The sequence below is a fragment of the uncultured Cedecea sp. genome (genome assembly GCF_947498825.1).
GTDB lineage: Bacteria > Pseudomonadota > Gammaproteobacteria > Enterobacterales > Enterobacteriaceae > JGM124.
On the sequence record NZ_CANMLV010000003.1, the window covers coordinates 57,672 to 115,342 of the forward strand.

Genomic DNA, 57,671 nt, shown 5'->3' on the forward strand with positions numbered 1-57,671 from the left:
ATTGTGCTGGATTATTTGGTATTTATGCGTCGACATCAGCAGTTATTAGAACAACATTTTGATATTCCAGTAATTCTTTCTAATATGCTGGTAGTCAGACTGGCATCAGAACTGCTCGACTAAATAAACTCAGTACTGTATCAGTCTTCCTGAAGACGATATTTCCGGATTACTGCAGTGTGACCGGTATAATTATCGTGACAGAGCAGAGTATTACCCCCTATATTATTTTTTTAAATTTCTTATCTCTATAAAGGGTTTGTCCATGCTTCAGAGTAACGAGTACTTTTCCGGTAAAGTAAAATCCATTGGTTTCGATAGCAGTAGTACTGGCCGTGCAAGTGTAGGTGTGATGGCTGAGGGAGAGTATACGTTTGGGACAGCTGAGCCCGAAGAGATGACGGTAGTCAGTGGTGCTCTGAACGTGTTATTACCGGGCGAAACTGAGTGGAAAGTCTATGGTGCTGGTGATGTTTTTCACGTTCCCGGCAACAGTGAATTTAATCTTCAGGTAGCAGAACCGACTTCTTATCTTTGTCGTTACCTGTCTGATAAATAATGCGGAATACAGAGCGCAGCTCGCGCTCTGTTACTTTTTTCGGTGGTAATTAATGCTGTGCTTCTCCGCCTAAAGCATCAATCAGATTGGTTATCAATGCTGTTAGCTCTGCGGTCATCAGAATAAAATCAGCATCAAAGCGCTGTCCGACGTCTTCTCTGTCTATGTCGTCGTTTTGTTCACGCAGGGTATCGGCAAACTTCAGGCGTTTAATCGAAGCATCATCTGCAATAATGAACTGTACCCGCTCCTGATAGTCCAGTGCTAGTTTGGTGACTACTTTCCCGGACTCAATATGATTGGCTATTTCATCACAGACCAGGTCTTGCTGCTTACAGCGGATCACTCCACCGCCCTCCAGCATTGCTTTCAGTTCTGCCTCATCCATCAGCGCAAAACCTGCAGGTGTCTCACCTGAGCGAACCCATTCAGTCAGCGTTAATTCCAGAGGTTTTTCAAACGTTAAAGGAACCACTGGTAACGACCCCAGGCTTTTACGTAGCAAAGCCAGAGTGTCTTCTGCTTTTTTCGCGCTGGCACAGTCCAGCATGATGATGTTATTAACCGTGTCTATCCAGACCATCGTCTGATTAAAGCGGCTGAAAGCACGCGGCAATAAACTATGAAGCACTTCATCTTTTAGCGAGTCTTTCTCGGTTTTTTTCAGTTTCCGGGCCTGTTCTGCTTCCAGTTTATTGATTTTTGCTTCAAGAGTTTGCTTAATGACTGACGCGGGTAGCATTTTTTCTTCTTTACGGGCACAAATGATAATCTGACCATTTGCCACATGGGTCAGTGCATCACTGTGAGACCCCATCGGAGAGACCCAACCCGTTTTTGCCATATCCTGGCTGCCGCAAGGCGTAAAGGAAAATTCGGCTAACTGTCTTTCCATTACGTCCGCCGTCAGCGTGATATCACGACTTAAACGGTACACCATTAAATTTTTAAACCACAGCATGACTCTGTCCTGGATTGTCAGTTAAACGCAGAGCATATGATAACGAATTGATGATGGTCTTTATACCCGTCATGTATTTTTGAGGAAGATATCGTGCGTATAGGAATTGATTTAGGTGGCACTAAAACAGAAGTGATTGCACTGGCTGATGACGGTGCTGAGCTATTTCGACATCGTTTGCCGACACCAAAGAACGATTATCAGGCAACAATTCGCACCATTGTGGAACTGGTTGCCAGAGCGGAAACGGCGACAGGAGAGAGGGGAAGTGTCGGAATTGGTATCCCGGGATCTATTTCCCCTTATACCAGGATGGTAAAAAATGCCAATTCGACCTGGCTCAATGGACAGCCTTTTGACAGCGATTTACAGCGAGCGTTAAACCGTGATGTTCGGCTGGCAAATGATGCTAACTGTCTGGCGGTATCAGAAGCGATTGACGGGGCCGCAAGTGGAGCACAAGTTGTTTTTGCCGTAATTATTGGTACGGGCTGTGGTTCTGGTATCGCTATTCATGGGCGTAGTCTTATTGGCGGGAATGGTACTGCGGGGGAGTGGGGGCATAATCCACTTCCCTGGATGGATGACGAAGAACTGCGCATTTGTGAGCAACTTCCTTGTTATTGCGGGAAACAGGGCTGCATTGAGACCTTTGTTTCCGGTAGTGGCTTTAGCGCTGACTTCTTGCGTCTGAGTGGTGAGCATTTGAATGGTCATGACATTATCATGCGTGCCGAACAGCAAGATGCTGTGGCTGAACAGGCTATTCATCGCTATGAAACACGCCTTGCCAAGTCTCTGGCTCATATCGTGAATATACTCGATCCGGATGTGATTGTACTGGGGGGTGGAATGAGTAATGTTGACCGGCTCTATCAAACCTTGCCGCAACTTATCAAACCCTGGGTATTCGGAGGTGAGTGTGAAACCCCCATTCTTAAAGCACAGCATGGGGATTCCAGTGGCGTCAGGGGGGCTGCATGGTTATGGCCGCTGGAAAAATAGCGATTATCTCCGTCATGCTTCAAGTTGCCTGGGGGTCTACAGGCAGCTTGAGTTATTCCGGATATAATTTTGCCGTCAGCTGACGGCAAATACTTTGTCCAGTTTGCTTATCCCCAATCCGTTTATCTTTTTCACTTTCACTTGTACAGGGATCCTGTCTTTCATTGCTTCGACGTGGCTTATCACACCGATTGTTTTACCTCTGGCGTTAAGGGCATCCAGCGCATCCAGAGCGATATCCAGGGTCTCGGCATCGAGAGTGCCAAATCCTTCGTCCAGGAACAGTGAGTCAATACGAGTCTTATGGCTGACGAGATCGGACAGCGCCAGAGCCAGTGCTAAACTGACCAAAAAACTTTCTCCTCCTGAGAGCGTTCTGGTATCACGCAGGGCATCAGCTTGCCAGGTATCGAGCACCTGCAGTTCCAGAGCCTCGCTGTCTTTACGCTGCAGCAGGTAACGACCATGCAGGCGATTCAGTTGGTTGTTAGCAAGCCAGACCAGGTTATCCAGCGTCAGTCCCTGAGCGAATTTACGGAACTTATCTCCCTCCTTTGAGCCAATAAGCGCATTGAGGTCCCCCCAGTCTTGTAACTGCTTTTCTTGCACTTCTATTGTTTTAATCAAGGCAGACTGACGCTGCTTATTTGCCGCATCATGCTGAAGTTGCTGCTGAATTTTCCCCTGCTGGGTGGTGTTTTCCCGGAGTTGTTGGGTATATTGTGTTATCTGTATTGTCAGGGATTCTGCATCTGTTTCATCGCTCAGTGTCACCGGGCGGGTAGACTGATGCTCTGTCAGTGTCTGTATTGCCTGTAACAACAGTGTATTTTGTTGCTGTTGCTGACGCTCAAGTTCTTCTTTGCGCTCTGTTAATGCCTTGCGCTGGGTTTCATCAAGTAATGCGCTATAGAAATCATCAGCGTGACTGAACGGGCTTTGTGTCAGGGCTGTATTAAACTGTACCTGAGCCGAAGAAAGTTCAGCTTCACTCTGTTGCAATTGCTGCTTCAAAGAGTGCTGCTCACCTTCCAGGCGAGTGTACTCGCTGTACAGATGCTGCCAGTTTTGCAGGGCAGTAAGTTGCTGACTCTCATCAAGATCAGGGGGGGTACTTCCATCATCTGGCAGTGTCGAAAGCACTGGCTCCAGGGAGGCTAGTTGCAGTTGTAACTGAGGGATTTGAGCTTCCTCCTCTTGCCAGCGCTGTGATTCCTTCTGTCGTGCGTCAAGCCATTGGGCTTCTGTACCGTTTTCCGGAACTGTCAGCCCTGCATTTTCCAGGCTCATCATCAAAGCATGATGCTGGGTGTCGATCACTGCCTTTAATTGTTGATATTGTGAATTGAGTTGTTGATGCTGGGTTTCCAGTTGCTGACGTTCATTCAGTTGACGTAAGCTCTGTTCGTACTGCTCTTGTTTGTCCAACCACTGACTGATATTTTCGGTAAGAGTGAGGGTGACTCCTAAGTAGATACAACACTGTTGCCATTGTTCTGTAAGAGTTTTTTCTTCCTCCTGAATGTGTATCAGTATCTGGCATATTTTTTCACGTTGCTGGTATTGTGTTTCCAGCTGGCCTTTCATTGCTGCACCTTGGTTAGCAAGTACTTCCACCTCCTGGGTCAGTTTTGCCAGTTGCTGCTGACTTTCGGCCGGTTGGATCTGCTGATAAGCGATGACGGCAGGATGTTCAGTGGAACCACAGAGCGGGCAAGGTTGTCCGGACTCCAGGCGATGGCGTTCCGTTTCCAGGCTTTGTATGCGCTTTTCTAAATCGACTATTTTTGCCTGGGCACTTTCTTGCTGGCGTATCTCTTTATAACGCTGGCGGGTCGCCTCAAGCTGTGTTTCTCGCTCTTTTATCTGCTTATTGAGCTGCTGCTGCTCAGCATCTTGTTCTGCTTGACGCTTGCTCAGGGCGTGAAATTGCTGATGCAACAAGGCCAGTTTTTGATGATGGGGCCGGGCTGCTATCTGTTTTTGTAAGTAAACACTCACCTCTTCGTTCGTCAGAGAAAGTGAGATGACCGGTAGCATCTGTAATTTTTTCTGACTGACATCAATACTATATTGCCATTCGGCGAGCTGTTGCTCATCACGTCTTAGTCGTTCAAAAGCACCGCGCCAGCCAGCGAGTTCATTGCCCCACAGGCGATACTTATCATGAGTTTTAAGCCAGTTTTGCTTTTCTGTCAGGCTGCCTTGCAATTCACTGGCACGCTTAGCTGCCAGTAAGCGTGTCTGCTGGCGAGATAGAGCGATATGCTGTAAGCGAGTATTTACCTCAATGCTGTATTGCACTTTCTGTTGATGTATTTTCTGACGTTCCTCAAGCCGTAATCCATCAGGCCGTAATGCTTCAGCCAGTAATGCACGGGTCAGTTTGTTTTGTTGCGGGGCGAAATCCAGTAATGCTTTTTGGGCATGGTTGACGCTTTGCTGCTGTTGCTGGTTCTGGAGTGTTAGCTGTGTGAGTCGAGTTAACCATTGATGATGCTGCTGGCGTTGCTGTAACTCTTCCAGCCAAACCTTTTCACTCTTCGCCAGTTCTTGAAGTTGTTCTGTGAGCTGTTGCTGCTGGGATTCGCTTAGCAAAGCAATCCCTTCGGCTTGGGTGAGTAGAAGATCAAGCTGACTTTTTATCTGTTTATAGTTTTCAAAGACCGCGCTCGATAACGAGCCGTAGATCTCTGTTCCGGTCAGCTCTTCTAATAATGACGCTCTGTCATTCGCACTGGCATTTAAAAAGGCAGCAAACTGTCCCTGAGATAACATCATCGAGCGGGTAAAGCGACCGTAGTCCAGTCCAGTTAATGAAGCGATGGCTTCCAGCTTATCTTTCACTTTGTCAGCAATGATTTTTCCATCACTGACCCGAGCCAGCTCGACTCTTGGAGCTTGCAGATTACCATTGATAGCGTTACGGGCTCGGTTCTGGCTCCAGAAAGCACGCCAGGCAACGCCCTTCACTTCAAATTCAACTTCTGCCAGGCATTCAGCGGTATCTCGGGTCATTAAATCGTTCTGTGACTGGGTCAGAGTATTCAGACGAGGAGTTTGGTGATAAAGCGCCAGGCAGATGGCATCCAGTAGTGTTGTTTTACCGGCACCTGTTGGGCCGGTAATAGCGAACAGCCCGTTGCTGGCGAAAGGTTCTTGAGTAAAATCGATTTTCCACTCACCTTTGAGTGCGTTCAGGTTTTTCAAGCGTAGGCTGAGAATTTTCACGGTGACTCTTGCTCCTCATGAAGTGAGGAAAGTGTTTGTGTAAATAATTTCCGCAGGCGGACGGCATGTTCCTCATCAAATGGCTCTTGCTCCAGTCGTCGTTCAAAAACATCCATCGGACTTAACTCACTTAATGTTTCCTTCAGTGGATTAGCCATAAAACGTTCACGCTGGGCACGGCTTCTGCGGATCAGTAATATTTCGACCGGAAGACTGGCCGATAAATCTTGAATTTGTCTGTGTATATCGTTCAGATATTCGTCAGTGCTGACTTCAATATCCAACCAGATCTTGCTATCAGATGGCGCATCTCGCCATTGTTCTAATTGCTGACTAATTTCTGTGATTGAGCCTTTTAATGTCACTAGCTGCTGCGTAACAGGAACTTCAAGTGGCTCAACACTTGCCAGTTTACCGGCCTCAAAGGTGACCAGAAGAACATTTTTAATGCGGTTAGTTTCATCAAAACTGAGTGCAATAGGTGAACCGCTATAACGAATATGTTCGCAACCAGCAACTTTTTGCGGACGATGAATATGTCCGAGGGCAATATAGTCAGCAGGGGGAAATGCATCAGCCGGGAAAGCATCCAGTGAGCCGATATAAATATCCCTTACGGCATCAGAAGTCGCGGCGCCAACGGTGGTCAGGTGCCCGGTCGCAATAATGGGTAAGTTTTGTGTGCCACGTAATTGTACTGCAGTTTGATAGCATTTCTGATAATGCTCGCTAATCGCTACCATCAGGGATTGATGTTTTTCATCACCATCCAGTCCTGACTGACTACGCTGAATATCTCGTGGCCGCAGGAACGGAATGGGGCAGAGTATTGCGCCCGGATGACCATTCTTCTGGTTAATCACCCAGGCTTGCTGCTCGGTTTCTTGTGCAGCCCGGGCGATAACCTGTGTATTCAGACAGGCCAGTAATTCACGGGACTCATTCAGTGTCGAAACCGCATCATGGTTTCCGGCCAGGATAATCAGCTGACAACCGCTAGATTGCAGCTGTACGATAAAATGATTATAAATTTCACGGGCATAACTTGGAGGTGACCCGGTGTCAAAAATATCGCCTGCAACAATAATGGCATCTATCTGGCGTTCGACTACGACTCCAAGGAGCCAGTTGAGAAAAGCGCGGTGCTCAGGAGCGCGCGTTTTAGTATAGAAATTCTGACCAAGATGCCAGTCTGATGTATGGATAATGCGCATAATCTGTCTCTGTGGCAAAGTCGCGGATAGGCGAGTATATACCGAAAATAATTTAAGTGACTCGCAGGTAAACAGAACAACAATTATCCGATAAAAAATGGTTGTTACTGATATAAATTGTATTCATAAAAATGTCACAAAACTGACGCATACTGACATGCAATTAATAAGATATGGCCTTTTTTCAACAGGGTAAATCATGGCAAGACGCATTTTAGTGGTAGAAGATGAAGCACCAATTCGCGAAATGGTGTGTTTTGTACTTGAACAGAATGGTTTCCTGCCGGTGGAAGCAGAAGACTATGACAGTGCGGTGAATTTGCTGATTGAACCCTATCCGGATTTAATCTTATTGGACTGGATGCTACCTGGCGGCTCAGGTATTCAGTTTATTAAATATCTGAAGCGCGATGCCATTACGCGAGAGATCCCAGTGATGATGCTCACTGCTCGCGGAGAAGAAGAAGACAGGGTGCGTGGTCTGGAAGTCGGCGCAGATGATTACATCACTAAACCGTTTTCTCCTAAAGAACTGGTTGCGCGTATCAAAGCAGTGATCCGTCGTATTTCACCGATGGCAGTAGAAGATGTCATTGAAATGCGTGGGCTGAGCCTTGACCCTTCGTCACATCGGGTGATGACGGGAACCGACCCGCTTGATATGGGGCCAACGGAATTCAAATTATTACACTTCTTTATGACCCACCCGGAGCGTGTCTATAGCCGTGAACAACTGCTTAATAACGTATGGGGCACTAACGTTTATGTTGAAGACAGAACAGTAGATGTTCATATCCGCCGCCTGCGTAAAGCACTGGAATTGAGTGGCCATGATAAAATGGTACAAACAGTGCGTGGCACGGGGTATCGTTTTTCAACCCGATTTTAAGATGTTTAGCGGAGTGTGATACGTGCTGGAACGATTATCGTGGAAACGGCTGGCACTTGAGCTACTGCTCTGTTGTCTGCCAGCAGCCATTCTCGGATTAATTTATGGTTATCTGCCCTGGTTTTTACTGGCTGCGGTAATGATTCTTCTGGGGTGGCATTTTCGTAACCTGCTCCGTCTTTCCTGGTGGTTATGGGTGGATCGTAGTATGACTCCACCACCCGGACAAGGTAGTTGGGAACCGCTGTTATACGGACTGCATCAGATGCAGTGGCGTAATAAAAAACGCCGTAGGGAGTTAGGTAGCCTGATCAAACGCTTCCGTAGCGGGGCTGAGTCGCTACCCGATGCGTTAGTGATGACCACCGAAGAAGGGACTATTTTTTGGTGTAATGGTCTGGCTCAGCAACTGTTAAATCTGCGCTGGCCGGATGACAATGGCCAGAATATCCTCAACTTATTACGTTATCCTGAATTTACCCGCTATCTGGGTAAGAAGAACTTTACTAAGCCTTTGACCCTGGTGCTCAACAGTGGCCGTCATTTAGAATTCCGTGTTGTTCCCTATGCTGAAGGGCAGTGGTTGATGGTGGCGCGTGATGTTACCCAAATGCATCAACTGGAAGGTGCAAGGCGTCACTTTTTTGCCAACGTAAGTCATGAGTTACGGACGCCGCTGACGGTGCTGCAAGGCTATCTGGAGATGATGCAGGATCAAAGTCTCGAAGGTCCGTTACGGGATAAAGCACTGAATACGATGCGGGAACAAACCTCCAGAATGGAAGGTCTGGTGCGACAGTTACTGACGTTATCACGTATTGAGGCAGCTCCCGCAATTGCATTAAATGAAAAAATTGATGTTCCCTTGATGCTCAGAGTCGTAGAGCGTGAGGCGCAGACGCTCAGTAATGGAAATCACACACTGACGTTTGAGGTGGAACCCAATCTTAAAGTATATGGTAATGAAGAGCAGCTCCGCAGCGCCATTTCTAATTTGGTTTACAACTCGGTAAACCATACATCAGCAGGCACACAGATTACTGTTGGCTGGCATCGGTTACCTCAGGGTGTCATTTTTAGCGTTAAAGATAATGGTGCAGGTATCAGTGCAGAGCACTTGCCACGACTGACAGAGCGTTTTTATCGTGTCGATAAAGCTCGTTCAAGGCAGACGGGGGGGAGTGGCTTGGGCCTGGCTATAGTCAAACATGCGTTGAGCCATCACGATACTAAGCTCGATATCGAAAGCGCTGTCGGCAAGGGCTCGACATTCTCATTTATCTTGCCAGAACGTCTTATTGTTACCGATAAAATGGCGAAAACCTAGTTATTATCCCCCTAATAACTCAGGTTATTGGGGGCTTTTTTATAAAGGAAAAAAAATTTTATTTTCTGTAAAGAAAAACGTACATACCCATCTGTTTTTCCTCTCTGGTATTTTTTGAGCCACAAACGTTGTTTAAAAATGCGTGCCTGGTTGTTTTTTATCCGAATGATAAGCCAGTATGGATCCGCATGAGTGAACTTACTTGCTGGTAAATATCATTAATGCGTTATATTCATCTGCTTTTATGATCTCTTCTTGTCTTCAAACGCTATAAGCGTTTTAATTGCCCCCGGTTATTGCCTGCTGAGCTGTTATTGAGTCATTAATCGACTCACTATTCTTGTTCACGCAAAATAATAAGCATTTATCGCTACTGCCAAGGGTAATAACGGTATTTTTACTAAATGCTCACCATTACGATACTGGGTGAGCAATAAGAAGACTTTCAACACAACACATCCACAGGCTGCTTTATCTTATGACTCATCGTTTATCATCTCGCGACATCATTGCACTGGGATTTATGACCTTTGCGCTGTTTGTGGGGGCGGGCAATATTATTTTTCCTCCTATGGTGGGGCTACAAGCGGGTGAGTTTGTCTGGACTGCTGCCTTGGGCTTCCTGGTCACTGCCGTGGGGTTACCGGTATTGACGATTGTTGCAATTGCACGCGTGGGGGGCGGGATTGATAGCCTCAGCTCCCCAATCGGACGTGGTGCGGGTATTTTACTGGCTACAGTCTGTTATCTTGCCGTGGGGCCACTGTTTGCTACTCCACGTACTACCACCGTTTCCTTTGAGATAGGTATTGCACCCTTGACGGGCTCAGGCGATTTAGCGCTGCTGATTTACAGCCTGGTTTATTTTGCTTTAGTTATTTTTATTTCTCTTGAGCCAGGTAAATTGCTGGATTCGGTCGGGCATGTCCTTGCTCCACTGAAGATTATTGCACTGTTAATTCTGGCTGTGGGGGCTGTGCTCTGGCCTGCTGGTGGCATCAGCATCGCGACTGAGGCTTATCAGAGTGCTGCGTTTTCAAACGGTTTCGTCAACGGTTATCTGACGATGGATACCCTGGCCTCACTGGTATTTGGTATTGTTATTGTTAATGCCGCCCGTTCCAGAGGCGTGACCTCTTCCAGCCTGCTGACGCGTTATACGATTGGTGCAGGTATTATTGCGGGAGTCGGGCTGACTATCATTTATTTGGCACTGTTCCATTTGGGATCGGATAGCGCGAACTTGGTTGAGCAAAATGCCAATGGTGCTGCTATTTTACATGCCTATGTGGCTCATACTTTTGGCGGTGGTGGCAGCATATTCCTTGCGGTATTGATTTTCCTTGCTTGCCTGGTCACCGCAGTAGGACTGACCTGTGCCTGCGCAGAGTTTTTTAGTCAGTACCTGCCATTCTCGTATCGTACGCTGGTGTTTATTCTTGGCCTGTTCTCTATGGTGGTATCTAACCTTGGTCTCGATCATCTGATTAAGTTCTCGGTTCCGGTACTGACCACCATCTATCCACCTTGTATCGTATTGGTTCTGTTAAGCTTTACTCGTCCGTGGTGGCATGACTCTTCCCGTATTATTGCTCCGGCGATGCTGGTCAGCCTGTTATTTGGTATCATCGATGGGATTAAAGCATCGGCAATTAGCTCAATATTGCCTGCATGGACTGAACGTTTATGGTTGTCAGATCAAGGGCTGGCTTGGCTACTTCCGACCTTACTGATGGTTGTTGTCACAGTTATCTGGGACAAGGCTGCTGGAGAACCGGTTACTTCAGAAAGTCACTAAGTTATTGTTTATTATAAACCACGGTGCCGTCTGCCGTGGTTTTTTATTTGTCTGAGTGGTAGAGAATTGATGGAAAGAACCAATAAGCTCAAGCGTGGTTTGAGCACCCGGCATATTCGTTTTATGGCGCTGGGTTCTGCAATTGGTACCGGGCTGTTTTATGGCTCTGCTGATGCGATTAAAATCGCAGGTCCTAGTGTTTTATTGGCCTATATCATTGGTGGTGCTGCAGCTTATATCATCATGCGGGCTCTGGGCGAAATGTCGCTACATCATCCGGTGACCGGTTCATTTTCTCGCTATGCACATGATTACCTTGGACCGCTGGCGGGGTTTATTACCGGCTGGACTTACTGTTTTGAAATGCTCTTAGTGGCTATTGCTGATGTGACCGCCTTTGGTATCTATATGAGCGTCTGGTTTCCGACGGTACCCAACTGGATTTGGGTTCTGAGCGTTGTCCTGATTATCTGTGCCATTAACCTGATGAGCGTCAAGGTCTTCGGTGAGCTGGAGTTCTGGTTTTCGTTTGTTAAAGTGGCGACTATCATCATTATGATTGTTGCCGGTATCGGGATTATTGTCTGGGGTATCGGTAATGGTGGTCAGCCGACGGGTATCAGTAACCTGTGGACCTACGGAGGCTTCTTTAGTAATGGCTGGATTGGCACTGTGCTGGCATTACATATGGTGATGTTTGCCTATGGTGGGATTGAAATCATCGGCATTACTGCCGGTGAGGCCAAAGATCCGGAGAAGTCGATTCCTCGTGCGATTAACTCTGTTCCGCTACGAATTTTGGTGTTCTATGTCGGGACGCTGTTTGTCATTATGTCTATCTATCCCTGGAATATGGTGGGAACGGAAGGCAGCCCGTTTGTGATGACATTCCAGCATATGGGCATTACTGTTGCAGCCGGTATTTTAAATTTTGTTGTTATAACCGCATCGATTTCCGCAATTAACAGCGATGTTTTTGGTGTCGGGCGCATGTTGTACGGCATGGCTGAGCAGGGTAATGCGCCAAAAGCTTTCGCTAAATTATCGCGTAAGGGTATCCCTTGGGTCACGGTAGTGATTATGACCTGTGCCTTATTACTGGCAGCTTACCTGAACTATGTGATGCCTAAAAACGTATTTTTAGTTATCGCCTCGCTGGCAACTTTTGCCACGGTCTGGGTCTGGATCATGATTTTGTTGTCGCAAATAGCATTCCGTCGTCAGTTATCCGTTGATGAGGTGAAAACGCTGAAGTTTCGTATGCCGGGTGGGGTGATAACCACCTCAGTGGGACTGGTGTTTTTAATCTTTATTATTGGCCTGATTGGTTACTATCCAGAGACGCGCATTTCGCTGTATGTCGGCTGTGGCTGGGTAGCCCTGTTATTACTGGCCTGGTTTATCATTCTGCGGCATACCGGTCGTAACCAATAGCATAAAAAAGGGGAAAACCAGTGGTTTTCCCCTTTAAAATCACATCAAGTAAACTCAGGCGTTATTACAGTTTGCCTGCGTTCTGGCTCAGGTATTTTGCAACGCCGTCTGGAGATGCATTCATACCTTCTTGTCCTTTTTCCCATTGAGCCGGGCAAACTTCACCGTGCTCTTCGTGGAATTGCAGAGCGTCAACCATACGTAGCATTTCGTCAATGTTACGACCCAGCGGCAGATCGTTAACCACTTGGTGACGAACAATACCTGCTTTGTCTATCAGGAATGAACCACGCAGAGCAACACCGGCTTCCGGGTGTTCAATGCCGTATGCTTTTTGGATTTCACGTTTGACGTCGGCAACCATTGCATATTTAACTTCGCCAATACCGCCATTATCGACTGGAGTCTTACGCCATGCGTTGTGAACAAACTCAGAGTCAAAAGAGACACCAACGACTTCTACACCGCGTTTCTGGAATTCTGCATAACGCTTGTCGAAAGCAATCAGCTCTGACGGGCAAACGAAAGTGAAGTCCATTGGCCAGAAGAAAACAACGGTAGCTTTACCATTGGTGTGTTTTTTGAAGTTGAAGTTTTCAACAATTTCGCCGTTTCCAAGAACAGCTGCAGCGGTAAAATCAGGGGCTGGACGAGTAACCAGGACCATATAAACTCCTGTAAATGTAGTTAAAGTAAATGTTAACGCAACCGAAGGAGTATAAAGCTCGGTTCGATGTAGCTCAAGGTTAAAGCACCGATTAATGAGATAGGTTATACCTATCAAAAAAACCATTATTCGATGGCTTTAACTAAGATAGACCTTTTTGGTAAAAGGGCAAGCTGATATTGACCAACTTGGCTGATTACAGACTCCTCTGTTGTGCCTGAGTCATCATACGTGGATAAAATGACCAGAATAAGTCTTCCAGCTCATGATAGTGTGTTTCAAGATCGTGCCAGGACTCACGAAGTTGCGCGAGTTTAGGCCTTCTTCTCGCCATTGCGCCCAGAACACTGGCGATAAAATGCATATCACTGTAACGCTCAAGCCAGCGTTCATCCCACAAATGATGATTTAAGTCGACAAATGCCGCAGGCATTTGCGGTAGCATCGGCTCTATCTGGCCACGGGCATAATCAACAAATTCACTCAATGGCTGTGTGGGGTTGATACGCTGCCAGTGAAGTGACAGGAAATGATCCCAGATAATATCCAGTGAAATTGGGGAAACCCGGCGAGTTTCTGGACGAAACCATTGTCTGGCAATCGCGACCTCTGGCAACCCATCGGTCAGGGCATCTACCCGCCGGTGCATATAAATACCTGCGACAATTTCAGGTGCAAAACTATCAGCAGGATTACCACGGATGAAATCCGCCAGGATATTACCTGACAGTGAGCTTTTGGCTAAGTGGGCAAGGTGCAGGTGGGCAAGAAAATTCATTGTTTTATTATCTCATTAATCTCTTTTAAAGGCTCTCTTCGTCCTGTATCCAGGCAGCCGAATTACATCGTTTGTCTATGTCCATCGCCTGTTGAAGCTTTACGCCTGGGAGTAACTCGAATGATTTGGAGTATATAAATAGTGGCTAAGCGAGTTGCAAGCAAGCCCCCCTGGCACTAGACTAGTCCGCCTGTTTTTAAGTCTGAGTTCCCTATTATCATGCGCGTTGCTGACTTCTCTTTTGAATTACCTGAAACCCTGATTGCTCACTATCCTCAAGCTGAGCGTAGCAGTTGCCGTTTACTCTCTCTTGATGGGCCAACAGGTGCGCTCGCGCATGGTACTTTCACCGATTTGCAAGATAAGCTCAATCCTGGCGATCTTCTGGTTTTTAATAATACCCGTGTTATTCCTGCACGTCTGTTTGGGCGTAAGGCCAGTGGTGGTAAAATTGAAGTACTGGTTGAACGTATGTTGGATGATAAGCGTATTCTTGCCCATATCCGCGCCTCAAAAGCACCAAAACCTGGGGCAGAATTGTTGTTGGGCGATGACGAAAGCGTCCGGGCTACCATGGTGGCTCGTCATGATGCTCTATTTGAAGTGGAGTTTAATGACGACAGAACAGTACTTGATATTTTAAACAGTATTGGCCATATGCCACTACCGCCCTATATTGACAGACCAGATGAAGAGTCTGACCGAGAACTGTATCAGACGGTATATAGTGAGAAACCGGGCGCCGTGGCAGCACCTACTGCAGGCCTGCATTTTGATGAACCTTTACTGGAAAAATTACGTTTAAAAGGCATCGAAATGGCGTTTGTCACCCTACATGTGGGGGCGGGAACTTTCCAGCCTGTGCGTGTTGACAGTATTGAAGACCACATCATGCATGCTGAGTATGCTGAAGTGCCTCAGTCGGTTGTTGATGCGGTGCTGGCTTGTAAAGCACGGGGTAATAAAGTGATAGCGGTAGGTACCACTTCGGTTCGCTCGCTGGAGAGCGCGGCGCAGGCGGCGAAAGATGAACTTATTGCTCCCTTCTTTGGTGATACCCGAATCTTTATCTATCCAGGTTATCAATACCAGGTTATCGATGCTCTGGTCACTAATTTTCACCTGCCTGAATCAACACTTATCATGTTAGTGTCTGCTTTTGCTGGTTATCAGCATACAATGCATGCTTATCATGAGGCTGTTGCTGCTAAATATCGTTTCTTTAGCTATGGGGATGCTATGTATATCACGTACAATCCGCAGGCGATTAGTGAGCGACCAGGTCAGGAATAAATGATTTATTGTTTCATCGCGGGTACCACCGGCGATGTGTTGTTTTAGCCATTGGACTGTTTATCCGATGCGGGAGGATAAGTGAAATTTGAATTAGATACGACAGATGGCCGGGCACGTCGCGGGCGTTTGGTCTTTGAGCGTGGAACAGTTGAAACCCCGGCATTTATGCCTGTGGGCACCTACGGCACTGTAAAAGGGATGACGCCGGAAGAAGTTGAGGCAACCGGAGCGCAAATTATTCTCGGAAATACCTTCCATTTATGGTTGCGTCCGGGACAGGAGATAATGAAACTGCACGGTGACCTGCATGACTTTATGCAGTGGAAAGGTCCTATCTTGACGGATTCAGGCGGTTTCCAGGTATTCAGTTTGGGTGATATCCGTAAGATTACCGAAGCAGGTGTGCACTTCCGTAATCCGATCAACGGCGATCCTATCTTCCTTGATCCTGAAAAATCGATGGAGATTCAATACGATCTCGGATCTGATATTGTGATGATCTTTGACGAATGTACTCCGTATCCTGCTGACTGGGATTATGCCAAACGTTCGATGGAAATGTCGTTGCGCTGGGCACAGCGTAGCCGGGATCGTTTTGATTCTCTGGGAAATAAAAACGCGCTGTTTGGGATAATTCAAGGTAGTGTTTACGAAGATTTACGAGATATCTCGGTAAAAGGTCTGGTAGAGATTGGCTTTGATGGCTACGCTGTCGGCGGTTTAGCTGTCGGTGAGCCAAAAGATGATATGCACCGTATTCTGGAGCATGTTTGTCCGCAGATCCCCGAAGATAAACCACGATACCTGATGGGGGTTGGAAAACCGGAAGACTTGGTTGAAGGTGTACGTCGTGGGATTGATATGTTTGACTGCGTGATGCCTACGCGTAACGCGCGTAATGGTCACCTGTTTGTGACGGACGGTGTAGTGAAAATCCGGAATGCTAAATATAAGGATGATACTACCTCGCTTGACGCAGAGTGTGACTGCTACACGTGTCGTAATTATTCACGTGCTTATCTGCATCATCTCGATCGTTGCAATGAAATACTGGGAGCTCGTCTTAATACTATTCATAACCTGCGTTATTATCAGCGTTTAATGGCTGGTTTACGTCAGGCTATTGAAGAGGGTAAATTAGAGCTCTTTGTAGCGGCTTTTTATCAGCGCACAGGTAAACCTGTTCCACCTTTGAATATAGATTAATTTAATAATGAGGGAATTTTAATGAGCTTTTTCATTTCTGATGCGGTAGCTGCAACAGGTGCTCCAGCGCAAGGTAGCCCGTACTCTTTGATTCTGATGCTGGTGGTGTTTGGTCTGATTTTCTATTTCATGATCCTGCGCCCTCAACAAAAACGTACGAAAGAGCATAAAAAACTGATGGACTCCATCTCGAAAGGTGATGAAGTTCTGACGAATGGCGGTCTGGTTGGTCGTGTAACTAAAGTTGCTGAAACTGGTTACATTGCTATCGCGCTGAATGACACCAATGAAGTTGTCATCAAACGTGATTTCGTAGCTGCCGTTCTGCCGAAAGGCACCATGAAGGCGCTGTAATTTTTCGTTTTCCCTAAGGGAACTAAACGTGTTAAACCGTTATCCTTTGTGGAAGTACATCATGCTGGTCGTGGTTCTTATCATCGGCACAGTGTATGCACTTCCCAACCTGTATGGTGAGGATCCGGCCGTTCAATTAACTGGCGCGCGCGGTGTCGCCGCCAGTGAACAAACGCTGATCCAGGTCCATGATATTTTAAAGAAAGACGACATTTCCGCTAAGTCCATTGCGCTGGAGGAGGGTTCTATCCTTGCGCGCTTTGATTCAACTGAAACTCAGCTCCGTGCGCGTGAAGTTCTGATGAGTCAGTTAGGCGAAAATTACGTTGTTGCACTGAACCTCGCGCCTGCCACACCTCGCTGGTTGTCTGCTATTCATGCTGATCCGATGAAATTGGGGCTTGATTTGCGCGGTGGTGTGCACTTCCTGATGGAAGTGGATATGGATACGGCACTGGGCAAACTTCAAGAGCAAATTATTGATAATTTGCGTAGCTCACTGCGTGAGCAGAATATTGCTTACTCCAGTGTACGTAAGGCCAGTGACTATGGCGTAGAAATTGCTTTTCCTGATGCGGACCTGCGTGACAAGGCTATTTCTTACTTAAGTCAGCGCAACCGTGACTTGGTGTTCTCCCGTATCAGTAATAACGGCTTACGTGCAGTCATGACCGATGCTCGTCTGAGTGAAGCACGTGAATATGCGGTACAGCAGAACATTACTATTCTCCGCAACCGTGTGAATCAGCTGGGTGTGGCCGAGCCGTTGGTACAACGTCAGGGTGCCGACCGTATTGTGGTCGAACTGCCGGGTATCCAGGATACAGCACGTGCGAAAGAGATCCTCGGTGCGACTGCTACGCTTGAATTCCGTCTGGTAAATACCAATGTTGATGCCAGTGCAGCGGCTTCAGGACGCGTTCCGGGCGATTCAGAAGTGAAACAAACCCGTGATGGTCAACCCGTGGTGTTGTACAAACGTATTATTCTGACCGGCGATCATATCACTGACTCTACCTCCAGTATGGATGAATATAACCAGTCACAGGTTAATATCTCTCTGGATGGGGCTGGCGGTAATACCATGTCTAATTTCACCAAGGATAATATCGGCAAGCCGATGGCAACCTTGTTCGTGGAGTATAAAGACAGCGGTAAGAAAGATGCGAATGGTCGAGCAATTCTTGCCAAGCAAGAAGAGGTTATCAATGTCGCGAACATTCAGTCTCGCTTAGGTAGCAGCTTCCGTATTACGGGTATTAATAACTCGGCTGAAGCTCGTCAACTTTCCTTGCTGTTACGTGCTGGTGCGTTGATTGCGCCGATTCAGATTGTTGAAGAACGTACCATTGGCCCAACCTTAGGTCTGGAAAATATCAAGCAAGGTCTGGAAGCCTGTCTGGCAGGACTGTTGGTTTCTATCATCTTTATGCTGTTCTTCTATAAGAAGTTTGGCTTGATAGCAACGACTGCTCTGGTGGCTAACTTAATCCTGATTGTCGGCATCATGTCTCTGTTACCAGGGGCAACGCTAACCATGCCAGGGATTGCCGGGGTAGTACTGACACTGGCGGTTGCGGTGGATGCTAACGTTCTGATTAATGAACGTATTAAAGAAGAACTGAGTAACGGTCGCTCTATTCAACAGGCCATAGATGAAGGTTATAAAGGAGCATTTAGCTCAATTTTTGACGCCAACATCACAACGCTGATTAAAGTTGTCATCCTGTACGCGGTGGGAACCGGAGCCATTAAAGGATTTGCAATTACCACAGGTATCGGTGTTGCAACATCTATGTTCACGGCAATTATCGGTACCCGCGCTATTGTAAACCTGCTGTATGGCGGCAAGCGCATTAACAAGCTGTCTATCTAAGGAGTGCGTTGTGGCACAGGAATATACTGTTGAACAATTGAACCACGGGCGTAAAGTCTATGACTTTATGCGCTGGGATTACTGGGCTTTCGGCATCTCCGGTCTCTTGCTTATTGTTGCTATCGCGATTATCGGCGTGAAGGGCTTTAACTGGGGACTTGATTTTACCGGCGGTACAGTGATTGAAATTTCGCTGGAAAAACCGGCTGAGCTGGATGTTATCCGTGGTGCGCTAGAAAAAGCGGGCTTCCAGGATCCCTTGGTTCAGAACTTTGGTAGCAGCCGCGATATTATGGTGCGTATGCCGCCGGTGAGTGGTGAAGTTGGCGGGCAAACACTGGGCAGCTCGGTTGTTAAAGTGATTGATGAGTCAACCAATCAGCACAGTGCAGTAAAACGTATTGAGTTTGTCGGGCCGAGTGTCGGTGCGGATTTGGCACAAAGTGGTGCGATGGCACTGCTGGTTGCCTTAGTCTCAATTCTGGTCTATGTCGGATTTCGTTTTGAGTGGCGTCTGGCTGCGGGTGTTGTTATCTCGCTGGCGCACGATGTCATTATTACTATTGGTATTCTGTCGTTATTCCAGATTGAGGTTGATCTCACTATCGTTGCTTCACTAATGTCAGTTATCGGCTACTCGCTTAACGATAGCATCGTGGTATCGGATCGTATTCGTGAGAACTTCCGCAAAATTCGTCGCGGTACGCCTTATGAAATTTTTAACGTCTCGCTGACTCAGACCCTGAAAAGAACCTTGATAACATCTGGCACCACGCTGATTGTTATCCTGATGCTTTATCTGTTTGGTGGCTCAATGCTGAAGGGCTTCTCATTAACCATGCTGATTGGTGTCACCATCGGTACGGCTTCTTCTATCTATGTCGCCTCTGCCTTGGCGCTGAAAATGGGTATGAAGCGTGAGCATATGTTGCAGCAGAAAGTGGAGAAAGAAGGAGCAGATCAGCCTTCTATCTTGCCTTAATCAGATATCAGTCTGATAAAAACCGCGGTCTAAAACGATCGCGGTTTTTTTTCGTGGTGCGCCGGGCATGGCGCGTAGCGCCTTGAACGGCGCTGTCCGTTGACCGTGGTGGTTAACAGATGACTTGGAGGTGAAAGTCCTCTACACACCCGGCAAGGGGAAGTGTTAGCTGAACGGCAAGGGTGTCCACCGCGAGGTGAAGTCTGAAGGAAGCTGAAAGCAAAATGCGGGTCTGACGAACAGGAAGCGGTTCAGGCGGCACAGCAGGGTAAGGTGGCCATTATCGTCAACGCCCAATACTTGCACGGAATGCTGTGACGTAAAGCCGACAGACATATGCAGGAAGGTCACGCGAATTACCCCGGGAGATCTGCCATTCTGCCATTGTGCTACCGATATCAGGAGATGTCGGGATGGAATGTCAGAAGTCAGCCGATGCCGTAGTAGTACTGACTCACCACCAGTATGAAGGGCTGAACATGTTAACCGCAATTAGGACACGGATACTCGATGCCGATTAACGATGCACAAGGGCAGAACATTGCCGCCATAAGTCAGGGTAGCGGGCAGAACCCGCGAGAGCAGCTGAATGGTGCTGAAATCGACACGGCGGTCAGTGGGCGAACGAAAGCGGAAGTGCCGTTGACAATCGAAACGGTGACAGAGAGATCCAATATGATGCTCGCCTATCAGCGGGTGGTGGAAAACAACGGTACCGCAGGGGTGGATAACCTCAGCGTGTCGGCGTTGAAGCCCTGGCTGAAAGAACACTGGGCAAGCATCACGAGTGCATTGATGGCAGGACATTATCTGCCCCGTGCGATACGCAAAATGGATATCCCAAAGCCAGATGGCGGCGTGAGAACATTGGGTATCCCGACGGTGGCAGACAGACTCATCCAACAAGCGATAGCGCAGAAACTGAGCGCTGTCGTCGACCCGACCTTCTCAAACTCCAGTTATGGCTTCCGCCCGGGACGCAACGCATGGCAGGCCGTGCGTCAGGCACAGGTCCACATAAACAGTGGTAAACGCCATGTGGTTGACATGGATCTGGAAAAGTTCTTCGACAGAGTGGATCACGACATATTAATGTCGCGGATAGCCCGGCACATCAAGGATAAACGGTTGCTGAAGTTAATCCGCCGATACCTTGAGGCCGACAGTGTCGACAGTAATAAAGAGAGAGTCAAACGAGTGAGAGGTATGCCGCAAGGCGGGCCTTTATCGCCGTTGTTGTCGAATATCTTGTTAGACGATCTGGACAAAGAACTGGAGCGGCGTGGACACAGCTTCTGTCGGTATGCAGACGACTGCAATATCTATGTCAGCAGCCGAAAAGCGGGTGAACATCTTCTCAGGGATATCAGTGAGTATCTGGCGGATACGCTGAAACTGACGATAAACGAAAAGAAGAGTGCGGTGGCAAGGCCATGGGATCGCAAGTTCTTAGGGTACAGCGTCACAAGGCATAAATCTGTTCGCCTGAAAGTGGCAGACACGAGTGTGGCAAGGCTGAAGGATAAACTCCGCAGCCTGACCACAGGGCACAGATCGGCGTCAGTAAAAGTCGTCATCAATAAACTCAAACCCGTCCTCAGGGGCTGGATAAGCTACTTCCGTTACACCGAAGTGAAAGGGGTACTGGAAGAGCTGGATAGCTGGATAAACAGGAAGTTACGCTGCCTTTTATGGAAGCAATGGAAGCGTCCCCGAACGCGGGCAAAGAAGTTAATGCAAGCGGGGTTAACGGAAGAAAGGGCGTGGCGTTCAGCGTGCAATCAGAGAGGGTCGTGGTGGAACTCGGGAGCGAGCCATATGAATCAGGTGATAAAAGTATCGTCACTGAGGAAGGCTGGCTTACTGTCATTGCTCGAACAACACAGGCAGTTCCAGGGTTAACATGAACCGCCGTATACGGAACCGTACGTACGGTGGTGTGAGAGGACGGCGGGAGCGATCCCGCCTCCTACTCGATTGGCGATAAACTCTCTGTCATGCCCTGCTACTGCAGGGGGGATCACACTGCACAATCCTTCGCCAGACAGCTGAGTCTTATATTACGTGAAATGATGGCTGGAAAATCACGATGATCGGCCTACCATCTGAGACTAAAATCTGACTGGTTGCCTGTATCAACGACATGCGCAACGGCTTCAATGGTCTGGCCGCGAAGGTACAGACGGCGCTGAAAGACGATCCGATGTCCGGCCACGTCTTCATCTTCCGGGGCCGTAGCGGCAGTCAGGTCAAACTGCTGTGGTCCACCGGCGACGAACTGTACTCGCTGGGCAAACGCCTGGGGCGTTGTCATTTCGCATGACCTTCTGCCAGTGATGGTAAAGTGTTCCTGACCCCGGCGCAGCTGGCGATGCTGATGGAAGGCATCGACTGGCGACAACCTAAACGGTTGCTGACATCCCTGGCTATAATGTAAATCTCTTTATTCTGACTATTGCTGAATAAGCCAGGTAAAATAAGGGCTTATGAGCAGCACCTCATCTGACGACATCCTTCTACTGAAACTGCGCCAGGCCGAACAGGAGGCGCTGGTCCACGTCCTGCAGACAGACGCCTACGAAAATCATGAATAGTAAAATTAGGTACGTCGGGGAGGTTACTCTTCACTTTGCTCAATGCTACAGGGCGTGTGCTTTCCTGAATGTGGGGGAATCATAGGGTGCTGCATCTTTCTGGCCGGAAGCCCCACCGGCTATTGCAGGACATCTGGTGCAGTTCCTCCAGCCATTCAAGCGCTACTGCCGGGATAGATATATCAATCACATCACCATTTTTAACTTGTTCTGCGGGTAAGTGTCAGACCGCCTCATCAAGACTGAACTCTTCCCGGCGTGCGCCACAAAGTTCCATCTTGCGGCAGCAGAACACCAACAGAAGTTTCATTGTCAGTTCGTTCTGCCGTGAGGAGCAAGGAGATCAATTGAGTGCTCTGGGCCTGGTGAGCAATGCGGTTGTGTTGGGGAACAGGCTTTACATGCAGGAGCTGCTGTCACAGCTTTGCCAGTCGGGTGAAATACCTGAGGGAGAACATCTGGCAAGTTTATTCCCACTGATACATGGTTATATAAATAGGTTGGGCCATTATGTGTTTTCGTTATCGGAGGAGATTCTGAACGGGGAGTCAGGGTCATTGAATTCCGGCATAAACAATGAATTTTCTCATTAACGTGTTTTTTACATCACTAATCCTCAAGTCTCGTAGCACAAGGCTCAGTAATATTAAGTGATATAGACCCTCACTAAAAATAAGCAGGCTGCGCGAGGTTGCTAATCATCCGGCACCGGGTTTTTCCCCGGAGCCGTTCAGCCCTTCATTGTATAAAGTACCTTCATGGTGTGATTTTCCATAATGACGTCTGCAAAACATGCTTTCCCCCAGGGGAGCATCTTCCGGTTATTTTAATTCTTTAACCTTACTCATTTTCATCATATTTGACTTCCATTTTACAGAATATTGCATCACGGCTTCTGTTCTGACAGACGGTTGCTTTGGCTTTTATTTTTGGCTCAGGCCTCTTTAGCGTATAAACCCTCTGCGTTTCTGTAAACCGTGTTTTGTTAAGTGGCTCTCTGTAAATATTGAGGTGGAAAAACTTGTTATTGCCACCCCATTTTAGGGTAAGTGAACACAAACATCGAACCCGCCACATTAATGAGCCACTTTGTGTATGAGATTTCCTCACCATACCGGGTGTTAAGTATTCAAACTCAATATTTGTGAGGCGGTTCTCATTCTCTCCGCCTCGCATAAGTCAGGTAATGAGAAAATATATCTAATACTGGATGTGTTATTAAAAAAATAAGCTTTGTAAAATATGTTAAATAAATTGTTATGTTTATGTTTTTTGGTGTTTTGTTCCTGTTGCAAGGCTGGTTTGTAGTGAATGAATCTGGTTTTAATCCAATTTAAAGTCAATCTTTCGGATGTGGGGCTCTGCATTTATCAAATAAATAGAATAAAACGCCATGTGTATCAGGAGAGGTAGTTTAAAACTCTATTTACATATTGAAATAAACAGGATTCGTCTTTTCATACGCGGGAAAAGTGTATTGCCAGTTAATTAACGTGGCTGATTAAATGATGTTGATATTAATTAAAGGTCATTTAAATCAATCCTTTATATTATATTACGGATATTATCGATCGCTAATTCCGATCAATGAATTAACACCAATAGCTTGAATCTATCGTAATTACGCTTTTTGAATGTTTTAATCGATTTTACGCAATGCGACTATTCTGATTAAATCTCCCTAACAAAAACTGACGATGCTCAGGGGGGAAAAATGAATGACCGGCAAATCATCGATGACAGAGTAAATATGTTAATGAGTGGTTACTTCAAATCTAAACGCCTTGAGCGTGGGTTAACCGGAAAACAAATAGGTGAGTTGTTATGTGTCAGCCAACAACACATTTCCCGTTATGAACGCGGTGAAACGACTATCCCACTCAGCGTTATGGTATTTTTTTTAAACTCGTACGCGTTTAATTTAAATGAATTCTTTAATTATATTTCGGATGGTGTTGCTGTACGCTATAATTTGTAAGCAGGCGATAACTAGCAATATTTAATCTTTGAAAATAAAGGCGAGTCCGGGTGTTGTAATATACGTTATTGATATTTTCAGTTTATTGTTAAATTCTTTTTAATTTAATCGAAGTGAGTTATGTGTTTTCAGCTGTCAGCTTGCCCGTATTTTTAATATGGCATTTTGCAGCATGCAAACAATGCGCGCCAGCCCGGCGGTTGAGCTACCCGGGCAAGCACTGCCTCAATGGTCGCGGGCTGAGTCATTGTTTTATTTTTCTGTTTATTTGTCTGTTGCTTATATTTGTATTCAGGTTGGATTTAAAAAAGTCACGGGTTATTTTCGGGGCTTTTAACATTATCTTTATCATCAATTATCATAATATTGATGCCGAAGTAAACCCCCGGAAAGGGACATTATAACTGTCGTTATAATTTAAATACGTTGTACCATTTTTAAGGAATCTTATTCATGAAATTGAAATCAATCGCAGTGGCTACAGTTGCATCTTTAGGTCTTATCTCAACAGCAATGGCTGCGGATGAAGGTCACGGCAAAATCACGTTTTTCGGCTCTATCATTGACGCGCCTTGCTCAATTAAAGCCGGTGATGAAGAGCAATTGATTAATTTAGGTCAAATTTCTAACGTCGCATTGCAAGATGGCGGCAAATCCGAGCCCGTTAATTTTGCCATCAACTTAGAAGGCTGCCAGTTTGGTGATCCTGCCGCGAAAAATAAAGTCACGGTCACCTTCACCGGCGCGGCATCTGATGTTAATGCTGACTTGCTCGGCATTACAGGTCCGGCCAAAGGTGCAGGTGTGGCCATGACGGCGCAAGGCGGCGCTGAACTGATCAAACTGGATACCCCAACGGCACCACAAACCCTGACTGATGGTAACAACACGTTAAGTTTTGCTGCCTATATGCAAGGTGAGGGTGCGGGCACTGCCATTGTTGAAGGCGCTTTCCAGGCCGTGACTGACTTTAAACTGAGCTACAACTAATCCTGTGAGTCCCTTTGTGTTTTAGGGGTGACGAGGCATGTGAAGTGATTTTGCATGCCTTTTTCTTAACCCTGCAGCGATTAACGGCGGTATAAGGAGTGTTTCATGCCCGGCAAGACATTTTCCCTTTCAGTGTTTTCTTGCATTTTTTCCTGTCTGATTGCGTCCTTTGCGGTTGCCGCAAACGATGCAGGCCACGGACGGGTCAACATGCAAGGAGCCATTATCGATACTGCCTGCGCCATTGCGGTAGAAAGCCGTGAGCAACTCATTGATATGGAGGTCATTCCGTTTGCGGATGTGTTACGTGACGGACACGGGCGCAGCAAGCCGTTCTCCATTGCGCTGGTCAACTGTGTGCTTGAACGTCCGGGAAAACCGGACTGGCGTCAATTTCAAGTGACCTTTGAGGGTGAGCATGACGGGGATTATTTTGGGGTATATGGCGATGCGAGGGGCGTGGCATTGCGCATCATGGATGAATATGGAAACCACGCCCTGCCAGGGAAGGCGCTGCCGTTGCGTGATGTCGTCCCGGGCAACAAGGTGCTGAACTACACCCTCACGCTTATGCCCAATCAGCGTGACCTGAAAGCCGGGGCGTATTTTTCCGCCATTCGATTTAAGTTGGACTACTTTTAGCCGGGTTTAATGCCCCTTGCGCTCGTGCCTGCTGTTTCAATACAGGACAGATTATCACCAGATTATTCGGCCTGATAAGAATAACAATGATAAATAAGGATAAGGGATGACGTTGTCACCACAAACACACATGCCGTGCCGCCACGCGTTAAGCTTTTGCATTGCGGTGGCGCTCGTACTGCCTCACGTGGCCTTCGGCGCCGACGAAATTCAATTTAACACCGACGTATTAGACGTTCATGACCGCCAGAATATTGATTTGAGCGTCTTCTCCCGCGCCGGGTATATCGTGCCGGGTACTTACGAAATGGTGATCCACGTGAACAAAGGGGAGCTGGCTGAACAATCGCTGGCGTTCTATGCCCCGGAGGATGATCCGAAGGGCAGCCAGGTGTGTTTGACCTTACCGGTTGTTGAGCAGATAGGGTTTAAACCCGGCGAGCTCAAGTCCGTATCCTGGTGGCATGACGGGGAGTGTCTGGCGGTCAGCAGCATTTCGGGCATGGAGGCGCGCGCCGATTTGGCCACAAGCAGTGTCTACCTCAGCATTCCGCAGGCCTTCTTAGAGTACACCGCGGAAAACTGGGATCCGCCGTCGCGCTGGGATGAGGGTATCCCGGGGGTGATGTTTGATTATAACGTTAACGGGCAGGCCCGTAACCAAATTAAAAATGGGGTGCGGGGGTATAACCTCAGCGGCAACGGCACCACCGGGGTGAACCTGGGCGTGTGGCGCTTTCGTGCAGACTGGCAGGCCAACCTGAATCACTCCAACCAAGCCAACCAGGCCATCGACAGGCAGTGGGATTTTACCCGTTTTTATGCCTACCGGGCAATTGCCGCCCTGCGTTCCAAATTAACCCTGGGGGAGGATTATCTCACCTCCGGGATGTTTGACAGCTTCCGGTTTATGGGGGCCAGCCTGGTGTCTGAGGACAGCATGTTGCCGCCGAACCTGCGGGGCTACGCCCCTGAAATTTCAGGGGTCGCGAAGACTAACGCCATCGTCAAAGTGAGCCAGCAAGGGCGCGTATTGTATGAAAGCTCGGTGGCCGCGGGGCCCTTTCGTATCCAGAATTTGAGTGATGCAGTCAGCGGTGAGTTACTGGTCCGGGTGGAAGAGCAGGATGGCAGTGTACAGGAGTTTACGGTCAACACGGCCAGCATTCCGTATCTTACTCGCCCGGGGCAGGTGCGCTTTAAGGTGGCCGCGGGGCGCCCGTCCGACTTTAAACACCGCGTACAGGGCGGCGTCTTTGGAACGGGCGAGTTTTCATGGGGGGTGAGTAACGGGTGGTCGCTGTTTGGCGGGGCGCTGGGTAGCCAGGATTACAATGCCCTGGCGATTGGGGTGGGCCGGGACCTGCTGGCCTTCGGGGCCTTGTCCTTTGATATCACCCAGTCCTTTGCCCGGTTACCGCGCACATCCGGCACCCAGTCCGGGCGTTCGTACCGCCTGAGCTACTCGAAAACGTTTGATGAAATTGACAGCCAGGTGACTTTTGCGGGGTACCGCTTCTCCGAGCGGGATTTCATGAGCATGACAGAGTACCTGGATGCCCGGCATTACGGCACTCAGGCGGGGCACGGCAAGGAAATGTACACCGTGTCGTTTAACAAGCAGTTTCAGGAACTGGGCCTCAGCGCCTACGTCAACTACAGCCACGAAACCTACTGGGATCGGCCACAAAACGATCGCTACAGCCTGACGCTGTCGAAGTACCTCGATGTCGGCCGGTTGCGCAATATCAGCCTGTCCCTGTCTGCGTTTCGTAATGAATATAACCGCGTGAAGGATGATGGTGCGTACGTGTCGGTGTCGATGCCGTTCGGGGCCAAATCGACAATGAGTTACAACATGTCGACCAACAACGCAGGCACCAGCCACCAGGCCAGTTACTTTGACCGGGTGAATGCGCATACCACGTACCAGGTGAGTGCCGGGCATGCCGGTGGCGGGGCCACGGGCAGTGCGTATGTGTCGCACGAGGCGGACGTGGCGCGCTTTAACGGCAACGTCTCCTACGTGCAAGGGCAGTACAGCGCCTTTGGCCTGTCCGCGCAAGGGGGCGTGACGGTGACGCCCGAGGGCGGCGCACTCCACCGGTCGGGTAACCTGGGGGGGACCCGTATTTTGGTGGACACCATGGGGGTTGCGGACGTGCCGGTTCGCGGGTACGGGGAGACCTCCCCCACGAACCGGTGGGGGAAAGCGGTGGTCAGCGACGTCAACAGTTATTACCGCAGTAAAGCCAGCATTGATGTGAACGAGTTGAATGACCGCACCGAGGCCTCTAAATCGGTGGTGCAAGCCACGCTCACGGAAGGGGCGATTGGGTACCGACAGTTTGATGTGGTGTCCGGTAACAAAGGGATGGCGGTCGTTAAATTGGCCAACGGCAGCACGCCGCCGTTTGGTGCGGTAATTAAAAATGCGCGTCAGCAAGATGTGGGGATTGTCGGGGATGCGGGGTCGGTGTACCTCAGTGGGATTCAACCGGGGGGCAGCATGACCGTGTCCTGGGGGGATAAGCAGTGCGCGCTGACCCTGCCGAGCCCGTTACCGACCGACCTGTTTACCCGGCCGCTGTTATTGACGTGCCAGATGACGGACGGCGTCGCCGCTCACTAGGGGCGTCATCGATGTCTGCATTTTCGACCGCGCCGGCCCTGGTTAATGTCCACGAGGACAGTGTTGCCTCCCCGCGAGGGTGAGCGAAATCTCAACCCCGGGATGGGGCCATTTGCAGCGGCGAAAACCGTGAGGTGTCACGCATCATGAATGATGAATCACACACACTAGCGATGCACAAACTTTGCATATTGATACCGTGAACACAGAGAGTTTAATCATGAATTTGCCGAATATCTCAACACCCTTTACTCCGCGGTTGCGTGTGGCATGCTCATCTCGCCAGACCGCCCTCCTCAACGCGCTGCTGTGGAGTGGCGTGGTCATGGGGAGCGCCCTGGCAACCTCGGCAGAGGCGGCGATTGCTTTAGACCGCACCCGGGTGGTGTTTGATGGCGATCACCGCTCCGTCAGCCTGAACGTGAGTAATCAAAACAAGCAGTTGCCCTACCTGGCACAGGGGTGGATGGAAGATGAGGCGGGCCAGAAAATTCAAAGCCCGTTTACCGTGTTACCTCCCGTGCAACGCATTGAGCCGGGCAAGCCGAGTCAGGTCAAAGTTCAGGCGCTGCCGGCGGCTGATATGCTGCCGCAAGACCGCGAGTCACTGTACTACTTTAATTTGCGCGAGATTCCGCCCAAAAGCAGTAAGCCCAACACCTTACAAATTGCCTTGCAAACCCGCATTAAGCTGTTTTACCGGCCGAAAGGGATCGCCATCGACCCGTATGCGCAGCCCCCTCAGGACAAAATGACCCTGACAAAACAGGGCGGGAACTATCTGGTGAATAACCCGACGCCGTATTACGTGACGTTTGTGGACGCCAGTCGCCAAAAAGACACAACCGGGGTCAGGGATTTTGAGCCGATGATGGTGGCCCCGAAAAGCAGTATGCCGCTGACGGTGAGTGCCGCGGCGGTGGGTGAGCACCCGGTCTTAACCTATGTGAATGATTACGGGGGGCGCCCGCAACTGCAGTTTCAGTGTGCGGGCAGCACTTGCTCGGTTGTTCCCGAAAAAAAATAATCCAAATCATCCGGGGGGGCACGCCGTTCCGCCGGGGTGATTGACAACAAGGAGAAGCAACATGGGCAGCCCAAAAAAACAAACCGGCCTTTCCCGCGCCCGGTGGTGGTGCGGTGTGCTGAGTGTGGTGGTGTGCAGTCTATCCGGGGCGCAGGCTGAGCCGCCCTCGCGCATCGTTGCCAGTAACTGGAACCAGGTGGATAACTGGGATGTGGAAGGGGCGCATGGCACGCTGTATGTCCATGGGGCCCTGACAGAAAGCGCGTGCCGGCTCGAAATGAGCAGCGCCCGGCAGGACATTGATTTGCATGAAATCGGCACCGGCCGGCTGCGGGCTTTTGGGGCAGCCGGTGATCCGGTCAGTTTTGAGTTACGTCTGGCGGACTGCCTTGACCCGGGGATCGGTTTACAGGATGTGCGCACGGGTGAACGGATGTACACGGCAGGGCAACCGGCGGTGCGGGTGAGCTTTCGCAGTGTGCGGGATGCGGATTCCCCGCAGTGGGTCAAAGCGCACGGGGTCTCCGGCGTGGGGTTACGCTTGCTGGATGAACAAGGACACGATGTGCGTCTGGGGGACCGGGGGCAGCCGTTGCAGCTGAGTCAGGGGGAAAACACCTTGCGTTACACCGTGACCCCCATGCGCACCGCCGCGCCGCTGAATGCCGGGGCTTTCCATGCCGTGGTGGACTTTCACCTGAGCTATGAATAGGAGGGTGAGCATGAGCATCCTGCATGAACATAGTCTGACGCCGTCACGAAAATCCCCGTTTCGGTTCGCCCTGCTCGTGGGGCTGTTGAGCCTTGTTGCGCCGTCCGTTTTTGCGGAGGGCGAGAAGAATATGAGTTTTAAAGGCACGTTAATTGCGCCGCCGCCGTGCAAGGTGGATGGCAGTCAAACCATCGAGGTGAATTTTGGTGACCGGTTAGGGGTCAATAAAATTGATGGCGTGGCCTACGCTAAGCCGCTTGAATACCGCTTGGAATGTGAAGACACCAGCCCGCACGGGTGGAAGCTGACACTCTCGCTGGCGGGAACGGCGGCCCCGTTTGATGGGGATGTTTTTCGTACCTCCAGTTTGGGGACGGACAAGGCCAATGAGAATAACTTAGGGGTGCGGATTTACCAGGCGAATGGGACGGTGTTTAAGCCCAACAGCCAGCTTGATATCACGGACGCCCAAAATCCGCCGCAGCTGATGGCGGTGCCGGTGAAGCGGTCAGGTTCGACCCTGGTGGAAGGGGGCTTTGAAACGTTAGTCACCTTGCAAGCCGACTATCAATAGGCGAGGACGATAACGATGCGTAATCAAATTAACGGATGCCTGTTGAGCGCCCTGTTGCTGGGCAGTCTCAGTGGTGCAGAGGCTGCGCCCAATGTGCGGTTGTACGGCACGTTAGTGACGGAGCCGTGCACGGTGGTTTCAGAGACGATAGACGTGGATTTTGGGACCATTGTGGATAAGTACCTGTACCTGAATGAGGGGCATCGGACACCGGGTCAGCGGTTTGCGATTGAACTGGCGGATTGTGACTTATCGCTGGGGAACACGGTGAAGGTGATGTTTGTGGGGAAGGAAAGTCTGGCGTTACCGGGATTGTTGACGGTGGGCGATCAAAATCGTGGGGTAGCGATAGGGATAGAGACATTGAGTGCGCAGGCGGTGAAGTTTAACGAAGCGACGGATGCGCTGGCGCTGTCCTCGCCGAATTCGCAACTGGACTTTAAGGCGTATGTGCAGGGTGAGCCGGATGCGGTAGCCAGTCAGACGATAGTGCGCGGGGCATTCAGTGAAACGGCCAGCTTTAGACTGGATTACCCGTGAGGCCCCATGCAGACAGACAAAAACAGGAACACGAGGAGCGCGACATGAGCAACTCCGGAAAAAAACGCGCCCGCTGGGCCTTGGTGATAGGGGTGTTGGCACTGTTACCCGTGTGGGCGGTGGACAGCAACATTGCGCGGGTGACGGTGAAGGTGAAGATAATCACCCCACCGCCGTGCACCATTAACGATAACCAGCCGATTGAGGTGGATTTTGGTGATGTGCTGACCACCCGGGTGGACGGGGTCAATTACCGGAAACCGATAGAGTACCGGTTGGTGTGCCCGGCTGACCAGTTGATAAAAAATACCCTGAAGCTGCAAATCCAGGGGCCAGGAATTAATTTGGGGGGGGGCACGACGGCATTGGCGGTGCCGAAGGTCGCGGACTTTGGGATCCAGTTGCAGCATGAGACGGCGGCCCTGGGGGTCAATACGTGGCTGAATTTTACTTACACTGATATTAACGATACGCCGAATTTATACGCGGTGCCGGTGAAGCGGGCGGGCAGCACGCTGGCCCCTGGGGAGTTTACCGCATCGTCGACGATGACCGTGGAATACCAGTAAGGGCTTATTAAGGCTGAGCGCTTAGAAAAGGAAATAAACAATGCTGAAGCGATTTTTTTTATTGTTATTGATAGTGATAGGCTGGGGGGGAAGTCCCGCGACTCAGGCGTCACGGTGGCCCTATTACTCTATGGAGATTATATCTTGTAAGGACGCCCCCGCATGTCGCGATGGGGTTAGTTATGGTAATGCGCAAACGCATTGGATTTCTATTTCTGATACACTTAAATCAACGGTATTGACCACGACTTTAGTATTGTCAGGGTTGCATTGTGCTAAGGGGAATGCCGTACTTGGAATACCTTATTCGGGGTGTGTTTTTATAAGAAGTTATGGGAATAATTCGCATGCCGATCCCCATGTTAGTACATTTGTTAATTCTGACGCTTGCGTAACAACTGCACCTGATAATTTTAAACTTAAAGATCCATCTGCATGTGCAGTGATGCCAAACGGCTTTGACCAGTACAGCTTTCATGGCGGTGCTGCTGGACCTGGAGCGGAGTGCATGGTGGCAGGTAAGGTTACACCTTATGGTAACCACATTGCGATAGAGACTCCATTTGGTCTTCTTACTGCAGATCAAGTAGCTAATTCAAGAGGGCAGTTTTGTAGTGCAGGCATACCTCCTCCTGCAGATTGTACTATTAATGTAGTTAATGGCGGGGTTTTAGACCACGGCACACAAGCACCGAACTCAATCTCTGAGCGGAGTTTAGATTTTTCGATAGCCTGTGGGGGAAATCCAACTATTACTATTGTAGATCCTGATATTAGTTTAGATGATAATCACATTCATGCTAACTTATCCTACAGTCATCAAGGGGGAAATAACTACTTGTTGAAATCAGTACTCACTAGCACTAATGCAACTGCGGGCAGCTATTCGGGAAGTACAGTTATTACGGTTTCACCATATTAATTGATCATCTTTACTGAAATAGTGCCTTACCAGAACCAATACCAGTGCGGGGAGGAGGAGAGCGCGGAGCACTTCTGTACAGTCTCATCGTGACATGCAGACTGAATGGCATAGATCCGGGGCGCTATCTTCGACATGTTCTTGATGTGATAGCTGACTGGCCGGTAAGCCGGGTCAGTGAACTGTTACTCTGGCGTGTCACTCTGCCAGTGGAATAATCCTCTTACGTCAATACGGTTCTTGCTGGATGCTTACATATGGACGGTGAAGTATGTTTATTGTGAGGTTGCTGTTTCAGTTTCAGATAATAGGGAGTGGACAGTTATTTGGTCTCTGGCCTTTAGCTGATTAAAGCAGACAATAAAAAAGCCGATCGGGCGATCGGCTCTTCAAGCGGGTCAACAATTAGAAGTTATAACCTGCCACCAGGTAGTAACCAAATCCATTTGACTGAATTTTGTCATCCATAAATACCGGGCGATCGCCATTTTTCCACTGTCCGCCATTATTAAAGTAACGGGCAACGAATGAATAATGGAAGTGATTGTAGTTCAGCGCCAGAACGTGGCTGGAAGCGATTGAGTTACTCGTACGATACTGTGAATCGCCTAAGTCTGAACCAAAATCGAAGTTGGTAAAGCCGATATAAGCTAAATCACCGCCCAGAACCTGAGTCAGCGGTACGAAGTATTTAACTTTAACGCGGTAGCCATCCCACTCATTCTGATTAGCCGCGCCATAGTTCTGCCACTGGTATTTAGCATAGACGTTCAATGCCAGGCTCATTGGCAGGCCGGTATCAATATCGGTACCCAGACCCATATACCAAGTGCTTTGACGGCCATCTTTATTGCGACCCATATCGTAGATATAGTTGTTAGCAATAAAGAACTCTTTGAACGGGCCAAAACTCAGATCTGTATTGGTCAGCTTGTCGATAGAGAAACGCGGTTCAATTTCCATAAACAGTGGGGAACCTTTGTTCCAGATACCGCGCGCATCGCTATTGCCGCCGAAAAATACCGGTGCATCGACGTAGCCATAAAAATCCAGCCAGTCTTTACGGGCAAATGCTTCATATTCAAGGTAGGTATCGTTACGTAACTGTGGTCCGAAACGGGTGTGATAGCTGCCGACTACGTTAACACTCTGCTGCCACCAGTCTGAAAGATATTCAGAACGATCAACTTTGACCTCTTCGGCACTGACTGAGAAGGAGCTAGCAAGTGCAATGGCAGCGCCGGCTGCCAGGATGATTTTTTTCATATTTTCGCCACTGTTTATTTCATGTTAAGAAATTGTGAAACAACTTTCTGCGAGTTAAATCCGCAGGCTTCTCACGATGTGATTATTATAGATGCCATGACTCACAAAAATATGTTCTGTTTCACATTTTCATCATACACGTAATCGATTGCGTTCGCATTTTTATCTATTATGTCGAATTTAATTCTCTTTTACCTGTCTCAAGAAAAATGCACTCTTATTAATAACCTTTAATTACTATTTCATTTGAAATTAAATGATGCTGATTAACAGGTCTGCCTCAGGTAAACCTACAGCTGATTTAGTTAACCTCAGCTACAGAATGAATAGCGTGAATACGTATCCAGCGTAGGTTTTCAGGCGCAAGTCCAGGGATGACCAGAGTCAGAGTTGAACCATCGGGTGTGGCTAACTGGGTCGGTGCGGTAAAAGATTGCTGCCCGTCAATCGCTGTAGATTGCATATCCACGCTGTCTGTCCGTGTTTTCCAGGCAATCATTCCTGTAAAGGCGGGCAGAGATTTCCGAGCATTTTCCTCGATTAGCAATGTCACCTGAGTCCCGTCAGCCACGCTCGTGACATGCATAAGCGCGATTTTCAGCAACCCAATCTGACTTTCCAGTAAGGCCGGAGCGCCTGCGTCAGGTAGCAAATAAACGCCTTGAGTCGACTGGGCATTCAGGGCATTTTGTTCGCTGAGGATAATAGCTTGCTGGCTTAAATCCACCATATCCTGCTTCAGTGTTTTTATTTCGTACTGAATTTGATGCAGATTAGACTGTTGTGCGCAGGCGGCCAGACTCAAAATACTGAACGCCAGCAGGGCTCTCAGGTAACGCAAAGACATAGCAGGATATCCCCCGGAAGCGCCAATTAAAACGATGAATACTTAAAGATAGCACTTTATTTCATTGCTGATATGGTGAGCCATCTTTGTACTCCTGCAACTTCGCGGTAGACTGTCACTCATTTTTATTATCTGTGAAGGAAACGCTATGCATTGCCCATTCTGTTTCGCCGTGGATACTAAGGTTATTGACTCGCGCCTGGTGGGTGAAGGCTCCTCAGTACGCCGCCGTCGACAGTGCCTGGTTTGCCATGAACGCTTCACCACCTTTGAAGTGGCTGAATTAGTCATGCCCCGGATAGTTAAGAGCAATGATGTACGTGAGCCTTTTAACGAGGATAAGCTGCGCAGTGGGATACTGAAAGCGCTTGAGAAGCGCCCGGTCAATTCCGATGATGTCGAAATGGCTATCAACCATATTAAATCTCATCTGCGGGCAACCGGGGAGCGAGAAGTACCGAGTAAAATGGTCGGTAATCTGGTCATGGAACAACTGAAAAAATTGGATAAAGTGGCCTATATCCGTTTTGCTTCAGTATACCGTAGCTTTGAAGATATTAAAGAATTTGGCGAAGAAATCGCACGCTTACAGGATTAAAGATATGTCTGGTGATGAGCTGTTTATGGCACGTGCGTTGGAGCTTGCGAAGCGTGGACGTTTTACCACAATGCCCAACCCTAATGTTGGCTGTGTGCTGGTAAAAGAAGGGAAAATTGTCGGCGAGGGATATCATTACCGCGCCGGTGAGCCCCACGCTGAAGTACATGCTTTGCGTATGGCAGGTGAAAAAGCACGTGGTGCTACTGCTTATGTCACACTTGAGCCTTGTAGTCATCATGGACGAACCCCTCCTTGTTGCGATGCTTTGATAGCGGCGGGTGTCACTCGAGTCGTTGCGGCTATGCAAGATCCCAACCCACAGGTTGCCGGCCGCGGACTGTATCGCTTACAACAGGCAGGTATTGATGTCAGCCACGGTCTGATGATGGCCGAAGCGGAAGCCATTAATCGCGGTTTTCTGAAACGTATGCGTACAGGATTCCCGTATCTGCAACTTAAACTAGGCGCCTCTCTGGATGGCCGTACGGCAATGGCCAGTGGCGAAAGCCAGTGGATAACCTCGCCGCAGGCGCGTCGTGATGTGCAGCGACTGCGCGCCCAGAGTTCGGCTATCCTTTCCAGCAGCGCCACGGTTCTGGCTGATGATCCTGCCTTAACCGTTCGCTGGGACGAGCTGGATCAAACGACACGTTCGTTGTTTGCCAAACCACAGACACGTCAACCCGTACGGATTATTATCGACAGTCAAAATCGGGTTACGCCGCAGCATAAAATAATCCAGCAACCGGGAGAGACTTGGCTTGCTCGCTGCAGCGCTGATACTCAGTCCTGGCCTGACGATGTCAAACAAATTATTATCGCCCCGCATCTTGGTCATCTTGATTTGGTCGTACTGATGATGCAGCTAGGTAAACGCCAGATTAATAATATTTGGGTGGAAGCGGGCCCGACGCTTGGCGGTGCATTATTGCAGGCGGGACTGGTCGATGAATTAATTGTTTATCTGGCACCTAAGCTACTGGGTAGTGATGCGCGTGGTTTATGTGCTCTTCCGGGACTTGAAAAACTTGCTGATGCTCCTGAATTTGCTTTCAGCCAGATTCGGCAGGTTGGCCCAGATTTATGTCTACACTTAATCCCAAAACACGCGTACTCGTAAAACGTAAGCAGTCGCGAAAAGATTATGGTAAAATCCGCCCCCTTTTGGGGCTAAACAGAACCCGTAAAGGAATATTATGAACATTATTGAAGCAGCTGTTGCTACTCCTGACGCTCGTATTGCCATCACGATTGCGCGTTTTAACAACTTTATCAATGACAGCCTGTTGGATGGTGCCGTAGATGCACTGAAACGTATCGGCCAGGTTGCAGATAACAATATTACCGTTGTATGGGTACCTGGGGCTTATGAATTGCCTCTGGCGGCTGATGCATTAGCTAAAACCGGTAAGTATGACGCGATTATCGCGCTGGGTACCGTTATTCGTGGCGGTACTGCGCATTTTGAATATGTTGCGGGCGGAGCGAGCAATGGTCTGTCTCATGTCTCCCACGACAGCGGTGTGCCAGTCGCCTTTGGCGTGCTGACGACCGAAAGTATTGAACAAGCTATTGAACGTGCGGGTACCAAAGCGGGTAATAAAGGTGCCGAAGCGGCATTAACCGCACTGGAAATGATTAATGTATTGAAGGCTATCAAAGCCTGATTTTTGTAAGGGGAAATCCGTGAAACCTGCTGCTCGTCGCCGCGCCCGTGAATGTGCCGTTCAGGCGCTTTACTCTTGGCAGTTGTCGAAAAACGACATCGCTGATGTTGAATACCAGTTCCTGTCGGAACAGGACGTCAAAGACGTTGACGTTAACTATTTCCGTGAGTTGCTGAGTGGGGTGGCTACTAACAGCGGGTATTTGGATGGGCTGATGCAGCCTTATCTGTCTCGCCAGCTGGAAGAACTGGGGCAAGTTGAAAAGGCTGTCCTGCGTATTTCGCTGTTTGAATTATCCAAACGCGATGACGTACCCTATAAAGTAGCCATTAACGAAGGGATTGAATTAGCCAAAACCTTCGGCGCTGAAGACAGCCATAAATTTGTCAATGGCGTACTTGATAAAGTCGCTCCAGTTATTCGTCCCCGCAAAAAGTAATCTTCAGGCCGGCACTGTCCGGCCTGTTTCTTTCCACTCTCTTGAGGTATCACGCATGGCATGTGGTGAGTTTTCCCTTATTGCCCGTTACTTCGCCAGGACCGGAAACTCTCGCTCTGAAGTCGACACCGGTATTGGTGATGACTGCGCTTTAATGACGCTACCTGAAAAACAGTTGCTTGCTATCAGCACTGATACTTTGGTTTCAGGCGTTCATTTTCTGGCTGATATTTCTCCGGATGACCTTGCTTATAAAGCGCTGGCCGTTAATTTAAGCGATCTTGCGGCTATGGGAGCTTCTCCGGCTTGGCTGACCCTGGCCATTACGCTGCCAGAAATTGATGAATCCTGGCTTGCGGCTTTCAGCGACAGTTTATTTGAGCAACTTGATTATTATGGTGTTCAGCTGATTGGCGGTGATACGACCCGTGGCCCACTGTCAATGACGCTGGGTATCCATGGTCTTGTTCCCGAGGGACGGGCACTGAAACGCAGTGGTGCTAAAGTGGGTGACTGGATTTATGTTACCGGAACGCCGGGTGACAGTGCTGCCGGACTGGCGATTTTGCAAAAAAAACTGCAGGTGAGTGATGCAAAACAAGCGGATTATCTGACAGGTCGCCACTTACGTCCGACACCGCGTATTCTCCAGGGAGAAGCACTCAGAGGCCTGGCTAACAGTGCAATAGATCTTTCAGACGGGCTGATTTCTGATTTGGGCCATATACTGACGGCCAGTGATTGTGGTGCACGTATTGCCCTTGATAATTTTCCTTTATCTGAGGCGCTTCTGGCGCAAGTGTCACTTGAGCAGGCTACGGCCTGGGCTCTGGCAGGGGGAGAAGACTATGAATTATGCTTTACCGTGCCAGAGATGAACCGTGGGGCACTGGAAGTTGCTGTCGGTAACCTTGGCGTTCCTTATACCTGTATTGGTCAGGTTATTCCGGCATCTGAAGGATTACAGTTTATGCGTAATGGCTGTCCTGTTACGCTGGATCTAAAAGGGTACGATCATTTTTCCTGAGAGGAGTCATGCTATCGTTCAAGAACAGCGAATGATGTTTAATGGGCGGTATCCAAGGAAGGAGATTTGTAGCACTGATGGTGTCTGGTGACGGAGAGTTGAAAAATATACAAACCAGACATTGTGTTACCAGGGAAGCATCCTTGCCATCCCCTCCGATTCGAGTCTGAATTAACCGATCCAGCGGCGAATCTGTTGCTCAATTCCTGCTGCATCCAGACCAATATCTTCTCGCGCTTCCTCCTGAGTGCCCTGTGGGATAAAGAAATCAGGTAAGCCGATATTCAGTACTGGTATTGCTTTTCTGTGAGCCATTAAGACTTCATTTACGCCACTACCGGCTCCTCCCATAATAGCGTTTTCCTCTACCGTAATGAGCGATTCATGCTGCTCAGCCATTTGCAGGATCAGTGCCTGATCCATGGGTTTAACAAAGCGCATATCAACCAAAGTGGCATTAAGTTTTTCAGCCACAACCTGTGCATCCTGGAGTAGGGTACCAAAGTTAAGGATCGCCAGTTTCTCGCCCTGGCGTTTGATAACGCCTTTGCCGAGTGGCAGAGATTCCAGGGGGGTTAGTTCAGCACCGGTACCCGTGCCTCGCGGATAACGAACAGCGCTCGGGCCGTCTTGATGATGGTAGCCGGTATATAACATCTGGCGACATTCATTTTCATCGCTTGGGGTCATAATGACCATATCCGGAATACAACGCAGGAAAGAGAGATCAAAAGCCCCTTGATGCGTTTGTCCGTCAGCTCCGACAATACCAGCCCGATCAATAGCAAATAATACCGGCAGTTTTTGAATCGCTACATCATGAATCAACTGATCGTAAGCGCGCTGCAGGAAAGTGGAATAAATAGCGACAACAGGCTTATAACCACCGATTGCCAGACCGGCAGCAAAGGTAACGGCGTGCTGCTCTGCAATAGCAACGTCAAAATACTGGTCTGGATACTGACGAGAAAATTCCACCATGCCGGAACCTTCACGCATCGCTGGGGTAATGGCCATCAGTTTGTCATCATGCGCTGCGGTTTCACACAGCCAGTTACCGAATATTTTTGAATAGCTCGGCAGGCTCCCCGCACTTTTCGGCAGCGTATTGCTTTGTGGATCAAACTTAGGTACCGCGTGATAACTGATCGGATCTTTTTCTGCCGGTGCGTAGCCACGGCCTTTTTTGGTCATGACATGCAGAAACTGTGGCCCTTTCAGGCTACGCATATTCTTCAGAGTATTGACCAGACCAATCACATCATGACCATCAACCGGGCCAATATAGTTGAAACCCAGCTCTTCAAACAGGGTGCCAGGTACTACCATTCCCTTGATATGTTCTTCGGTGCGTTTGAGCAGCTCTTTGATAGGCGGAACACCGGAGAAAACCTTTTTACCGCCTTCGCGTAAGGTGGAATATAGCTTGCCGGAAAGTAACTGCGCCAGATGGTTGTTCAGTGCACCGACATTCTCAGAGATTGACATCTCGTTATCATTCAGCACAACCAGCATATCCGGGTGAATATCCCCCGCATGATTCATCGCTTCAAACGCCATACCTGCGGTAATTGCACCATCGCCGATAATGCACACGGTTTTACGATCTTTACCTTCTTTTCCTGCGGCAACAGCCACACCTATTCCGGCGCTGATTGATGTTGAGGAGTGACCGACACTCAAGACATCATATTCGCTTTCAGCTCGCCACGGAAAAGGATGCAACCCGCCTTTCTGGCGTATTGTGCCTATTTTGTCACGACGACCGGTCAGGATCTTATGCGGATAAGCCTGATGTCCCACGTCCCAGATAACTTGATCGAAGGGGGTATTATAGATGTAGTGCAGCGCCACAGTGAGCTCAACGGTACCCAGACCGGAGGCAAAATGTCCGCTGGATCGACTGACACTGTCCAGCAGGTAACGACGTAGCTCATCACATAGCTTCGGCAGGCTATCTTTCGGCAACAGGCGTAACTCTTGAGTGGAGTCAACCAGTGCCAGGGTCGGGTATTTGGCGATATCAAAACTCATCAGCAATCTAAACTCATGGTTGTTATACGTTATTTATCACGATGGATAATGTAGTTTGCCAACGCTTCCAGGGCTGTGGTATCCAGCGATTGTTCAGAAAGGGTTGTCAGGGCAAGGCGAGCTTCCTGATATAGCTCTTGTGCTTTGCTTTGAGCTTGTTCGAGGCCAAGTAAAGCAGGATAAGTACTTTTTCCCAGTTGTTGATCGGCTCCCTGGCGTTTACCTAAGGTGGCGGTATCGCCAATGACATCCAGAATATCATCCTGAACCTGAAACGCGAGGCCAATACTCTGGGCAAAGCTATCCAGGACAGGCAGCACACGACGACCTGCATCACCCGCACTTAACGCGCCAAGGCGAACGGCTGCGCGAATTAATGCCCCTGTTTTATGTCGATGAATCCGCTCCAGACTTTCAAGGTTGATTTGTTTACCTTCGGCCGCTAAGTCCAAAGCCTGACCTCCGCACATTCCCGCTACGCCACTGGCGGTCGCCAGTTCTGCGACCATTGCCAGTCTGTCTGTGACACTCACTCCCGGCATAGGGGCTTGGCTGAGTATCGAAAAGGCCAGAGTTTGCAGCGCGTCTCCTGCCAGAATAGCATTCTCTTCACCAAATTTTATATGGCAAGTAGGCTGACCGCGGCGTAAATCATCATTATCCATGGCGGGCAGGTCATCATGAATCAATGAATAGGCATGAATACACTCTATCGCGGCTGCTGGGGCATCCAGAGCCTCGGGACTGACACCAAACATTTCACCCGTAGCATAAACCAGAAAAGGGCGTAATCGCTTACCACCCAATAATGCGCCATAGTGCATGGCTTCAACCATCGGACTGTCCTGAAAGGGAAGCGGGGCCAGAAAACTGACAATTGCCTGGTTGGCTCTGTCAGTATGGGTCTGGAGTTGACGAGTAAAATCCATATTATTCAGCATCCGGTGCAAAAGGCGTCAGGGGAGAATCAGGATTATCACTAAGCAGAATTTGTACCCGCTGTTCTGCTTGCTGCAGTTTTACTTGTCCTTGGCGTGCCAGTTGCACACCACGTTCAAATTCATTTAAGGCGTCTTCCAACGGAAGAGTCCCCCCTTCCAGGCGGCTAACAATTTGTTCCAGTTCAACCAGCGCTGTTTCAAAACTGGTTTGAGGCTCATTTTTTTTCGGCATAGTGAATGTCTGACTCTATTTTAATTCGACGCCGATATGGTAACGGAGTCAAAATGATTATCAAGCAAGCTTGAACATCTGGTTAAGATACGCAGTCTTCCCGGGATAGTGGTATACTCCAGCCTCTCGGATGCAGTAGCGATAATGCCACTGTTGTACTTTTCTTTAAGCTCTTATGTTTAACCGCATAAATGGCTAACTAACGAACTCTTACCGCCATGAAGTTTATCATTAAATTGTTCCCGGAAATCACAATCAAAAGCCAATCTGTGCGATTGCGCTTCATTAAGATACTTACCGTGAACATTCGTAATGTTTTAAAACCTTACGATGAGAATCTGGCGGTAGTCCGCCACTGGGATCATATCGAGGTTCGCTCCAAAGACGACAGCAAACGTCAGATTATTCGTGAAGGTTTAACACGTATACCTGGTATTCATCATATTCTCGATGTCGAGGATGTGCCATTTACTGATATGCATAATATCTTTGAGCAGGCGTTAGAACTCTACCGCGACAGCCTGATTGATAAGACTTTCTGTGTGCGCGTCAAGCGCCGCGGTAAACATGAATTTAGCTCTATTGAGGTTGAACGCTATGTCGGTGGTGGTCTTAACCAGCATATTGAGTCTGCACGCGTTAAACTGAATAACCCCGATGTTACGGTTAATCTGGAAATTGAAAACGATCGTCTGTTGCTGGTTAAGAGTCGCAGTGAAGGGCTCGGCGGTTTCCCTGTAGGGACCCAGGAAGACGTCATGTCACTGATATCAGGGGGCTTTGACTCGGGTGTTTCCAGCTATATGCTGATTCGTCGCGGATGCCGGGTGCATTACTGTTTCTTTAATCTCGGCGGGGCCGCTCATGAGATTGGCGTCAAACAAGTTGCTCACTATCTGTGGAACCGCTTTGGCAGTTCTCATAAGGTGCGATTTGTTGCCGTTAACTTTGAACCGGTTGTCGGTGAAATCCTTGAAAAAATTGAAGACGGGCAGATGGGGGTGGTGTTAAAACGCATGTTTATCCGCGCCGCCTCGCAGATTGCTGAGCGCTACGGTGTTCAGGCCCTGGTCACTGGTGAAGCTCTGGGACAGGTTTCCAGCCAGACACTGACTAATTTACGTCTGATTGATAATGTTTCCGACACGCTTATTTTGCGCCCACTGATTTCACATGATAAAGAACATATCATCGATTTGGCGCGTGAAATTGGCACGGCTGACTTTGCGCGTACCATGCCTGAGTATTGTGGTGTCATATCAAAAAGCCCTACAGTCAAGGCAGTAAAAGCGAAGATTGAAGCGGAAGAACAAAACTTCGACTTCTCGATTCTGGAACGTGTGATTGCGGAAGCCACAAATATTGATATTCGTGAAATAGCCGAGCAAAGCAAAGAAGAAATCGTTGAAGTTGAAACCGTTACTGAACTAGGGGCAAATGACGTACTGTTGGATATTCGCTCTAATGATGAAGTTGAAGCGAAACCGATGACACTGGATGGTGTAACGGTGACTGCACTGCCTTTCTATAAATTGAGTACTGCATTTAGCACGCTCGATCAAAGCAAAACGTATTTACTGTGGTGCGATCGTGGTGTGATGAGCCGCCTGCAAGCGCTGTATCTGAATGAACTTGGCTACAAAAACGTCAAGGTTTATCGTCAGTAGCAATGATAATTTCCCTTCTCTGACCGGAGAAGGGAAATCGGTTCTATGTGTAATCTCTGAAACTATAAATACCCGCAGCAAGTACCAGTTGTCCGGCAACTTCGTGTGCTTTTTCCCGGCTGACGAGCAAATCGATTATCTTTAACGCAAAATCAATCGAGGTTCCCGGTCCTTGACTGGTCAGAAGATTGACCCGTGGATCCCATACCACACGTTTATCCTGCCATTGTCCCTCTGGGATGGTCTCTTTCAGCCCGGGAAATCCCGTCATATTCCCAACGGGAAATAATCCATGGGGAACCAGTATGGTTCCGGCGGCTGCGCAAATAGCGGCGACAATACGCCCGGAAAGGTGAAATTGTCTGACGGTTTCTACCAGTAGTGGGCTGTCACGCAGACATTCAGCCCCCTTTATGCCACCGGGTAGAATAATAATATTAAACTCATCATCAGCGACCTCGACTAGCGTCACATCAGCGACCAGTTTGACGCCGCGTGAACAGACAATAATCAGGGCACCATCACTGGCTACACTGGCGGTGGTGACGGAAATCCCTGCCCTGACTAATAAATCGATAGTGGTGACAACTTCAGTCTCTTCAGCCCCAGGAGCCAGGCAAACCAGAGCTCGAACGCTCATATTCATCTTCCTTACGTTTAATCAGCTCATAAAGGCGTGTATTTAATGGGACAGGGATACCATTGGCACGTGCACGACGTATTAAATACCCCGTAATATAATCAATCTCAGTGTGGCGCTGCTCTCTGACATCTTGAAGCATAGAAGAGATATTTTCAGCTGTACATTCAATGACCTGAATAACATGTGAATACAGGTTTTCTGTAGAGATATGGTATCCTTCTCGCTCCATAACATGGGCGATTTCATCACAAATATCGAACACTTCCTCATGATGAGCAGCCAGCTCCCCGTTTGGGCAATTATAGATTACTGTAAGGGGATTAATCACACAGTTAACTGCGAGCTTATTCCAGCTGGCAGATTCAATATTGTTATGCCATGCCACATCAGGCAGTGCCTGGTGCAGGGTATCAGCAAGATAACTGTATCCTGTTGCCTGAAAATTCCCCGGACCAATATGGGTAACGCCATTCGCAACATGAACAATAACGTTGCCATCACGTTTTGCAGCCTGGGTGGTAAACCCCTGTAATATCGGATGTTGCAGGCGGCTCAGTTCTTCAAGTGTCCCAATGCCATTGTGGAGTAATAAAATAGGGCTGTTTTCCGGAAGTTTTTGCGCCAGAACTTTGACAGCATCAGAAACTTGCCAGGCCTTGAGCGTTACCATAAGTAAGTCGCTCTCAGCAAGAAATTGTGGATCATTGGCAATAAATGAGCGATTAAAGATATCACCCGTGCTGTCCAGTAAATTGACATGACAATAGGGCTGCGGCACGCGCAACCAACCTTGCAATTCATGTCCCTGTTTATAAAGTGCAGTTAGCCAAAGTTGACCCAGAGCACCGCAACCCAGTACGGTGATTCGCATTTTTTCCTCCTCAGCTAAACCCTGAACATATTCTATTATAGCGTTATATGCTTTCTGATTCTTTAACGGGTTGTTTTGCGCAGCCCAGCGGGTATTATGCAACGCAAACAGTAAAGGGAGAAAAAATATGCCATCGTTTGATATTGTTTCTGAAATCGATATGCAAGAAGTCCGTAACGCAATCGAAAATGCCGAGCGGGAATTAGCCACCAGATTTGATTTTCGTAACGTTCCGGCAAGCTTTGAGTTAAATGAGAAAGATCAAAGCATTAAAGTGGCGAGCGAGTCAGATTTCCAGGTAAACCAATTGCTGGATATTCTGCGCGCCAAACTCTTAAAGCGCGGTATTGAAGGCAGTTCCATCGATGTACCGGATGAGTTTGAGCATAGCGGTAAAACCTGGAGCGTTAATGCTAAGCTGAAACAGGGTATTGAAGCGGCAATCGCAAAAAAAATTGTTAAGCTGATTAAAGACAATAAACTGAAAGTACAAACACAAATTCAGGGTGAAGAGATTCGTGTCACCGGTAAGTCGCGTGATGACTTACAGAGTGCTATGGCCTTGATCCGTGGCGGTAATTTGGGACAGCCTTTCCAGTTCAAAAACTTCCGCGACTGATACCCGTCATACTTTGCATTACCCGGGTATTGCCTTCGTCCGGAGAGTCGAATCACATAATTATTTATGCTTATCGACTCTCCGGGTTCTGCGTCTACGACAGGTAATGCGCATTTTACTCAGATATCTTGTTTTAGTGGGCTTGCTGTAGCGGCCTGTTTTCTTTTATCAAGGCCTCCAACACCGCGCGTTTCGTCACTTTACTGTCAATTTTGATATAAACGCTGTGCTCTTCGGCAATAATACTGACTTCACTGACGCCGGGTTGAGCCATCAATAACGCTTCTAAGCTTCTGGTGTCTGTCATCTGCTGTTCAAGTTCAATACGCAGACTGGTGACATAGTGCGGTTCTTGCATGGTGTAACTGACCAGCAACCAGAGCGTTGCCAGTAATGCACTGCACAGGAAAACAGTTTGCGCATCAAATAAACCATTTACCCAGCCACCGACAGCACCGCCAATCGCTACGCCTAAGAACTGACTGGTTGAATAGACACCCATTGCCGTACCCTTATAACCAGCAGGGGACTCTTTACTGATAAGGGAAGGAAGGATCGCTTCCATTAAATTAAAGGCGAGGAAAAAAATCTGTACGCCAATAACCAGTTCCCAGAAATGTGGGCCGGACCCCCACAAAATAATTTGAGCGATAAGTAACAGGGCGACGCAGCAAATAAACACGCGTTTCATACGGCGTTTGACTTCAGCATAGATAATCAATGGCAGAACCGCGACGAAGGATATCAGCATGGTTATCAGATAGACCTTCCAGTGCTCTGTTGCTGGAAAACCGGCTTGTTCTAAAATTCCGGGTAGAGCGATAAAGGTGGACATTAGCATGATATGTAAACACATAATGCCGAAATTGAGCCTCAGTAATCTGGGCTCCGCGAGGACTTTACGAAAACAGCCTTTGACCATACCCGACTCACGATTTAACACGTGAGTCTTGCTATCAGGAACTATCCAGATAGTCACGGCAATGCCCAGTGTTGCCAGTACGGCAATCATCCAGAACAGGGCTTGCAGACCAAGCGCCTGGGTAATAATTGGGCCCAGTACCATGGCAATAGCGAAAGTGACACCAAAACTGATACCGATAAAGGCCATCGCTTTAGTGCGATTCTGTTCACGAGTCAGATCAGATAGTAATGCCATTACGGCTGCAGCAATTGCCCCGGAACCTTGAAGCGCTCTGCCTAATATGATGCCCCAGATTGAGTCAGTGGTGGCCGCAATTACGCTACCTACGACGAAAATAGCCAGTCCGCCGATAATCAGTGGCTTACGACCAACGCGATCGGACAGCAGGCCAAAAGGGATCTGGAATACCGCTTGAGTCAGCCCATAAATGCCAATCGCCAGCCCTATTAACGCTTCGCTGGCACCTTGTAAAGCCATACCCCAGGTGGTCAGAACCGGCAGCACCATAAACATACCGAGCATACGTAGCGAAAATACGGTGCCTAAACCCCATGTTGCTCGTAATTCGCCAGGGGTCATTTTGTAGTCGTTCATTACTACCTCAGATAGAAAGTCGGCATCAGTGTAGTGTGTGGAAAGGGGAGGGTAAATGACTCGCTTTCAATAAATTGTAACACCGGATTTTAAGCTATTTATCCAATAAAAAGGGCACTTACGTGCCCTTGAGACTGATGACAAAGCTAAAGTGATATCTAATTCTCAGCGCTTATTTACGAAAATAAACAGGAAAATCAATTTATTGATTTTCGGCTGATAACACAAAGAAGGAAAAACCACGTTTTTTCTTTCTTTGTCAGCAATCTGAAGGGCACTTATGTGCCCTTTTTAGCGATTTGTTGATTACCGAAGGTAGGTCAACAGCTGATGTGATTCAGGCACCATAAAATCAACTGACATCATGATACTTAGTGAGGTAATAGCGACGATTGAAAAAATGAACAATTTACGCGCCCAGACTTTATCGTCTTCCACTTTGTATCCACGTAATGCCATACCTAACCACCAGACGCTCACAGCAGCAGCAACAACCAGGTATTTATAACCGGCATAACCGCCCAGAGAGAGCATCAGTGTGGCAACAGCAAAAGCAACGATATACAGCGTTATATGGTTTTTGGCGACCGAGATCCCTTTTACTACCGGTAATACAGGAATATTGGCTGCCTGGTAATCCTTGAAACGGAAGATAGCAATCGCATAGGAATGCGGCATCTGCCAGAGACTGAAGATAGCCAACAGGATAGCCGCTCCTGCATCAAACTCATTGGTCACAGCACAGTAACCAATGACCGGTGGTGCAGCCCCTGACAGACTACCGATCAGCGTGCCATAGACTGAGTGACGCTTCATGTACAGGCTATAAACCCCGACATAAACCACAAAGCCCATTACCGCCAACCACATCGCCAGAGGATTAGCACCAAACCACAGCAGCATAAAGCCAGCAATACCTAACAAGGTGGCATAAACCAGCGAGGCGCTCGGTGAAATCAGGCCTTTTACCAGTACCCGATTTTTCGTTCTCTCCATCTTCTGATCGATATCCCGGTCGATAAAGTTGTTATAAACACAACCGGAAGCGACCACCAAAGAGACCCCAATCAGTGTTGAGAGAAACAAGGGGTAATCGATACTGCCCTTTGAGGCCAGTAAAAATCCCCCAATCACAGAAATTAAATTGCCGAAAATAATTCCTGGTTTCGTAACTTGCAGGTATTGCTTAATCATACAGACCGCTCTTAGCCAACCATCATGTTCAGGTTGAGGTTCCACATAATCCATATGGAGCCGACAACCAGAATAGCGATAATCAACACCGTAAAGGCGAGTGCCACAACGTTCCAGCGCTCACTCGATGAGGTGTTCATATGCAAGAAACAAACAAGGTGAACCATAATTTGTACGACAGCAGTAACCAGGATCACGCCCAGAATCATGGCGTGAGAGGTACTTCCATCCATCACCATCCAGAACGGAATACCGGTCAGGATGATAGAAAGGATGAAGCCTACCATATAGGTTTTAACGCTACCGTGCTGGGCTCCGCCTAATTCATTTGAATGACTCATTACATCGCCCCCATCAAATAGACTACTGAGAACACACAGATCCAGACGATATCCAGGAAGTGCCAGAACAGGCTCAGGCACATCAGACGCGTACGGTTAGCACTGGTCAGGCCACGACGGTAAACGTGGAACATCATCAGAGCCATCCACACCAGACCAGAAGTTACGTGCAGACCATGCGTACCGACCAGCGCAAAGAAGGCTGACAGGAAGCCACTGCGGTCAGGACCCATATCATTTACAATCAGATGATGGAATTCATAGATTTCCATACCCACGAACCCGGCACCAAACAGGAAGGTCACAGCCAACCAACCGATAACCTGGTTTTTAGCCCCTTTACCCATAGCAATAATAGCGAAGCCATAAGTAATGGAGCTGAACAGCAGCAGGGCGGTTTCAACCATCACGAACGGCAGTTCAAAGATATCTTTGCCGGTCGGGCCGTCTGCGGTGCCGTTTACCAGAACAGCATAGGTAGCAAATAAGCAACAGAAAAGAATCAAGTCGCTCATCAGGTAGATCCAGAAACCAAAGACTTTATTGGCTCCTGCATCGTGGTGCCCATGCTCCTCAGCGTGGGCGTTAGTCTGAGTCAGAGTTTCAGTTGACATTTTTCAGTCCTGCTTTCTTCATTTCGTCGAAATGTTTGTTTTCCAATTTCTCGACTTCTGCAACCGGAACGTAATAGTCCACATCTTCGTCGAAGCTTTTCACAATCCAGGCAATGATGGTGCCTGCAAAACCAGCAATTGCCAGCCACCAGATATGCCAGATCATGGCAAAACCGAAGACAGTCAACAGCGCAGCAATGACGATACCCGCACCGCTGTTACGCGGCATGTGAATTTCTTCATAGCTTGCTGGTTGCTTGTACGCTTCACCTTTCTCTTTCATTTCCCAGAATGCATCACGCTCATGAACGTGCGGCAGATGGGCAAAGTTATAGAACGGAGGAGGAGAAGACGTTGACCATTCCAGAGTACGGCCACCCCACGGATCGCCAGTCAGGTCACGATTCTGCTCACGGTCACGAATAGAGACATAGAACTGAATCAGCTGAGAAAGGATACCCAGAGCGATTAATCCGGCACCTACCGCTGCGACAGACAGCATAGTATGGAACATCGGATCGATATCCTGGCTCAGACGACGGGTCATACCCATGAAGCCAAGGACATACAGTGGCATAAATGCTACGAAGAAACCGATGATCCAGAACCAGAACGCACGTTTACCCCAAGTTTCATTTAAGGTAAAGCCGAATGCTTTTGGCCACCAGTAAGTCATACCGGCAAAGCAACCGAAGACCACACCACCGATAATCACGTTATGGAAGTGGGCAATCAGGAACAGACTGTTATGCAGAACAAAGTCAGCGCCAGGTACGGCCAACAGAACGCCTGTCATACCACCGATAGAGAAGGTGATAATAAAACCGATGGTCCATAACATCGCTGAGTTAAAGACGATGCGGCCCTGGTACATAGTGAACAGCCAGTTGAAGATCTTCACCCCGGTTGGGATGGCGATAATCATGGTCGCAATACCGAAGAAGGCGTTAACGTTCGCGCCGCTGCCCATGGTGTAGAAGTGGTGCAGCCAAACGATAAACGACAGAACGGTAATCGCGATGGTTGCCCATACCAGAGAGGTATAACCAAACAGACGTTTTCTGGAGAAAGTCGATACCACTTCAGAAAATACACCGAATACTGGCAGCACCAGGATATACACTTCCGGGTGACCCCATGCCCAGATAAGGTTGACATACATCATCATGTTGCCACCCATATCATTGGTAAAGAAGTGGGTGCCCAGATAACGGTCCATAGTCAACAGCGCGACGGTCACAGTAAAGATTGGGAACGCAGCAATAATCAGAACGTTAGTACACAGAGATGCCCAGGTGAATACCGGCATTTTGAACAGCGTCATACCAGGAGTACGCATATTCAGGATAGTCACAAAGAAGTTAATCCCTGTGAGGGTAGTACCAATCCCTGAAAGCTGGAGACTCCATATCCAGTAGTCGACCCCGACCCCCGGACTGTACTCAATGCCTGATAACGGCGGATAAGCAACCCAACCGGTTTGAGCAAATTCGCCGACACCGAGAGAGATGTTAACCAGTACCACACCAACGACAGTCAGCCAGAAACTTAAGTTGTTCAGGAACGGGAAGGCGACGTCACGTGCGCCAATCTGTAATGGAACAACAATGTTCATCAGGCCAATAACAAATGGCATCGCTACGAAGAAGATCATAATAACGCCGTGGGCGGTAAAGATCTGGTCGTAGTGGTGGGCATTCAGGAAGCCTGCTTCCCCGGCGGATGCCAGGACTTGTTGACTACGCATCATGATAGCGTCAGCAAAACCACGCAGTAACATGACGATAGCAACGATGATATACATCACACCAAGGCGTTTATGGTCAACAGAGGTAAACCATTCTTTCCATAAATATTCCCACTTACCGAAATAAGTGAGTGCTGCAACTAATGCCAGTCCCCCGACAATAATTGCTGCCACCGTAACCATGATAATCGGTTCATGGTACGGAATTGCATCAAGTGATAATTTTCCGAACATCGTATTATTCCTCGGCCCCTTAGTGAGAGGTTTCCCCGTGATTCATGTCCATACCTTGATGGTCACCATGATTTTGATGGTCACCATGTTCAGCAGCTTGGCTCGCAGGCTTGTTCATGCTTGCGCCATGACCATGTCCGCCGCCAGGCCCCATCAGTTTATTGATAACTTCAACGAATAAACCTGGTTTGACACTAGAGAAGTACTCAACTTTATTATTTTCGCTCGGTGCAGCAAGTTTCTCGTAAGCTGCCATATCATTCATCACCTGAGGCGATGCTTTGACTTTAGCGACCCACTGGTCAAAGGCTTCTGCATCTGGTGTGGCAATGGCTTTGAACTTCATGCCAGAGAACCCTTTACCGCTGTAACTTGCAGAGATACCGTCGTAGGTACCCGCTTCGTTAGCAATCAGGTGTAGTTTGGTTTGCATACCTGCCATTGCATAAAGCTGGCTGCCCAGACGTGGAATAAAGAAGGAGTTCATCACCGAGTTAGAGGTAATTTTGAATTCCACTGGCGTGTTAGCCGGGAAGGCGATTTCATTAACAGTTGCAATGCCCTGCTCTGGATAGATGAAGAACCATTTCCAGTCCATAGAAATAACTTCAATGGTAATTGGCTTTTCATCGTGAACCAGCGGTTTGCTTGGCTCAAGAGAATGCGTAGTTTTCCAAGTCAACACAGCAAGGAAGATGATGATAAGGATAGGGATAGTCCAGACAACGGCTTCAACTTTATTAGAATGAGACCAGTTTGGGCTATACTTGGCTTCTTTGTTTGAAGCCCGATATTTCCAGGCAAAACCCACAGCCATTAGAATTGCAGGGATAACGACGATCAACATCAGCCCGAAAGCAGTCAGTATCAAAGAACGTTGTTCCAGTCCAATTTGTCCTTTCGGATCAAGCAGCGCAGAATCACAACCACTGAGTAACACAGTGCCTGCAATTAATGACAGCCATTTCAAACTATTATTGTATTTCCTGATTATCATTTAACGACCTCAATTTCAGGGAACTCTTCAGGGAACTCTATTGTCGTCTAAAGTGTGGCGGCATTTTACGGGAAGGTTACATGAGTGTAAACCTGAATGGCGTAGTGTTATTGGGGATTGCCTGTTTATAGCTATGTATCACTGCGGATAGGCAGAGCGGGAAAACTGACCAAAAGTACAGTTAGTAGGCTTGTTATAACAAAAAAGACCTCACGGCTGAATTACGCAACCTTAATAGCTATAACTGGTGGGGTAATGGAACAATTAATTAACAATAAAATATCTTTTGAAGAACAAGTGATGTCATTAATTTGTTAATTTTAGCTGAATCGATAAAGTTAAATATTTAATTAATTAGCAGCACGAAATAATAAAAAAACAACAACAGAAACTTTTTTTAAATAATCATATGCATAATTTTTATCAGTGGCTGCTTTTTTCCGTAAATAATACCGCATGTGTATTATTTGTTATTAGTGTGGTTAATAAGTAGACGGAATGTGTTTTTTTTGTTTTTTGAATATGAGAAGAACCGGGAGCGTCCAATCGCTCTGACAGGATCAGCGAGATTTCCCCACGATCCTGTTATCCTGTGCTGATGAGCCCGGCATGGCTAACCAGATACTTTTGACGAATTGCGTAAAGCCAAAAAGTCCAGTAAACCTCCAAACAGGATACCCGCGACTGCCAGCAATCCTCCCAGCTCTAGTAACGTTATTCCTATCGTCCAGTCCGTTAAATCCAGGGCATTGCTGATAAGAATAAGTAACCATGCTGCCAGTAACGCGCAGCCGGCCGTTAACATTCGTAGAGCCAGACGGTAGGCGTAAGCATATTGAGAACGTGGCATAAAGCGTTCAGTACGCTGAGTATATTCCAGCGTGTTTTTACAGATTAGTAGCAGCAAAATGCCAGGTATGGAGACAACGACTGAAAACAGATAGAAAGTTGACCAACCATAAGCCTCAACAAACCAACCGGCTATAGGACCGACATAAACCCGGCCGATAGCAGATAAAGCAGAAAGCAGGGCGAACTGTGTCGCTGAAAAAGAGCGGTTACACAACGTCATCAGCAGGGCAACAAAGGCTGCGGTTCCCATTCCACCGCAGACATTCTCAAAAAAGACAATGCCTCCCATACTCAGGATATTTTTGTCCGTAACAGCCAGTATCCAGTACCCGATATTGGACACACCCTGAAGCACACCGAAAATGAGCAAGGCACGGAACAACGTCAGGCGTTGCATCAGTACACCGCCGAATAAAGCACCAAGTATTGTCGCCAGCAGTCCCAGGGTTTTATTGACCATACCGACGTCACCTGCATCAAATCCGACACCGCGGATCAGAAAGGTGGTGGTGAGTGTCATTGCAAAGGCATCACCCAGCTTATAAAGCACTATCAGCAACAAAATCAGCCATGCATTATTACGACCAAAGAAATCGCGCAACGGGGCAACGACGGCTTGTTCCAGCGTACGCGGGACCGGGACAGTATCCGTAGGCTCTGGTGCTATAAAGGTGGCAATAATACAGGGGATTAACAGCACCGCCATTAACCAGTAAGTTGCCTGCCAGCCTAAATATCTGTCCGCAAGCCACAGTGCCAGCCCGCCTGATACTAACATTGCCAAACGATAACCGAGTACGCTAACTGCTGCACCTGCTCCACGTTCAGGGGCTGACAGAACATCGGTTTTCCAGGCATCAAATACAATATCCTGAGAGGCTGAGCAGAACGCGATGATCACTGCCAGGGCCGCCATCCAGCGAAGACTGGAAGCTGGATCCAAAAATCCCATACCAGCGATAGACACCAATAAGAGGATTTGGGTTATCAATAACCAGCCGCGCCGCCGCCCGAGAAAAGGTGGCGTATAGCGATCCATCACCGGAGACCAGAGAAATTTAAACACATAAGCCTGGCCGACCAGTGAGAAAAAACCGATGGTTTTTAGATCGACGTTTTCAACGGTCATCCAGGCTTGTAAGGTGCCGGAGGTGAGCGCAAGGGGCAGCCCCGAAGCAAAACCCAGGATCAGTAGCAGGGCTAACTTAGGTTGCTGAAAAATGCGTAAGTAGTTATTGGACATAAGGAAAAGGGCACCAGCGACAGGTGGCCTGGTTTCACAGGCCACCAGAGAAAAAATTAACGCGCGTTTTGCTTAATGAATTCGTTCACGCTGGTATCCTGAGCCATATCGGCAATGGTATCAGTCAGCACAGAATTCACCGCATTGGCGATATCCTTATTAGACGCCTGGAATGCCCCTTCGACGTTGTAGCTGGCGCGGTAATTTTTGGTTAGCTTATTGCCATTTTTTGCTACGGCAATAATAGAGATGTCTGCGCGAGTGGCGATGTTGTAACGCAGGCTACCTTGAGAGACGTCCGCAAACAGATTGTTGACAATAATTTGCAGATCAACCGGGCTGTTTGCGCCAATCGTGTAACCACGTGCGACCAGCTGCTTTTCCAGCACTTCTTGCAGTAAAAAACGCAGATCGCGCGAAGGTGTCAGTGTGATCAGTTGATTGTTGCGGGTGACTTTGGCCAAGGCCTGGCTACTACGTTGATCGGCACCATTAATACTGACGGTAATGCCCATCACACTTGGGTCATTACTGGGTAAAGTCATTCTTGGTGCAACATCAATCGTTGTTGGCGGCGTTGCGCAGCTGGCCAGCATAAAGAGGGCTACCAGCGGAAAAATTATTTTTTTTAACATGTTTGATATTCTCAATATACTCAATAGGCAGGCTGATAAAACCCCGTCATCATATCATTGCGGGTGCACAGAGGAAGTAGGCAATATCCGTAAATACGGCGTATTGCTTTTTTTTTCGCCGATTATCACGAATTGTTCCTATTTCGACTGACATTTAACCTCTTATTAGCGCATTTTTTATGTCAGGATGCACCATCAAAGGATAATGTCTTCAATCATCAGAGCTGAATTGAGACTGAGTATAGCTCCTGTTTGCCGAGATCCCGCCATCTCACTGATAGAGGAAAGAGTTAATGACAATGCGTGAACATATCGAAGCGGAACTGCGTACCTCATTTAGTCCGGAATATCTGGAGGTAGTTGACGAAAGCCACCACCACAATGTCCCAATCGGCGCAGAAAGTCATTTCAAGGTTACGTTGGTGAGTGAAAAATTTTCAGGTCAGCGCTTAATTAGCCGTCATCGCCAGATTTATTCGCTACTGAGTGACGCCCTGGCTGGCAGTGTCCATGCTCTGGCATTACATACTTATACCGTGCAGGAGTGGGACGAATTACAAGATAAACAGCTCGCATCTCCGCCTTGTATGGGGGGAGGTAAGTAGCGTTAAACAAAGGCTAACTATTTGCACTTAGTCGAAGTTTTCCGTTATGTTGCAGTGTTTTTTGTTTTAGCCTGTTTGATAAATAGCCAAAGCGCGATTTTATTTTGCCTGAATTCTTCTGTTAATGAACTCAGACGAACAGCTGAAAGGGATAAAATGTGAAAAAGACCACAGCCGTGCGTTGCTGCTGTTCTCGACTCACCCCAGTGATGCCGCTATAATGCTGCGTCTTATTTTTCGGAATGTCTTCGGGATGATTCTGACAAGACAGGGAATGTACTGCTGATTTAGAGAACATCCCGGTTCTGTGAAGCTAACCTAAGCTTTTTGAGTTGACCGAGCACTGTGATTTTTTTGAGGTAACAAGATGCAAGTTTCAGTTGAAACCACCCAGGGCCTTGGCCGCCGTCTCACGATTACTATCGCTGCAGACAGCATCGAAACCGCTGTAAAAAGCGAGCTGGTCAACGTGTCAAAAAAAGTACGTATTGACGGCTTCCGTAAAGGTAAAGTACCGATGACCGTTGTTGCTCAGCGTTATGGTGCCTCTGTGCGTCAGGACGTGTTGGGCGAGCTGATGAGCCGTAACTTTATTGATGCGATCATCCAGGAAAAAATTAATCCAGCTGGCGCACCTAATTATGTTCCGGGTGAATACAAGTTGGGTGAAGACTTCACTTACTCTGTAGAGTTTGAAGTTTATCCAGAAGTTGAATTACAAGGTCTTGAGTCAATCGAAGTTGAAAAACCGGTTGTAGAAGTGACTGATGAAGATGTTGATACCATGCTGGATACTCTGCGTAAGCAGCAAGCCACCTGGAAAGACACTGATGCAGCAGCCACTGCGGAAGACCGTGTTACCATCGATTTCACCGGTTCTGTAGACGGTGAAGTTTTTGAAGGTGGTAAAGCCACTGACTTCGTTCTGGCAATGGGCCAGGGTCGCATGATCCCAGGTTTTGAAGATGGCGTTGTTGGCCATAAAACTGGCGAAGAGTTTGTCGTGGAAGTCACCTTCCCGGAAGACTATCACGCTGAAAACCTGAAAGGTAAAGCGGCGAAGTTCGATATCGTTCTGAAGAAAGTTGAAGAGCGCGAACTGCCAGAATTTACCGAAGAATTCATCAAACGTTTCGGCGTTGAAGATGGTTCTATTGCAGGTCTGCGCACTGAAGTGCGTAAAAATATGGAACGTGAGCTGAAAGGCGCAGTACGTAACCGTATCAAGTCTCAGGCTATCGACGGACTGGTTAACGCAAACAATATCGACGTTCCTGCTGCGCTGATTGACGGTGAGATCGATGTCCTGCGTCGCCAGGCTGCACAGCGTTTTGGTGGCAATGAGCAGCAGGCTCTGGAATTACCTCGTGAGCTGTTTGAAGAGCAAGCTAAGCGCCGCGTAGTTGTTGGTCTGCTGCTGGGCGAAGTGATTCGTACCCAGGAGCTGAAAGCTGACGAAGACCGCGTTAAAGCGCTGATCGAAGAGATGGCATCTGCTTACGAAGATCCTAAAGAAGTTATTGAGTTCTATGGTAAAAACAAAGAACTGATGGACAACATGCGCAATGTTGCTCTGGAAGAACAAGCTGTTGAAGCACTGCTTGAAAAGGCAAAAGTGACTGAGAAAGCGACAAACTTCAGTGAGCTGATGAACCAGCCTCAGGCTTAATGCGCGTTTTTTAAACGTTAGCATTTGATGTCTGTGAACAAAAGCCCGTCACTTTATCGTGGCGGGCTTTTTTTATCATGAATGAAAGATAAAACCGATTATCTGGTTAGCGTATCGACAAAAGATTGATATGCTTGAAACAGGGCAAAAGAGTCCCCATAACTAAGGCCAAGTTTTATTAATCATTCCCTGACTGACTCCGTCAAAAATGACGCAGGATGCATAGTCAATACTCTGCGGCTCAAGTAGAATCAGTACAGTTAGCTAAATTACACCAGGAGACGGTAATGTCATACAGTGGCGAAAAAGATCAGTTAGCACCTCACATGGCGCTGGTGCCAATGGTTGTTGAACAAACATCCCGTGGTGAGCGTTCATACGATATTTATTCCCGTCTGCTCAAGGAACGT

53 protein-coding genes and 4 pseudogenes (2 of these 57 cut by a window edge) are annotated in these 57,671 nt (G+C 48.2%); 36 read left to right on the plus strand and 21 right to left on the minus strand.

From position 1 onward, the window contains the following. Together Q1A40_RS05275 and ppnP are read left to right on the plus strand one after the other, a co-directional pair. Positions 1 to 123 carry the 3' portion of an AroM family protein gene (locus Q1A40_RS05275; protein ID WP_299998396.1) on the plus strand. The gene continues 555 nt to the left of window position 1, outside the view, so the window shows 123 of its 678 coding nt (coding positions 556-678); the start codon falls outside the window, past its left edge; it ends in the stop codon at positions 121 to 123. 142 nt (positions 124 to 265) lie between these two features. After that, positions 266 to 559 (plus strand): pyrimidine/purine nucleoside phosphorylase, encoded by a 294-nt coding sequence (gene ppnP / locus Q1A40_RS05280; RefSeq protein ID WP_299998397.1) that lies wholly within the window; start codon positions 266 to 268, stop codon positions 557 to 559. Between the two features lie 49 nt (positions 560 to 608). Here the strand turns inward: ppnP and rdgC are convergent, their stop codons facing one another. After that, positions 609 to 1,520 (minus strand): recombination-associated protein RdgC, encoded by a 912-nt coding sequence (gene rdgC, locus Q1A40_RS05285; RefSeq protein WP_299998398.1) that lies wholly within the window; start codon positions 1,518 to 1,520, stop codon positions 609 to 611. A 93-nt stretch (positions 1,521 to 1,613) separates the two neighbouring features. On the opposite strand from rdgC, the gene mak reads away from it, so the two are divergent. Then, positions 1,614 to 2,525, plus strand: coding sequence for a fructokinase (mak, locus tag Q1A40_RS05290; RefSeq protein WP_299998399.1), 912 nt, complete (start codon positions 1,614 to 1,616; stop codon positions 2,523 to 2,525). Between the two features lie 75 nt (positions 2,526 to 2,600). Here mak and sbcC read toward each other — a convergent pair whose 3' ends face one another. Together sbcC and sbcD are read right to left on the minus strand one after the other, a co-directional pair. Continuing rightward, positions 2,601 to 5,756, minus strand: a complete 3,156-nt coding sequence (gene sbcC / locus Q1A40_RS05295; protein WP_299998400.1) for an exonuclease subunit SbcC — start codon at positions 5,754 to 5,756, stop codon at positions 2,601 to 2,603. After that, positions 5,753 to 6,970, minus strand: coding sequence for an exonuclease subunit SbcD (gene sbcD / locus Q1A40_RS05300; protein WP_299998401.1), 1,218 nt, complete (start codon positions 6,968 to 6,970; stop codon positions 5,753 to 5,755). Before sbcD ends, sbcC begins: the two co-directional genes overlap by 4 nt. Positions 6,971 to 7,169: 199 nt before the next feature. Between sbcD and phoB the strand changes: the two genes are divergently transcribed. From phoB to proY, 4 genes are all read left to right on the plus strand, one after another. Continuing rightward, complete coding sequence (phoB, locus tag Q1A40_RS05305; RefSeq protein ID WP_299998402.1) at positions 7,170 to 7,859, plus strand: phosphate response regulator transcription factor PhoB; 690 nt, start codon at positions 7,170 to 7,172, stop codon at positions 7,857 to 7,859. A gap of 22 nt (positions 7,860 to 7,881) precedes the next feature. After that, positions 7,882 to 9,186, plus strand: a complete 1,305-nt coding sequence (phoR, locus tag Q1A40_RS05310; RefSeq protein ID WP_299998403.1) for a phosphate regulon sensor histidine kinase PhoR — start codon at positions 7,882 to 7,884, stop codon at positions 9,184 to 9,186. A 478-nt stretch (positions 9,187 to 9,664) separates the two neighbouring features. Continuing rightward, positions 9,665 to 10,984 carry a branched-chain amino acid transporter carrier protein BrnQ gene (brnQ, locus tag Q1A40_RS05315; RefSeq protein ID WP_299998404.1) on the plus strand — a complete coding sequence of 440 codons (1,320 nt, stop codon included), beginning with the start codon at positions 9,665 to 9,667 and terminating at the stop codon, positions 10,982 to 10,984. Between the two features lie 69 nt (positions 10,985 to 11,053). Further along, positions 11,054 to 12,418: a proline-specific permease ProY gene (gene proY, locus Q1A40_RS05320; RefSeq protein ID WP_299998405.1), complete on the plus strand. Its 1,365-nt coding sequence runs from the start codon at positions 11,054 to 11,056 to the stop codon at positions 12,416 to 12,418. Between the two features lie 64 nt (positions 12,419 to 12,482). Here proY and Q1A40_RS05325 read toward each other — a convergent pair whose 3' ends face one another. Both Q1A40_RS05325 and Q1A40_RS05330 read right to left on the minus strand, forming a co-directional pair. After that, on the minus strand, positions 12,483 to 13,085 hold the full coding sequence (locus Q1A40_RS05325) for a peroxiredoxin C (RefSeq protein ID WP_299998406.1): 603 nt from the start codon (positions 13,083 to 13,085) through the stop codon (positions 12,483 to 12,485). Positions 13,086 to 13,281: 196 nt separating this feature from the next. After that, positions 13,282 to 13,863, minus strand: coding sequence for an ACP phosphodiesterase (locus Q1A40_RS05330; RefSeq protein ID WP_299998407.1), 582 nt, complete (start codon positions 13,861 to 13,863; stop codon positions 13,282 to 13,284). 219 nt (positions 13,864 to 14,082) lie between these two features. Between Q1A40_RS05330 and queA the strand changes: the two genes are divergently transcribed. From queA to tnpB, 7 genes and pseudogenes are all read left to right on the plus strand, one after another. Then, positions 14,083 to 15,156 carry a tRNA preQ1(34) S-adenosylmethionine ribosyltransferase-isomerase QueA gene (gene queA, locus Q1A40_RS05335; RefSeq protein WP_299998408.1) on the plus strand — a complete coding sequence of 358 codons (1,074 nt, stop codon included), beginning with the start codon at positions 14,083 to 14,085 and terminating at the stop codon, positions 15,154 to 15,156. A gap of 81 nt (positions 15,157 to 15,237) precedes the next feature. Beyond that, positions 15,238 to 16,365, plus strand: coding sequence for a tRNA guanosine(34) transglycosylase Tgt (gene tgt / locus Q1A40_RS05340; protein ID WP_299998409.1), 1,128 nt, complete (start codon positions 15,238 to 15,240; stop codon positions 16,363 to 16,365). 21 nt (positions 16,366 to 16,386) lie between these two features. Further along, entirely contained in the window at positions 16,387 to 16,719 is a 333-nt protein-coding gene (gene yajC, locus Q1A40_RS05345; RefSeq protein WP_299998410.1) for a preprotein translocase subunit YajC, read from the plus strand. Positions 16,720 to 16,747: 28 nt separating this feature from the next. Beyond that, positions 16,748 to 18,595, plus strand: coding sequence for a protein translocase subunit SecD (gene secD, locus Q1A40_RS05350; RefSeq protein WP_299998411.1), 1,848 nt, complete (start codon positions 16,748 to 16,750; stop codon positions 18,593 to 18,595). A 10-nt stretch (positions 18,596 to 18,605) separates the two neighbouring features. Next, on the plus strand, positions 18,606 to 19,577 hold the full coding sequence (secF, locus tag Q1A40_RS05355; RefSeq protein ID WP_299998412.1) for a protein translocase subunit SecF: 972 nt from the start codon (positions 18,606 to 18,608) through the stop codon (positions 19,575 to 19,577). Positions 19,578 to 20,087: 510 nt separating this feature from the next. Further along, positions 20,088 to 21,479: a group II intron reverse transcriptase/maturase gene (ltrA, locus tag Q1A40_RS05360; protein WP_299998413.1), complete on the plus strand. Its 1,392-nt coding sequence runs from the start codon at positions 20,088 to 20,090 to the stop codon at positions 21,477 to 21,479. A 241-nt stretch (positions 21,480 to 21,720) separates the two neighbouring features. Beyond that, positions 21,721 to 22,014: pseudogene (tnpB, locus tag Q1A40_RS05365) on the plus strand (IS66 family insertion sequence element accessory protein TnpB). 137 nt (positions 22,015 to 22,151) lie between these two features. Here tnpB and Q1A40_RS05370 read toward each other — a convergent pair. Further along, positions 22,152 to 22,502 (minus strand): annotated as a pseudogene (locus Q1A40_RS05370) (site-specific integrase); the annotation flags it as partial. Between Q1A40_RS05370 and Q1A40_RS05375 the strand changes: the two are divergent. The 12 genes and pseudogenes from Q1A40_RS05375 to Q1A40_RS05430 all read left to right on the plus strand — a co-directional run. Continuing rightward, a pseudogene (locus Q1A40_RS05375) lies at positions 22,498 to 22,764 on the plus strand (Tn3 family transposase); the annotation flags it as partial. The pseudogenes Q1A40_RS05370 and Q1A40_RS05375 overlap by 5 nt on opposite strands. 1,121 nt (positions 22,765 to 23,885) lie before the next feature. Next, the gene (locus Q1A40_RS05380) at positions 23,886 to 24,149 is read left to right on the plus strand and encodes a helix-turn-helix transcriptional regulator (protein WP_299998414.1); all 264 of its coding nucleotides are present in this window, start codon (positions 23,886 to 23,888) and stop codon (positions 24,147 to 24,149) included. Positions 24,150 to 24,602: 453 nt separating this feature from the next. Next, a complete protein-coding gene (locus tag Q1A40_RS05385) occupies positions 24,603 to 25,139 on the plus strand; it encodes a fimbrial protein (RefSeq protein WP_299998415.1) in 537 nt (178 codons plus the stop codon). Between the two features lie 105 nt (positions 25,140 to 25,244). Further along, entirely contained in the window at positions 25,245 to 25,781 is a 537-nt protein-coding gene (locus tag Q1A40_RS05390; protein WP_299998416.1) for a fimbrial protein, read from the plus strand. 106 nt (positions 25,782 to 25,887) lie between these two features. Continuing rightward, complete coding sequence (locus Q1A40_RS05395; RefSeq protein WP_299998417.1) at positions 25,888 to 28,413, plus strand: outer membrane usher protein; 2,526 nt, start codon at positions 25,888 to 25,890, stop codon at positions 28,411 to 28,413. A 325-nt stretch (positions 28,414 to 28,738) separates the two neighbouring features. Then, positions 28,739 to 29,440 carry a fimbria/pilus periplasmic chaperone gene (locus Q1A40_RS05400; protein ID WP_299998588.1) on the plus strand — a complete coding sequence of 234 codons (702 nt, stop codon included), beginning with the start codon at positions 28,739 to 28,741 and terminating at the stop codon, positions 29,438 to 29,440. Positions 29,441 to 29,501: 61 nt separating this feature from the next. Further along, complete coding sequence (locus Q1A40_RS05405) at positions 29,502 to 30,152, plus strand: fimbrial protein (RefSeq protein WP_299998418.1); 651 nt, start codon at positions 29,502 to 29,504, stop codon at positions 30,150 to 30,152. 10 nt (positions 30,153 to 30,162) lie between these two features. Then, entirely contained in the window at positions 30,163 to 30,726 is a 564-nt protein-coding gene (locus Q1A40_RS05410; RefSeq protein ID WP_299998419.1) for a fimbrial protein, read from the plus strand. Positions 30,727 to 30,741: 15 nt separating this feature from the next. Next, positions 30,742 to 31,266, plus strand: a complete 525-nt coding sequence (locus Q1A40_RS05415) for a fimbrial protein (RefSeq protein ID WP_299998420.1) — start codon at positions 30,742 to 30,744, stop codon at positions 31,264 to 31,266. Between the two features lie 44 nt (positions 31,267 to 31,310). Beyond that, positions 31,311 to 31,835: a fimbrial protein gene (locus Q1A40_RS05420; protein ID WP_299998421.1), complete on the plus strand. Its 525-nt coding sequence runs from the start codon at positions 31,311 to 31,313 to the stop codon at positions 31,833 to 31,835. 40 nt (positions 31,836 to 31,875) lie between these two features. Continuing rightward, entirely contained in the window at positions 31,876 to 32,757 is an 882-nt protein-coding gene (locus Q1A40_RS05425; protein WP_299998422.1) for a hypothetical protein, read from the plus strand. Between the two features lie 53 nt (positions 32,758 to 32,810). Continuing rightward, a pseudogene (locus Q1A40_RS05430) lies at positions 32,811 to 32,975 on the plus strand (transposase domain-containing protein); the annotation flags it as partial. 187 nt (positions 32,976 to 33,162) lie between these two features. Here the strand turns inward: Q1A40_RS05430 and Q1A40_RS05435 are convergent. Beyond that, positions 33,163 to 34,023: a nucleoside-specific channel-forming protein Tsx gene (locus Q1A40_RS05435; protein ID WP_299998423.1), complete on the minus strand. Its 861-nt coding sequence runs from the start codon at positions 34,021 to 34,023 to the stop codon at positions 33,163 to 33,165. 301 nt (positions 34,024 to 34,324) lie between these two features. After that, on the minus strand, positions 34,325 to 34,870 hold the full coding sequence (locus Q1A40_RS05440) for a DUF3251 domain-containing protein (protein ID WP_299998424.1): 546 nt from the start codon (positions 34,868 to 34,870) through the stop codon (positions 34,325 to 34,327). A gap of 148 nt (positions 34,871 to 35,018) precedes the next feature. On the opposite strand from Q1A40_RS05440, the gene nrdR reads away from it, so the two are divergent. From nrdR to thiL, 5 genes are all read left to right on the plus strand, one after another. Continuing rightward, positions 35,019 to 35,468: a transcriptional regulator NrdR gene (gene nrdR, locus Q1A40_RS05445; RefSeq protein WP_299998425.1), complete on the plus strand. Its 450-nt coding sequence runs from the start codon at positions 35,019 to 35,021 to the stop codon at positions 35,466 to 35,468. Between the two features lie 4 nt (positions 35,469 to 35,472). Further along, positions 35,473 to 36,591: a bifunctional diaminohydroxyphosphoribosylaminopyrimidine deaminase/5-amino-6-(5-phosphoribosylamino)uracil reductase RibD gene (gene ribD, locus Q1A40_RS05450; protein WP_299998426.1), complete on the plus strand. Its 1,119-nt coding sequence runs from the start codon at positions 35,473 to 35,475 to the stop codon at positions 36,589 to 36,591. 76 nt (positions 36,592 to 36,667) lie between these two features. After that, the gene (ribE, locus tag Q1A40_RS05455) at positions 36,668 to 37,138 is read left to right on the plus strand and encodes a 6,7-dimethyl-8-ribityllumazine synthase (protein WP_299998427.1); all 471 of its coding nucleotides are present in this window, start codon (positions 36,668 to 36,670) and stop codon (positions 37,136 to 37,138) included. Between the two features lie 19 nt (positions 37,139 to 37,157). Beyond that, positions 37,158 to 37,577 carry a transcription antitermination factor NusB gene (nusB, locus tag Q1A40_RS05460; protein WP_299998428.1) on the plus strand — a complete coding sequence of 140 codons (420 nt, stop codon included), beginning with the start codon at positions 37,158 to 37,160 and terminating at the stop codon, positions 37,575 to 37,577. A 55-nt stretch (positions 37,578 to 37,632) separates the two neighbouring features. Beyond that, on the plus strand, positions 37,633 to 38,604 hold the full coding sequence (thiL, locus tag Q1A40_RS05465; protein WP_299998429.1) for a thiamine-phosphate kinase: 972 nt from the start codon (positions 37,633 to 37,635) through the stop codon (positions 38,602 to 38,604). 171 nt (positions 38,605 to 38,775) lie between these two features. On the opposite strand, the gene dxs is transcribed toward thiL, so the two are convergent. The 3 genes from dxs to xseB are packed head-to-tail and all read right to left on the minus strand — an operon-like array spanning position 38,776 to position 41,811. Continuing rightward, positions 38,776 to 40,638 carry a 1-deoxy-D-xylulose-5-phosphate synthase gene (dxs, locus tag Q1A40_RS05470; protein ID WP_299998430.1) on the minus strand — a complete coding sequence of 621 codons (1,863 nt, stop codon included), beginning with the start codon at positions 40,636 to 40,638 and terminating at the stop codon, positions 38,776 to 38,778. Positions 40,639 to 40,667: 29 nt separating this feature from the next. Then, positions 40,668 to 41,567 carry a (2E,6E)-farnesyl diphosphate synthase gene (ispA, locus tag Q1A40_RS05475; protein WP_299998431.1) on the minus strand — a complete coding sequence of 300 codons (900 nt, stop codon included), beginning with the start codon at positions 41,565 to 41,567 and terminating at the stop codon, positions 40,668 to 40,670. A gap of 1 nt (position 41,568) precedes the next feature. Beyond that, positions 41,569 to 41,811, minus strand: a complete 243-nt coding sequence (gene xseB / locus Q1A40_RS05480) for an exodeoxyribonuclease VII small subunit (protein WP_299998432.1) — start codon at positions 41,809 to 41,811, stop codon at positions 41,569 to 41,571. A gap of 218 nt (positions 41,812 to 42,029) precedes the next feature. On the opposite strand from xseB, the gene thiI reads away from it, so the two are divergent. Beyond that, on the plus strand, positions 42,030 to 43,478 hold the full coding sequence (thiI, locus tag Q1A40_RS05485) for a tRNA uracil 4-sulfurtransferase ThiI (protein ID WP_299998433.1): 1,449 nt from the start codon (positions 42,030 to 42,032) through the stop codon (positions 43,476 to 43,478). A 43-nt stretch (positions 43,479 to 43,521) separates the two neighbouring features. Here thiI and yajL read toward each other — a convergent pair whose 3' ends face one another. Together yajL and panE are read right to left on the minus strand one after the other, a co-directional pair. After that, entirely contained in the window at positions 43,522 to 44,118 is a 597-nt protein-coding gene (gene yajL, locus Q1A40_RS05490; RefSeq protein ID WP_299998434.1) for a protein deglycase YajL, read from the minus strand. Further along, the gene (gene panE / locus Q1A40_RS05495; protein ID WP_299998435.1) at positions 44,078 to 44,992 is read right to left on the minus strand and encodes a 2-dehydropantoate 2-reductase; all 915 of its coding nucleotides are present in this window, start codon (positions 44,990 to 44,992) and stop codon (positions 44,078 to 44,080) included. Before panE ends, yajL begins: the two co-directional genes overlap by 41 nt. Positions 44,993 to 45,119: 127 nt before the next feature. Here panE and Q1A40_RS05500 point away from each other — a divergent pair, with 127 nt between their 5' ends. After that, entirely contained in the window at positions 45,120 to 45,611 is a 492-nt protein-coding gene (locus Q1A40_RS05500; RefSeq protein ID WP_299998436.1) for a YajQ family cyclic di-GMP-binding protein, read from the plus strand. A gap of 133 nt (positions 45,612 to 45,744) precedes the next feature. Here the strand turns inward: Q1A40_RS05500 and Q1A40_RS05505 are convergent, their stop codons facing one another. From Q1A40_RS05505 to Q1A40_RS05540, 8 genes are all read right to left on the minus strand, one after another. Beyond that, a complete protein-coding gene (locus Q1A40_RS05505) occupies positions 45,745 to 47,130 on the minus strand; it encodes an MFS transporter (protein ID WP_299998437.1) in 1,386 nt (461 codons plus the stop codon). A gap of 306 nt (positions 47,131 to 47,436) precedes the next feature. Then, positions 47,437 to 48,324: a heme o synthase gene (gene cyoE, locus Q1A40_RS05510; RefSeq protein WP_299998438.1), complete on the minus strand. Its 888-nt coding sequence runs from the start codon at positions 48,322 to 48,324 to the stop codon at positions 47,437 to 47,439. 11 nt (positions 48,325 to 48,335) lie between these two features. Continuing rightward, positions 48,336 to 48,665, minus strand: a complete 330-nt coding sequence (locus Q1A40_RS05515) for a cytochrome o ubiquinol oxidase subunit IV (RefSeq protein ID WP_299998439.1) — start codon at positions 48,663 to 48,665, stop codon at positions 48,336 to 48,338. Next, on the minus strand, positions 48,665 to 49,279 hold the full coding sequence (locus Q1A40_RS05520; RefSeq protein WP_299998440.1) for a cytochrome o ubiquinol oxidase subunit III: 615 nt from the start codon (positions 49,277 to 49,279) through the stop codon (positions 48,665 to 48,667). Before Q1A40_RS05520 ends, Q1A40_RS05515 begins: the two co-directional genes overlap by 1 nt. After that, complete coding sequence (cyoB, locus tag Q1A40_RS05525) at positions 49,269 to 51,260, minus strand: cytochrome o ubiquinol oxidase subunit I (RefSeq protein ID WP_299998441.1); 1,992 nt, start codon at positions 51,258 to 51,260, stop codon at positions 49,269 to 49,271. The genes Q1A40_RS05520 and cyoB overlap by 11 nt, the downstream gene beginning before the upstream one ends. Positions 51,261 to 51,279: 19 nt before the next feature. After that, a complete protein-coding gene (gene cyoA, locus Q1A40_RS05530) occupies positions 51,280 to 52,257 on the minus strand; it encodes a cytochrome o ubiquinol oxidase subunit II (RefSeq protein ID WP_299998442.1) in 978 nt (325 codons plus the stop codon). Between the two features lie 613 nt (positions 52,258 to 52,870). Beyond that, entirely contained in the window at positions 52,871 to 54,352 is a 1,482-nt protein-coding gene (gene ampG / locus Q1A40_RS05535; protein ID WP_299998443.1) for a muropeptide MFS transporter AmpG, read from the minus strand. Between the two features lie 56 nt (positions 54,353 to 54,408). Next, positions 54,409 to 54,987 carry a lipoprotein gene (locus Q1A40_RS05540; RefSeq protein WP_299998444.1) on the minus strand — a complete coding sequence of 193 codons (579 nt, stop codon included), beginning with the start codon at positions 54,985 to 54,987 and terminating at the stop codon, positions 54,409 to 54,411. A 293-nt stretch (positions 54,988 to 55,280) separates the two neighbouring features. On the opposite strand from Q1A40_RS05540, the gene bolA reads away from it, so the two are divergent. The 3 genes from bolA to clpP form a co-directional block, all read left to right on the plus strand. Then, a complete protein-coding gene (gene bolA / locus Q1A40_RS05545; RefSeq protein WP_299998445.1) occupies positions 55,281 to 55,592 on the plus strand; it encodes a transcriptional regulator BolA in 312 nt (103 codons plus the stop codon). A gap of 367 nt (positions 55,593 to 55,959) precedes the next feature. Beyond that, entirely contained in the window at positions 55,960 to 57,261 is a 1,302-nt protein-coding gene (gene tig, locus Q1A40_RS05550) for a trigger factor (RefSeq protein WP_299998446.1), read from the plus strand. A 287-nt stretch (positions 57,262 to 57,548) separates the two neighbouring features. Continuing rightward, positions 57,549 to 57,671, plus strand: the 5' portion of a protein-coding gene (gene clpP, locus Q1A40_RS05555) for an ATP-dependent Clp endopeptidase proteolytic subunit ClpP (RefSeq protein WP_299998447.1). It continues 501 nt past the right edge of the window; the window shows 123 of its 624 coding nt (coding positions 1-123); it begins with the start codon at positions 57,549 to 57,551; its stop codon lies beyond the right edge, outside the window.

Coding starts and splice junctions, on each gene's coding strand:
- ppnP (WP_299998397.1), top strand. CDS start 266: ATGCTTCAGAGTAACGAGTACTTTTCCGGTAAAGTAAAATCCATTGGT.
- rdgC (WP_299998398.1), bottom strand. CDS start 1,520: ATGCTGTGGTTTAAAAATTTAATGGTGTACCGTTTAAGTCGTGATATC.
- sbcD (WP_299998401.1), bottom strand. CDS start 6,970: ATGCGCATTATCCATACATCAGACTGGCATCTTGGTCAGAATTTCTAT.
- phoB (WP_299998402.1), top strand. CDS start 7,170: ATGGCAAGACGCATTTTAGTGGTAGAAGATGAAGCACCAATTCGCGAA.
- brnQ (WP_299998404.1), top strand. CDS start 9,665: ATGACTCATCGTTTATCATCTCGCGACATCATTGCACTGGGATTTATG.
- proY (WP_299998405.1), top strand. CDS start 11,054: ATGGAAAGAACCAATAAGCTCAAGCGTGGTTTGAGCACCCGGCATATT.
- Q1A40_RS05325 (WP_299998406.1), bottom strand. CDS start 13,085: ATGGTCCTGGTTACTCGTCCAGCCCCTGATTTTACCGCTGCAGCTGTT.
- Q1A40_RS05330 (WP_299998407.1), bottom strand. CDS start 13,863: ATGAATTTTCTTGCCCACCTGCACCTTGCCCACTTAGCCAAAAGCTCA.
- queA (WP_299998408.1), top strand. CDS start 14,083: ATGCGCGTTGCTGACTTCTCTTTTGAATTACCTGAAACCCTGATTGCT.
- yajC (WP_299998410.1), top strand. CDS start 16,387: ATGAGCTTTTTCATTTCTGATGCGGTAGCTGCAACAGGTGCTCCAGCG.
- ltrA (WP_299998413.1), top strand. CDS start 20,088: ATGCCGATTAACGATGCACAAGGGCAGAACATTGCCGCCATAAGTCAG.
- Q1A40_RS05380 (WP_299998414.1), top strand. CDS start 23,886: ATGAATGACCGGCAAATCATCGATGACAGAGTAAATATGTTAATGAGT.
- Q1A40_RS05385 (WP_299998415.1), top strand. CDS start 24,603: ATGAAATTGAAATCAATCGCAGTGGCTACAGTTGCATCTTTAGGTCTT.
- Q1A40_RS05390 (WP_299998416.1), top strand. CDS start 25,245: ATGCCCGGCAAGACATTTTCCCTTTCAGTGTTTTCTTGCATTTTTTCC.
- Q1A40_RS05395 (WP_299998417.1), top strand. CDS start 25,888: ATGACGTTGTCACCACAAACACACATGCCGTGCCGCCACGCGTTAAGC.
- Q1A40_RS05400 (WP_299998588.1), top strand. CDS start 28,739: ATGGGGAGCGCCCTGGCAACCTCGGCAGAGGCGGCGATTGCTTTAGAC.
- Q1A40_RS05405 (WP_299998418.1), top strand. CDS start 29,502: ATGGGCAGCCCAAAAAAACAAACCGGCCTTTCCCGCGCCCGGTGGTGG.
- Q1A40_RS05410 (WP_299998419.1), top strand. CDS start 30,163: ATGAGCATCCTGCATGAACATAGTCTGACGCCGTCACGAAAATCCCCG.
- Q1A40_RS05415 (WP_299998420.1), top strand. CDS start 30,742: ATGCGTAATCAAATTAACGGATGCCTGTTGAGCGCCCTGTTGCTGGGC.
- Q1A40_RS05420 (WP_299998421.1), top strand. CDS start 31,311: ATGAGCAACTCCGGAAAAAAACGCGCCCGCTGGGCCTTGGTGATAGGG.
- Q1A40_RS05425 (WP_299998422.1), top strand. CDS start 31,876: ATGCTGAAGCGATTTTTTTTATTGTTATTGATAGTGATAGGCTGGGGG.
- Q1A40_RS05435 (WP_299998423.1), bottom strand. CDS start 34,023: ATGAAAAAAATCATCCTGGCAGCCGGCGCTGCCATTGCACTTGCTAGC.
- Q1A40_RS05440 (WP_299998424.1), bottom strand. CDS start 34,870: ATGTCTTTGCGTTACCTGAGAGCCCTGCTGGCGTTCAGTATTTTGAGT.
- nrdR (WP_299998425.1), top strand. CDS start 35,019: ATGCATTGCCCATTCTGTTTCGCCGTGGATACTAAGGTTATTGACTCG.
- ribD (WP_299998426.1), top strand. CDS start 35,473: ATGTCTGGTGATGAGCTGTTTATGGCACGTGCGTTGGAGCTTGCGAAG.
- ribE (WP_299998427.1), top strand. CDS start 36,668: ATGAACATTATTGAAGCAGCTGTTGCTACTCCTGACGCTCGTATTGCC.
- thiL (WP_299998429.1), top strand. CDS start 37,633: ATGGCATGTGGTGAGTTTTCCCTTATTGCCCGTTACTTCGCCAGGACC.
- dxs (WP_299998430.1), bottom strand. CDS start 40,638: ATGAGTTTTGATATCGCCAAATACCCGACCCTGGCACTGGTTGACTCC.
- ispA (WP_299998431.1), bottom strand. CDS start 41,567: ATGGATTTTACTCGTCAACTCCAGACCCATACTGACAGAGCCAACCAG.
- xseB (WP_299998432.1), bottom strand. CDS start 41,811: ATGCCGAAAAAAAATGAGCCTCAAACCAGTTTTGAAACAGCGCTGGTT.
- thiI (WP_299998433.1), top strand. CDS start 42,030: ATGAAGTTTATCATTAAATTGTTCCCGGAAATCACAATCAAAAGCCAA.
- yajL (WP_299998434.1), bottom strand. CDS start 44,118: ATGAGCGTTCGAGCTCTGGTTTGCCTGGCTCCTGGGGCTGAAGAGACT.
- panE (WP_299998435.1), bottom strand. CDS start 44,992: ATGCGAATCACCGTACTGGGTTGCGGTGCTCTGGGTCAACTTTGGCTA.
- Q1A40_RS05500 (WP_299998436.1), top strand. CDS start 45,120: ATGCCATCGTTTGATATTGTTTCTGAAATCGATATGCAAGAAGTCCGT.
- Q1A40_RS05505 (WP_299998437.1), bottom strand. CDS start 47,130: ATGAACGACTACAAAATGACCCCTGGCGAATTACGAGCAACATGGGGT.
- cyoE (WP_299998438.1), bottom strand. CDS start 48,324: ATGATTAAGCAATACCTGCAAGTTACGAAACCAGGAATTATTTTCGGC.
- Q1A40_RS05515 (WP_299998439.1), bottom strand. CDS start 48,665: ATGAGTCATTCAAATGAATTAGGCGGAGCCCAGCACGGTAGCGTTAAA.
- Q1A40_RS05520 (WP_299998440.1), bottom strand. CDS start 49,279: ATGTCAACTGAAACTCTGACTCAGACTAACGCCCACGCTGAGGAGCAT.
- cyoB (WP_299998441.1), bottom strand. CDS start 51,260: ATGTTCGGAAAATTATCACTTGATGCAATTCCGTACCATGAACCGATT.
- cyoA (WP_299998442.1), bottom strand. CDS start 52,257: ATGATAATCAGGAAATACAATAATAGTTTGAAATGGCTGTCATTAATT.
- ampG (WP_299998443.1), bottom strand. CDS start 54,352: ATGTCCAATAACTACTTACGCATTTTTCAGCAACCTAAGTTAGCCCTG.
- Q1A40_RS05540 (WP_299998444.1), bottom strand. CDS start 54,987: ATGTTAAAAAAAATAATTTTTCCGCTGGTAGCCCTCTTTATGCTGGCC.
- bolA (WP_299998445.1), top strand. CDS start 55,281: ATGACAATGCGTGAACATATCGAAGCGGAACTGCGTACCTCATTTAGT.
- tig (WP_299998446.1), top strand. CDS start 55,960: ATGCAAGTTTCAGTTGAAACCACCCAGGGCCTTGGCCGCCGTCTCACG.